Source organism: Prosthecomicrobium sp. N25, from assembly GCF_037203705.1.
Taxonomy (GTDB): Bacteria; Pseudomonadota; Alphaproteobacteria; order Rhizobiales; family Ancalomicrobiaceae; genus Prosthecodimorpha.
On sequence record NZ_JBBCAT010000005.1, the window covers coordinates 226,906 to 284,576 of the forward strand.

Annotated in this window: 42 protein-coding genes and 1 riboswitch (2 of these 43 only partly in view); of the genes, 20 read left to right on the top strand and 22 right to left on the bottom strand. The window is 71.5% G+C overall.

Annotation, left to right across the window (positions count from 1 at the left end; translation table 11 throughout):
* The 3 genes from WBG79_RS25500 to WBG79_RS25510 all read right to left on the bottom strand — a co-directional run.
* A protein-coding gene (locus tag WBG79_RS25500; protein ID WP_337360057.1) for a capsular polysaccharide export protein, LipB/KpsS family crosses the window boundary here: on the bottom strand, positions 1-640 show its 5' end (the start). It extends 1,631 nt beyond the left edge of the window; the window shows 640 of its 2,271 coding nt (coding positions 1-640); the start codon lies at positions 638-640; its stop codon lies off the left edge, out of view.
* A 190-nt stretch (positions 641-830) separates the two neighbouring features.
* On the bottom strand, positions 831-3,011 hold the full coding sequence (gene pbpC, locus WBG79_RS25505) for a penicillin-binding protein 1C (RefSeq protein WP_337360058.1): 2,181 nt from the start codon (positions 3,009-3,011) through the stop codon (positions 831-833).
* Positions 3,012-3,077: 66 nt separating this feature from the next.
* Positions 3,078-8,282 carry an alpha-2-macroglobulin family protein gene (locus WBG79_RS25510; RefSeq protein ID WP_337360059.1) on the bottom strand — a complete coding sequence of 1,735 codons (5,205 nt, stop codon included), beginning with the start codon at positions 8,280-8,282 and terminating at the stop codon, positions 3,078-3,080.
* A 237-nt stretch (positions 8,283-8,519) separates the two neighbouring features.
* Here WBG79_RS25510 and WBG79_RS25515 point away from each other — a divergent pair, with 237 nt between their 5' ends.
* The gene (locus WBG79_RS25515) at positions 8,520-9,938 is read left to right on the top strand and encodes a peptidoglycan-binding protein (protein ID WP_337360060.1); all 1,419 of its coding nucleotides are present in this window, start codon (positions 8,520-8,522) and stop codon (positions 9,936-9,938) included.
* Between the two features lie 166 nt (positions 9,939-10,104).
* Positions 10,105-11,499 carry an MFS transporter gene (locus tag WBG79_RS25520; RefSeq protein WP_337360061.1) on the top strand — a complete coding sequence of 465 codons (1,395 nt, stop codon included), beginning with the start codon at positions 10,105-10,107 and terminating at the stop codon, positions 11,497-11,499.
* A 4-nt stretch (positions 11,500-11,503) separates the two neighbouring features.
* Here the strand turns inward: WBG79_RS25520 and phnN are convergent, their stop codons facing one another.
* The 6 genes from phnN to WBG79_RS25550 all read right to left on the bottom strand — a co-directional run bounded on the left by phnN (position 11,504) and on the right by WBG79_RS25550 (position 18,329).
* On the bottom strand, positions 11,504-12,109 hold the full coding sequence (gene phnN, locus WBG79_RS25525) for a phosphonate metabolism protein/1,5-bisphosphokinase (PRPP-forming) PhnN (protein ID WP_337360062.1): 606 nt from the start codon (positions 12,107-12,109) through the stop codon (positions 11,504-11,506).
* A gap of 82 nt (positions 12,110-12,191) precedes the next feature.
* On the bottom strand, positions 12,192-13,109 hold the full coding sequence (locus WBG79_RS25530; RefSeq protein ID WP_337360063.1) for a DMT family transporter: 918 nt from the start codon (positions 13,107-13,109) through the stop codon (positions 12,192-12,194).
* Between the two features lie 146 nt (positions 13,110-13,255).
* Entirely contained in the window at positions 13,256-13,594 is a 339-nt protein-coding gene (locus tag WBG79_RS25535; protein WP_337360064.1) for a PilZ domain-containing protein, read from the bottom strand.
* 182 nt (positions 13,595-13,776) lie between these two features.
* Entirely contained in the window at positions 13,777-16,074 is a 2,298-nt protein-coding gene (locus WBG79_RS25540; RefSeq protein ID WP_337360108.1) for a xanthine dehydrogenase family protein molybdopterin-binding subunit, read from the bottom strand.
* Between the two features lie 160 nt (positions 16,075-16,234).
* Positions 16,235-17,869, bottom strand: coding sequence for a glucose-6-phosphate isomerase (gene pgi, locus WBG79_RS25545; RefSeq protein ID WP_443147516.1), 1,635 nt, complete (start codon positions 17,867-17,869; stop codon positions 16,235-16,237).
* A gap of 223 nt (positions 17,870-18,092) precedes the next feature.
* Positions 18,093-18,329, bottom strand: coding sequence for an Lrp/AsnC ligand binding domain-containing protein (locus WBG79_RS25550; RefSeq protein ID WP_337360066.1), 237 nt, complete (start codon positions 18,327-18,329; stop codon positions 18,093-18,095).
* Between the two features lie 300 nt (positions 18,330-18,629).
* Positions 18,630-18,739, top strand: a riboswitch (TPP riboswitch).
* Positions 18,740-18,792: 53 nt separating this feature from the next.
* Here WBG79_RS25550 and thiM (WBG79_RS25555) point away from each other — a divergent pair.
* The 7 genes from thiM (WBG79_RS25555) to WBG79_RS25585 all read left to right on the top strand — a co-directional run bounded on the left by thiM (WBG79_RS25555) (position 18,793) and on the right by WBG79_RS25585 (position 25,626).
* Positions 18,793-19,572 carry a hydroxyethylthiazole kinase gene (thiM, locus tag WBG79_RS25555; protein ID WP_337360067.1) on the top strand — a complete coding sequence of 260 codons (780 nt, stop codon included), beginning with the start codon at positions 18,793-18,795 and terminating at the stop codon, positions 19,570-19,572.
* Positions 19,569-20,372 (top strand): hydroxyethylthiazole kinase, encoded by an 804-nt coding sequence (gene thiM / locus WBG79_RS25560; protein ID WP_337360068.1) that lies wholly within the window; start codon positions 19,569-19,571, stop codon positions 20,370-20,372. Before thiM (WBG79_RS25555) ends, thiM (WBG79_RS25560) begins: the two co-directional genes overlap by 4 nt.
* The gene (gene thiE / locus WBG79_RS25565; protein WP_337360069.1) at positions 20,369-21,022 is read left to right on the top strand and encodes a thiamine phosphate synthase; all 654 of its coding nucleotides are present in this window, start codon (positions 20,369-20,371) and stop codon (positions 21,020-21,022) included. Before thiM (WBG79_RS25560) ends, thiE begins: the two co-directional genes overlap by 4 nt.
* Positions 21,019-21,831 carry a bifunctional hydroxymethylpyrimidine kinase/phosphomethylpyrimidine kinase gene (gene thiD / locus WBG79_RS25570; protein ID WP_337360070.1) on the top strand — a complete coding sequence of 271 codons (813 nt, stop codon included), beginning with the start codon at positions 21,019-21,021 and terminating at the stop codon, positions 21,829-21,831. Before thiE ends, thiD begins: the two co-directional genes overlap by 4 nt.
* 1 nt (position 21,832) lies before the next feature.
* Positions 21,833-22,915, top strand: a complete 1,083-nt coding sequence (locus WBG79_RS25575; RefSeq protein WP_337360071.1) for a TRAP transporter substrate-binding protein — start codon at positions 21,833-21,835, stop codon at positions 22,913-22,915.
* 156 nt (positions 22,916-23,071) lie between these two features.
* The gene (locus tag WBG79_RS25580; protein WP_337360072.1) at positions 23,072-24,490 is read left to right on the top strand and encodes a hypothetical protein; all 1,419 of its coding nucleotides are present in this window, start codon (positions 23,072-23,074) and stop codon (positions 24,488-24,490) included.
* Between the two features lie 41 nt (positions 24,491-24,531).
* Positions 24,532-25,626, top strand: a complete 1,095-nt coding sequence (locus tag WBG79_RS25585) for a hypothetical protein (protein WP_337360073.1) — start codon at positions 24,532-24,534, stop codon at positions 25,624-25,626.
* A gap of 24 nt (positions 25,627-25,650) precedes the next feature.
* Here WBG79_RS25585 and WBG79_RS25590 read toward each other — a convergent pair whose 3' ends face one another.
* The gene (locus WBG79_RS25590) at positions 25,651-26,499 is read right to left on the bottom strand and encodes a fumarylacetoacetate hydrolase family protein (protein WP_337360074.1); all 849 of its coding nucleotides are present in this window, start codon (positions 26,497-26,499) and stop codon (positions 25,651-25,653) included.
* A gap of 225 nt (positions 26,500-26,724) precedes the next feature.
* Here WBG79_RS25590 and WBG79_RS25595 point away from each other — a divergent pair, with 225 nt between their 5' ends.
* Positions 26,725-27,708, top strand: a complete 984-nt coding sequence (locus tag WBG79_RS25595; RefSeq protein ID WP_337360075.1) for a threonine ammonia-lyase — start codon at positions 26,725-26,727, stop codon at positions 27,706-27,708.
* Positions 27,709-27,738: 30 nt separating this feature from the next.
* On the opposite strand, the gene WBG79_RS25600 is transcribed toward WBG79_RS25595, so the two are convergent.
* On the bottom strand, positions 27,739-28,914 hold the full coding sequence (locus tag WBG79_RS25600; RefSeq protein ID WP_337360076.1) for a protein phosphatase CheZ: 1,176 nt from the start codon (positions 28,912-28,914) through the stop codon (positions 27,739-27,741).
* 125 nt (positions 28,915-29,039) lie between these two features.
* Between WBG79_RS25600 and WBG79_RS25605 the strand changes: the two genes are divergently transcribed.
* A complete protein-coding gene (locus WBG79_RS25605; protein ID WP_337360077.1) occupies positions 29,040-30,236 on the top strand; it encodes an MFS transporter in 1,197 nt (398 codons plus the stop codon).
* Here the strand turns inward: WBG79_RS25605 and dgcA are convergent.
* From dgcA to WBG79_RS25620, 3 genes are all read right to left on the bottom strand, one after another.
* Positions 30,188-31,180 carry an N-acetyl-D-Glu racemase DgcA gene (gene dgcA / locus WBG79_RS25610; protein WP_337360078.1) on the bottom strand — a complete coding sequence of 331 codons (993 nt, stop codon included), beginning with the start codon at positions 31,178-31,180 and terminating at the stop codon, positions 30,188-30,190. The two genes, WBG79_RS25605 and dgcA, sit on opposite strands and share 49 nt — an antisense overlap.
* Entirely contained in the window at positions 31,177-32,187 is a 1,011-nt protein-coding gene (dgcN, locus tag WBG79_RS25615) for an N-acetyltransferase DgcN (RefSeq protein ID WP_337360079.1), read from the bottom strand. Before dgcN ends, dgcA begins: the two co-directional genes overlap by 4 nt.
* A gap of 142 nt (positions 32,188-32,329) precedes the next feature.
* Positions 32,330-41,038 (bottom strand): hypothetical protein, encoded by an 8,709-nt coding sequence (locus WBG79_RS25620; protein WP_337360080.1) that lies wholly within the window; start codon positions 41,036-41,038, stop codon positions 32,330-32,332.
* A 720-nt stretch (positions 41,039-41,758) separates the two neighbouring features.
* Between WBG79_RS25620 and WBG79_RS25625 the strand changes: the two genes are divergently transcribed.
* Positions 41,759-42,073 (top strand): Hpt domain-containing protein, encoded by a 315-nt coding sequence (locus WBG79_RS25625; protein ID WP_337360081.1) that lies wholly within the window; start codon positions 41,759-41,761, stop codon positions 42,071-42,073.
* A 110-nt stretch (positions 42,074-42,183) separates the two neighbouring features.
* Positions 42,184-42,504: a 2Fe-2S iron-sulfur cluster-binding protein gene (locus tag WBG79_RS25630; RefSeq protein ID WP_337360082.1), complete on the top strand. Its 321-nt coding sequence runs from the start codon at positions 42,184-42,186 to the stop codon at positions 42,502-42,504.
* Between the two features lie 12 nt (positions 42,505-42,516).
* Here WBG79_RS25630 and WBG79_RS25635 read toward each other — a convergent pair whose 3' ends face one another.
* Complete coding sequence (locus WBG79_RS25635; RefSeq protein WP_337360083.1) at positions 42,517-43,389, bottom strand: AraC family transcriptional regulator; 873 nt, start codon at positions 43,387-43,389, stop codon at positions 42,517-42,519.
* Positions 43,390-43,629: 240 nt separating this feature from the next.
* On the opposite strand from WBG79_RS25635, the gene WBG79_RS25640 reads away from it, so the two are divergent.
* Positions 43,630-44,658 carry an NAD(P)/FAD-dependent oxidoreductase gene (locus WBG79_RS25640; RefSeq protein WP_337360084.1) on the top strand — a complete coding sequence of 343 codons (1,029 nt, stop codon included), beginning with the start codon at positions 43,630-43,632 and terminating at the stop codon, positions 44,656-44,658.
* A 131-nt stretch (positions 44,659-44,789) separates the two neighbouring features.
* On the top strand, positions 44,790-45,722 hold the full coding sequence (locus WBG79_RS25645) for a calcium-binding protein (protein ID WP_337360085.1): 933 nt from the start codon (positions 44,790-44,792) through the stop codon (positions 45,720-45,722).
* 98 nt (positions 45,723-45,820) lie between these two features.
* Here WBG79_RS25645 and WBG79_RS25650 read toward each other — a convergent pair whose 3' ends face one another.
* Positions 45,821-47,197, bottom strand: a complete 1,377-nt coding sequence (locus WBG79_RS25650) for a glutamine synthetase family protein (protein WP_337360086.1) — start codon at positions 47,195-47,197, stop codon at positions 45,821-45,823.
* Between the two features lie 134 nt (positions 47,198-47,331).
* Here WBG79_RS25650 and WBG79_RS25655 point away from each other — a divergent pair, with 134 nt between their 5' ends.
* The gene (locus WBG79_RS25655; RefSeq protein WP_337360087.1) at positions 47,332-47,829 is read left to right on the top strand and encodes a hypothetical protein; all 498 of its coding nucleotides are present in this window, start codon (positions 47,332-47,334) and stop codon (positions 47,827-47,829) included.
* A 9-nt stretch (positions 47,830-47,838) separates the two neighbouring features.
* Entirely contained in the window at positions 47,839-49,014 is a 1,176-nt protein-coding gene (locus tag WBG79_RS25660) for a vWA domain-containing protein (protein WP_337360088.1), read from the top strand.
* A 22-nt stretch (positions 49,015-49,036) separates the two neighbouring features.
* Here the strand turns inward: WBG79_RS25660 and WBG79_RS25665 are convergent, their stop codons facing one another.
* The 5 genes from WBG79_RS25665 to WBG79_RS25685 all read right to left on the bottom strand — a co-directional run bounded on the left by WBG79_RS25665 (position 49,037) and on the right by WBG79_RS25685 (position 53,363).
* Entirely contained in the window at positions 49,037-49,462 is a 426-nt protein-coding gene (locus WBG79_RS25665) for a universal stress protein (RefSeq protein ID WP_337360089.1), read from the bottom strand.
* A gap of 65 nt (positions 49,463-49,527) precedes the next feature.
* Complete coding sequence (locus WBG79_RS25670; protein WP_337360090.1) at positions 49,528-50,148, bottom strand: hypothetical protein; 621 nt, start codon at positions 50,146-50,148, stop codon at positions 49,528-49,530.
* Between the two features lie 59 nt (positions 50,149-50,207).
* Positions 50,208-51,254 (bottom strand): YcjF family protein, encoded by a 1,047-nt coding sequence (locus WBG79_RS25675; RefSeq protein ID WP_337360091.1) that lies wholly within the window; start codon positions 51,252-51,254, stop codon positions 50,208-50,210.
* A complete protein-coding gene (locus WBG79_RS25680) occupies positions 51,251-52,747 on the bottom strand; it encodes a YcjX family protein (RefSeq protein ID WP_337360092.1) in 1,497 nt (498 codons plus the stop codon). The genes WBG79_RS25675 and WBG79_RS25680 overlap by 4 nt, the downstream gene beginning before the upstream one ends.
* 67 nt (positions 52,748-52,814) lie before the next feature.
* Positions 52,815-53,363: a SixA phosphatase family protein gene (locus tag WBG79_RS25685; protein ID WP_337360093.1), complete on the bottom strand. Its 549-nt coding sequence runs from the start codon at positions 53,361-53,363 to the stop codon at positions 52,815-52,817.
* A gap of 211 nt (positions 53,364-53,574) precedes the next feature.
* Here WBG79_RS25685 and WBG79_RS25690 point away from each other — a divergent pair, with 211 nt between their 5' ends.
* Positions 53,575-54,012 (top strand): DUF2147 domain-containing protein, encoded by a 438-nt coding sequence (locus WBG79_RS25690; RefSeq protein ID WP_337360094.1) that lies wholly within the window; start codon positions 53,575-53,577, stop codon positions 54,010-54,012.
* Between the two features lie 135 nt (positions 54,013-54,147).
* Here WBG79_RS25690 and WBG79_RS25695 read toward each other — a convergent pair whose 3' ends face one another.
* Positions 54,148-54,993 carry an AAA family ATPase gene (locus WBG79_RS25695; RefSeq protein WP_337360095.1) on the bottom strand — a complete coding sequence of 282 codons (846 nt, stop codon included), beginning with the start codon at positions 54,991-54,993 and terminating at the stop codon, positions 54,148-54,150.
* A 243-nt stretch (positions 54,994-55,236) separates the two neighbouring features.
* Here WBG79_RS25695 and WBG79_RS25700 point away from each other — a divergent pair, with 243 nt between their 5' ends.
* Together WBG79_RS25700 and flgK are read left to right on the top strand one after the other, a co-directional pair.
* The gene (locus WBG79_RS25700; RefSeq protein WP_337360096.1) at positions 55,237-56,592 is read left to right on the top strand and encodes a flagellar hook protein FlgE; all 1,356 of its coding nucleotides are present in this window, start codon (positions 55,237-55,239) and stop codon (positions 56,590-56,592) included.
* 57 nt (positions 56,593-56,649) lie between these two features.
* Positions 56,650-57,671 carry the 5' portion of a flagellar hook-associated protein FlgK gene (gene flgK, locus WBG79_RS25705; RefSeq protein ID WP_337360097.1) on the top strand. It continues 853 nt past the right edge of the window, so only the first 1,022 of its 1,875 coding nucleotides appear in the window; its start codon is at positions 56,650-56,652; its stop codon lies off the right edge, out of view.

The following is a 57,671-nucleotide window of genomic DNA, read 5'->3' on the forward strand; positions in this document are numbered from 1 at the left end:
ACATCGCCGCGAAGCCGACGCGGTCGAGCATCGGCCGGTAGTCGTGGAAGATGTCGAACTTGGGCGAGCCGGTTAGCACGACCCGGTCGGCCGGATAGCCGCGCTCTGTGAAGATGCGCCGCTGCATGCCGCCCCAGACGAGGGCGTAGTCGGTCGCCGGCACGCTCGCCCCGTTGCGGGCGACGTAGTAGCGCTCCTCGTCGATGAAGACCGACTCGTGCGGCACCAGGTAGGTCGGCACGCCGAGGGAGCGGCAGGCGTAGACGAGTTCGCGCATGACCGGGTGCCAGTCGAAGCTGACCACCAGGCCGGCCACCCGGGACGCCAGGGGGGCGAGCTTGCGCATGACCAGGCGGCGCCAGCGGTCCGGGTGCTTCTGCGCGAAGACCAGAACGTCGAGGCGGGCCGTGACGTCGTCCGGGTCGCGCACGATGTCGAGCGGGTGGAAGCGGATGCCGGTCCCGCCGCGCGCTATCTTGGCGACCAGCGCGTCGCCGTGCTCGGGAATCCAGGGCATGTAGAGGAACACGGGATCGCCGCCCGGCTCCGGGCCGGGGCGAAGGCGCGAATCGTACCAGTCCGGCAGAACGTCGTCGGACGGCGTGCGCCGGAAGAAGCGCCTCAGACCATCGAGGAACAAAGGAGGCCGACTCCCGTAATGCCAAGTCGCGGTTGTGGGGTTCGGGCCCGGCGAAGGGCCGGGATGCCGTGACGGGCTGGTTCATTAACATTTCATCGCCACGTCGCTCAACGTCAAACTATGCAGCCGGCGTTGAGGACTCGTTGACCTCAGGGCGGATCCATTGAGCCCCGGCACGTGCTTGCTTCCCTCATTCGAGACGCACCCTGACCGTGGCGGTCGCCCCCTTGGCGTCGATGACGGAGACTTGCGCGAAGCCCGCTCCGTCCGGCTGCCAGAAGGCTGTGCGGCGGGTGTCCGGCGTGCCGACCGGGACGCCGTTGACGAGCCAGACGAGCGGCGGGGCGCCGCCGAGGGCCTTCAGGGCGAGCGGACCCGCGCTCTCGCGGCCGAAGCGCACGAGGCCGAGGTCGATGCGGGCGCCGTCGGGCGGGTAGGAGATCGAGAGCGCGGCCTGGGACGTAGCGGCGACCGTCTTGGGGATGTCCTTGCGGGTGTGGCGGAGCGGCGGCGGCAGGGTCGCGGTGGTGGCGGTCAGGACGTCGCGCGGCGGCGGGATTGCCTCCGGCGGCGTGCCGATGCGCGAGAAGGCGTCGAACAGGATCGGGGCGGCGACCAGCCGGCCGACGAGACCGGAGACGGGCGCGCCGTCCGGGCGGCCGGCCCAGACCGCGACGGTCCAGCGGCGGTCGAAGCCGACCGCCCAGGCGTCGCGGTAGCCGTAGGAGGTGCCGGTCTTGAAGGCCAGCACGCCCGGGCTGGCGTTCATGGGCGGCGGCGTGCCCTTCAGGATGTCGGCGACGTACCAGGCGGAGACCGGATCGACGAAGGCCGTGGCGTCGGCGTGCGGCCGTGCGGCGCCCGCGCGCCAGACGAGCGGCACCGTGTCGCCGCCGCGCGCGAAGGCGCCGTAGAGGCGCGCCAGGTCGACCAGGCGCACGCCGAGGCCGCCGAGCCCGATGGCGAGGCCGGGCGGGGCGTCCTTCGGCATCTCGATGGCCGAGCCCGCGGCCTTGAGGCGAGCCACCAGCCGGGCCGGCCCGACCGCGTCGAGAAGCTCGACGGCCGGGACGTTCAGCGAATTCTGCAGGGCGCGGCGGGCCGTGACGGTGCCGTGGAAGGACTGGTCGAAATTCTCCGGGGCCCAGGCGCCGTAGCGGGCCGGGCGGTCCTCCAGGATCGTCTCGGGATGCGCGATGCCGTTCTCGAAGGCGAGGGCGTAGATAAAGGGCTTCAGGGCGGAGCCGGGGGAGCGGAACGCACGGGCGAGGTCGACGGCCCCGGCGCGCTCGGCGTCGAAGTAGTCGGCCCCGCCGACATGGGCGGCGACCTCGCCGGTGGCGTTGTCGACGACCAGGATCGCCATCGACACCTTGGGCCCGAGCACGCGCAGCCGCGCCTGGGCGAGCGCCTCCAGGCGGCGCTGCAGGCGGCCGTCGAGGGTGGTGCGGTGGATCTTCTCGGACGGCCGCTCGGCGACCAGCTCCTCCGAGAGATGCGGGGCGACGACGGGGAAGGGGAGCCGGCCGGTCGGCACCGGTTCGGCCTTCGCCTCGGCGACCTCGCGGTCGGTCAGAAGGCCCTTGCCGCGGGCGCGGTCGAGGACGCGGTCGCGGGCGCGGCGGGCGAGATCGGGGCGGCGGTCGGGGCGGCGGACCTCGGGGGATTGCGGCAGCGCCACCAGGAGGGCGGCCTCCGCGTGGGTGAGCCGGCGGGGCTCCTTGCCGAAATAGGCGAAGCTCGCGGCGCGGACGCCCTCGATGTTGCCGCCCTGGGGCGCGAGGCGGAGATAGAGGGCGAGGATCTCGTCCTTCGTGAAGCGGTGCTCCAGTTCGAGGGCGCGGGCGACCTGGCGGAGCTTGGCGGCGAGCGTGCGTTCCTCGCGCGGCTCGATCAGGCGGGCGACCTGCATGGTGATGGTCGAGGCGCCCGAGACGACCCGGCGGTGAAGGACCAGCTGGCCGGCCGCCCGCGCCATGGCGCGCAGGTCGACGCCGCCGTGCTCGCGGAAGCGCTCGTCCTCGTAGGCGAAGAGCATGGCGAGGTAGGCGGGGTCGACGTCGGCCGGCTCCAGGGGCAGGCGCCAGCGGCCGTCCTCGGTGGTGAAGGGGCGGAGCAGATTGCCGTCGCGGTCGACCACGATGGTGGAGCGGAGCTCGGCCGGAGCGAGGTCGAGCGGCCCGAGGGAGGCCATGTAGTCGATCGCGCCCCTGGCGAGCCCGGCCGCCAGCGGGATCGCCACGAGGGCGAGGCCGAGCACGGCGGGCAGGAGGCGGCGGAGCGCCGAGGGACGGACGGCGGCGGGCGGGCGATCGGCCCGGCCGACCGGTCCTGGGCGGGTCTCCGCAGCCGGGATCGCGTCGAGGGTCATGGCGGGCGGCTCCTGCCGGGGCCTCCAGGGTCCGGAGCGGTCCGGGCCCGCGGGCCCCGGCCCGGCTCACTTCTTGGGCGTCACCTCCACGGTGCCGAAGGCGGTGCGGCCGAAGCGCTCGGGGCGGTACATGTCCTCGGCGGTCGCCGGGGGATGGATGTAGGTCCCCGGGGCGACGGCGCGGACGATGTAGGCGACGTGGAAGAAGGCCTTCTGGCTGGAGGTGCGGTCGAAGGCGGCGACGAAGCGGTCGTCACGGTACTCGGTGTGAGTCGGTTCGACCGAACCCTCGAGCCAGTCGAAGCCCTCGGTCTCGCTGCCCGCGACGAGCTTCGGGTTGTCGATCTCGAACCCCGCCGGCAGGTTGTCGACGACCAGCAGGTTGGCCTCCTGGGCCTTGTCCTCGGTGATCTTCAGCACGACCACCAGGCGGTCGGTCTGGCGGACCTTCGAGGGATCGACCTTCTCGCCGTCGAGCTTGTGGTAGGTGCGCTCCACCACGTAGCCGTTGGAGGCCGCCGGGTCGGGCACGATCGGGTGGCCCGAGGCGGTGACGATGAGCTGGGCGGGCACGTTGGAGGTGTTGACGACGGTCACCGGGTTCGCCTCAAGGGCGAGGCCCTTGAAGGTGCGGTAGTAGGCGCCGGTCTGGGCGGTGCCGTTGACGGAGAGCGAGAAGCGCTCGGCGTCCTTCAGCATGGCGTGAGCGGCGACCACCATCCAGGCGTTCTCCTGGGTGGAGGTGTAGACGCGCCCCGAGCGGACCTCCTCGACGATCGCGGAGGCGCGCTGGAAGCTCGCCAGGCCGTAGCCGGATTCCGCCATCATGGCGATGACGCCGGCGCCGTCGCGCAGCGTCGAGCCGTAGTCCATCCGGTAGGCCCGTTCGGCGCGGATCTCGGCGAGGCGGTCCATGGCGGACAGGAAGATCGGCTGCGCCCGGCCGCGGTCGCCCAGCATGGCGAGGGCGGCGCCGAGCTGGGCGCGGGCGAGCGGGGTCGTGAACTGCGACAGCTTCTGGTCCGCCATGTAGCGCAGGTCGCCGATCACGGGCCGGCCGTTGCGGGCCAGCACATAGGCCGCGTAGGCGATCTGGGCCGAGGTGGAGCCCGAGGGATCCGGGGCGTTGGCGAGGTAGTTGCGGAGCCGGTCGAGGGCGAGGTCGAAGCCGACCTTCGGAACCTCGAAGCCGCGCTCGCGGGCCCGCGTCAGGAAGTCGGTCACGAAGGCGTCGAGCCAGACGTCGTCGCCGCCGACGGACCAGAGGCCGAAGGAGCCGGTGGAGTCCTGGCGGCTCAGAACCTTGTCGATGGCGTCGCGGATCCGCTTGTCGATGGCCTCGTCGAGGGCGAGGTGCTCCTCGCGGGCGAGGCGGTTGACGTAGAGCAGCGGCATGGCGCGGCTGACGATCTGCTCGGAGCAGCCGTAGGGGTAGCGGTCGAGTTGCTTCAGGAGCGACGGCACGTCGAAGGCGCCGATCGGGGCGACCGTCATCGACACGACGCCGGTGCCGGCGACGAAGTCCGACAGGATGTCGGCGCCGAGCGTGATCGAGCCGTTCTGGGCCAGCGGCCGGACGGTCCGGCGGTAGACGGCGGGGGTCGCGGGCTGAACCTTGAGGACGAGGGATTGAGTGAGATCAAGGCCCTGGCCGGAGAACCTCACGTCGATCACGGCGGTGCCGACGCCCGCAGCCGTGACCGGGATGGTCAGCTCGCCGCGCCCGCCCCTGGCCAGGCGGAGCGTCGAGCGCAGGCTGTCGGCGGGAAGCACGACGGGGCCGTGGATGTCGAGGTCGACGGTGTAGTCGCCCGCCGGGCCCTCGACGTTGTCGACGGCCATGTGGAAGCGCGACCGGTCGCCGAGGGCGAGGAAGCGCGGCAGGGTCGCCTGGACCACGATGGGGTCGCGGACGATCACGTCCTTCTCGGCGTGGCCGACGCGGCCGGCCGACCAGGCGACGGCCATGACGCGGACGGTGCCGTTGAAGGTCGGCAGGTCGAACACGACCGTGGCGGTGCCGTCCGGCGCCACCTTGACGACGCCGGAGTAGCGGGCGAGCGGGGCCTCGCGCGGGGTCGGGGCCTCGTTGTTCGGGCCGGCGTCGCCGCCGGTCCGGATGGTGCCGCGCGTGCCCTGCATGCCGTCGATCAGGTATCCGTAGAGGTCGCGGACCTCGGTGCCGAGCTGGCGCTGGCCGAAGTAGTGCTTCTCAGGGTCGGGGGTCTCGTAGCCGGTCAGGTTGAGGATGCCGACGTCGACGGCGGAGACCACCACGTTGGCGCTCTCGCCGGGCGCCAGCCCGGCGAGGCGGACGGGGATGGTCATGGGTCCGCGCGGACGCATCTGCGCCTCGACGCCGAGGTCGAGCGCGATGCGGCGCTGGGCGGCGTCGACCGAGAACCAGGAGACGCCCAGGGCGCGCCCGGGCATGCGGTGGGCGGCCACGTCGAGCGGCCGGTGCGCGAAGGCGACCACGTAGGCGCCCGCGCCCCATTTCGGGGAGGCCGGGATCGCCACCGTCGTGCCGGCGGGGTCGACGTCGACGACGCGGCTCTCCTCGACGCGGTCGGAGACGACGAGGACCGTCGCCTTACCGGCGAAGCGGGGCGTCAGGCGAACCTTGACGTCCTCGCCCGCCCTGTAGGCGGTCTTGTCCAGGCGGACGTCGAGGACGTCCGGCGTGTCGGCCTTCTCGGCGCCGCCCCAGCCGACCGAGAAGGTCACCGAGGTGCGGGCGCCCGAGGGCTCGCGCAGATCGAGCCGGTAGGTGCCCCAGTCGACCGGGAGGGCGAGCCGGCCGGGGTCGCTCGAGCCGATGTCGAGGCGGCCGTCGAGCAGGCGGGTGGTGGAGGTGATCTTCTCGTAGTCCCACTTGCCTTCCGACCGGTACCACTGGTAGCGGCGGACGACGCGGGAGAGTTCCCAGGCGACGCCCTGGCGGGCGCGGCGCTCGCCGTCGGCGGTCGCGAAGGCGACGTCGAACTCGGCGGTGGAGCCGGCGTTCAGGTCGCCGTCGCCGAAGCGCTTCCTGACCGCGATGACGTTGCCGGTCGGCAGGATCGGCAGCGTGACCGAGCGGGCGACCGCGCGGCCGCCGGTCTCGGAGACGCGGAGCGTGATCTTGGCCTCGACGGGGCGGGAGGTCGTGTATTCGGGGATCGTGACGGAGACGCGGGCGTTGCCCTTCTCGTCGGTCGTCGAGGTCTCCTCGATCTCCTGGTTGATGGCCTCGAAGGTGTCGTCGTCGAGCCCGATGGTCCAGGCCTCGAAGCCGGGCACGGTCGTCTTCGGCGCGATGTCGAGCTTGATCTCGCCCGTGACGTCGAGCTCGGCGCCGGGCGCGCCGTAGAGGAAGCGGGCGTTGACGTCGATCTCGGCGGGGGCACCGGCGCGCAGCCGCTCGGCGGCCGGCTTCAGCGTGACGTCCAGGCGCTCGGGGACGTAGTCCTCCAGGAGGAACGTGACTTCGCCGATGGCGGGCCACTTGGGGTCGGCGAAGGCCTCCACGGTCCAGGTGCCGCGCGGCAGGTCGGTGAGGAGCGGCAGCGACCAGGCGCGGCCGCCGTCGCCCTGGTCCTCGACCACGGCGCGGCGGTACTCGACGCCGTCCGGCCGCTTCGCGACGAGGGTGACGGGCACGCCGCCGGCGGCCTGGCCCTTGGTGTCGCGCAGGAGGGCGGTGACGTAGACGGTCTCGCCGGAGCGATAGACGCCGCGCTCGGTGAACACGAAGGCGTCGAGGCCGGCCGGCGCGGTGCGCCCGGCGACGCCCCGGTCGGTCAGGTCGAAGGCCTGCCCGACGAGGTCGAGGAAGCCGTAGTCGCCCTTGCCGTCGACGGCCACCACGATGCCCGGGGCCATGCCGCCGGTACCGCGGGTGAGGCCGGGGTCGAAGGCGGCCATGCCCTTGGCGTCGGTTTTCAGGGTGGCCAGAATCTCGTTGTTCTTGGCGAGGAGGCGCAGTTCGACGCCGGGCATCGGCTCGGCGGAGGCGAGGGAGCGGACCAGGACCGTGACCCCGTCGCCCGACAGCGCGGTGAGGCCGAGGTCGGAGACGATGAACCACTGGGTGGCGCGGTTCTCGTAGTCGTCGAGGTTGGACCCTTGCGCCTTGGCGGTCAGGATGTAGACGCCGGCCTCCAGCTTGCCGACCGCCTCGAGGACCGGAAACGCGGTGGTGACGTCCTTGTTGAGCTCGGTCTTCACGTCCATCGAGCCAGACCAGACCTTGACGCCCTTCTCGTCGGCGATCTTGCCGGTCTGGTAGGCGTCGAGGTCGGACATGAACTCCTCGCCGCGGACCGTGGGGCCGAGGCTCCGGTCGCCGATGCGGAGGAGCTCCAGGTCGACCGCCTTGGTGTTCACCGTAACGACGGGCAGGCCCTCCTGGCCGGTGCGGGGCAGGACGTAGTTGCGGCCGGTGAAGCGGACCTGCGGGGAGCGGTCCTGCACGTAGGTGTCGTAGTCGACGGGCTTCAGCAGCTCCTCGCCGACCGCGGAGGGCAGGCCGGCACGGATGACGATGCCGTAGCGTTTGCCGTGCTCCAGGCCTTCTACGCAGAGCTGGTAGCCGTCGACGGTGATGCCCGGATTGGGGATGCCGGAGACGGTCACGTAGGGCGACCAGTCGACCTTGCCGCGGGCGAGTTCCTCGGTGAACTGGAAGCAGGCGCGCGGCAGGGCGGCGTTGTTGTCGACCGTCGCCTCGCTGAAGCGGAAGCCGTATTTCTCGCGCAGGTCCGTGTAGCGGGCGCGGATGTCGGCCACCTCGGCGAGCTTCAGGCTCTCCCGGTAGGCGTCGAGCGAGGCGCGCCAGTAGCTGCGGTTGGCCTGCACGAAGCCGAGCGTGGCGAGGGCGGTGGCCTCGTCGGCGCGGCCGGAGGCGCGCTGGTAGGCCATGTAGGCCGCGGCGGCGGCGTCGCTCTTCAGCTGGTAGGCGTCCGAATAGTTCTGCCGGAAGGCGTTGGCGGCGGCGCGGGCGTAACGGTTCCACAGGGTCCAGTCGCGCGGCTCCAGCGAGATCGCCTTGCCCCAGAGGTCGAGTGCCTGGTCCCAGTCGTTGCGGGCCGCGGCCGCGTCGCCGGTGCGCTTCAGCTGGTCGGCGGGGAGCGCGGGACGGGGCAGGGCCTTCAGGCGCCCTTCGAGCCGGACGCCGTCGCTCGCCAGGCTCTCGTCCGCGAAGCTCTTCTGGGGGGTCTGCGCCTGGGCGGGCGGCGTGCCGAAAAGGACGAGGGCGGCAACGGCGGCGGCGCGCAGGAACCGGATCATATGCATCTCCCAGAAAACGGCCCGACAGGATTAGGCTGCGATTGTTTCGCGCCGATTTCGTAGGGCTGACCGATCGGAAGCCGGGACTTCGGCGAGCTTGGGGCAATCGGCGGCGTCGAGACCAATCCGGTTCAGTACGGATGCCGAAAGCGGGGGCTGCCCCGCCCCTGCCGGACTCGACGAACCTGCATCCCTGGTGCAACACTTCCCCCGGGTGCGCCAGGAGTCCTCACGTCCATGTCTCTTCTCCTCCGGGCAGGGGCCACTGCCGCCGTCTTCGCGCTTTGCGCCACCGCAGCCTTCGCCCAGGTGCCCCCGCCGCCGCCGCCCTCGCCAGCTCCGAACCCGCTCATCGCGCCGGCGCAGGTCGCCTGGGACGCGCTGCCGCCGGAAACCCGCAAGGCGATCCAGGACGACCTCGTCTGGACGTCGACCTACCAGGGCACCCTGGACGGGACCTTCGGCAAGGGCACCTTCGACGCGATTCTCGCCTTCGAGCTGAAGGCCCGGCTGAAGCCGGACGGTGTCCTGGAGGAACGGGAGCGGGCCGCACTCGCCCAGGAGGCCGACAAGCTGCGCAAGCTCGTCGGCTGGCAGGTGGTGACGGATGGGCGCACGGGCGTGAAGCTCGGGCTGCCGGTCAAGGCCTTCGACCTGCCGCCGGCCGGGCAGGGGCGCGGCACCGTCTGGGCGCGCAAGGGCGGCGCCTTCACGCTGGCGACCGACCGCATCGCCGAACTCGACCTCAAGACGGTGTTCGACCAGCTCAAGGCCGACCAGCTCGGCCGCAAGGTCACCTATTCGGTGCTGCGCCCGAGCTTCCTGGTGGTCGCCGGCGAGATCGGGGCGGCCAAGAAGTTCTACACCCGCTACGGCCAGGCGGCGTCCGGCCTCGTCGGCTACACCTACACGTACGACAAGACGGTGCCCGACGCCGACCGGATGGCGGTCGCGATCGCCAACAGCTTCGATCCGGGCGCCTCCGCGGCCGCGCCCCAGCCGCCCGTGGCCGGCGGCGGGCCGACAGGGCCGGCAGCCGTGCCGCCCGAGCCCGCCAAGCCGCAGAGCCTGGCGGCGAGCGGCCTCGTGGTCGCGCCGGGGCGGGTGCTGACGGTCGCGCGCGCGGCGGACGGCTGCACGGCCGTGACCGTCAGGGGGCGGCCGGCGCGGGTCGCGCGGATCGACAAGGAGGCCGGGCTGGCGCTCCTGGACGGCGAGGCGCCCTCGGCCGCCGCGGTCCCGTTCCGGGCCTCGGCACCGGGCATCGCCGACATGCTGCTCGTGCTCGCGCAGACCGAACGGGCGAGCGGCGGCGGGCTCGTGGTGGCGCCGGGCGAAGCCGTCCCGGCGCGGGAGGGCGGCCGGGCGGCGTTCCGCGTCATGACGCCGCTGCAGCCCGGCGGGGTCGGGGCCACGGTAGTCGACCGATCCGGGGCGGTGGCGGGCTTCGTCTTCGCCGCCGCGCAGGAGACCCGGCGCGTCGCCGGCATCGTGCCGGAGGCGTCCCACGAGGTGGTCTCGGCCGCCGTCGCGGCGCAGTTCCTGGCCGCGTCGGGCGTGCCGGTTTCGGCCGCGGGCGGTGCGGGCACCAAGACGGCCGGCGAGATCGCGACGGCCCTCAAGGGTGCAGTCGTCCAGGTGGTCTGCAGCCGCTGAGGCGGGGCGGCCTCGTCAATTCGGCGGAGGCAGGGCGCGCTCCGGGAACCGGGCAGCTCCGCGTGCATTCGGGTTGCCAACGGCGCGTCCGCGTCGGACAAATCGGCGGCGGCACGCGCGATCCGCGCGTGGCCGCCGTCCCGACCTCGATCCCCGGCGTCCGTTCATGGCCTTGCCGCGCAGCCGTACCGTCCCGCTAATCATCGCGGCGGCGCTCTTCATGGAGCACCTGGACTCGACCATCATCGCGACGGCGCTGCCGGTGATGGCGCGGGATCTCGGGGTGCCGACGGTGGCGCTCAACCTCGCCATCACGGCCTACCTGATCTCGATGGCGGTCTTCATCCCGGCCTCGGGCTGGGTGGCGGACCGGTTCGGCGCGCGGCGGGTGTTCGTCACGGCGATCGGCGTGTTCGTCTGCGGCTCGGTCTTCTGCGGTCTCGCGCCGTCGATGCCCCTGCTCGTGCTCGGCCGCGCCTTCCAGGGGCTCGGCGGGGCGATGATGATCCCGGTCGGGCGACTGGTCCTGCTCAGGACGGTGCCCAAGGCGGAACTCATCCCGGCGCTCGCCTGGCTGACCGTGCCGGCCCTGATCGGTCCCGTGATCGGGCCGCCGCTCGGCGGGCTGATCGCGACTCACGCGTCCTGGCGCTGGCTGTTCTGGATCAACGTGCCGACCGGGGCGCTCGGCATCGCGCTCGCGCTCGCCTTCCTGCCGCACATCCGGGAGGAGGAGCGGACGCCCTTCGACACGACCGGATTCCTGCTCTCGGCGGTCGGACTGGCGGTCGGGGTCTTCTCCTTCGAGACGCTCGGGCGCGGCGTGATGCCGGTGCCGCTCAGCCTGACGCTGACGGGGATCGGGGCGCTCTTCCTCGCCGCCTACGTGCGCCATGCGCGCAGGGTGGCGCGGCCGCTGATCGACCTCGACCTCCTCCGCATCCCGACCTACCGCGTCGCCATCCTGGGCGGGTCCGTGTTCCGCCTCGGGATCGGCGCCATCCCGTTCCTGCTGCCGCTGCAGCTCCAGGTCGGCTTCGGCCGCTCGGCGCTCGAGTCCGGCCTCACCACCTTCGTGGCGGCCGCCGCCGCCATGCTGATGAAGTTCGGGGCCAAGACGCTGATCGGCCTGATGGGCTTCCGGACGACGCTCGTGCTGACCTCGGCGGTGGCGGGCCTGCTCACCACGTCGGTCGCCCTGGTGGGGCCGGCGACGCCGGTCTGGATCATGATGACGATCCTGTTCGTCGGCGGCTTCTTCCGGTCGCTCAGCTTCACGGCGATCAACGCGGTCGCGTATGCCGACATCGACCGCGAGCGGATGAGCCGCGCGACGTCGATGACCAGCATGGTCCAGCAGGTCTCGCTGTCGGCGGGCGTGGCGATCGCGGCGATGATCCTGCACGTGGTCGCCCCCGACGGCGCGGAGCCCACCAGTGGGCACATCTCGGTGGCGCTCGCCCTGATCGGGCTCGCCTCGGCGACCGCCTGCGTGGTCTTCATGCGGCTCGCGCCCGATGCCGGCGCGGCGATGACGGGGCAGAGCCGGGCGGCGGAGTAGAGGGTCAGGTCCGCTGGGCCGCGAGCTCGCGGACGACCTCGACGAGCCGCTCGGCCGCGATCTCCGGCGGGCCGACGTTCTGGATGACCACCACCGAGGGGGCGGCGGGCAGGGGATCGGCGGCCCGCTGCAGGCGCTCCAGGATCGAGGCCCGGTCCTCGCGCCCGCGCGCAGCGAGCCGGTCGGCGAGCACGTCCACGGGGGCCGTTACCAGCACGACCACGACCCTTGCGTATTTGGCGAGGGCGGCCGGGACGATGCGGCGCGAGACGTTGACGACCACCACCTTGCCGTCTGCCACGGCGTCGTCGGCCGAATCCGGAACCGCATAGCCGAGGCCGTGGGCCTGCCAGTGCAGCGCGGTGCGGCCGAGCCCGACGAGGAGCTCGAAGCGGGCCGGCGAAACGGCGTCGTTCTCCTCCGTCCCGTCGGGTTCGCGGGTGATCAGGCGGCGAGGGAAGACCACGTCCGGATCCCCGGCGAGCCGGTCGCGGGCGAGGCGGATCAACGTATCCTTGCCAGCACCGGAGGGACCGACGACCAGCACGAGCGCGCCGGGGCCGACCTTGACCGGCGCGACGTCGTTGGCGGGCTGGAGCTGCGGGTTCACGGGTGCGATTCCCCCGTCGTCGGTTGGGCTAGACATAGCACTGTCGTGCCGTCGTTCCATGTCGATCGGACGACAGGCCGTCTCACGAGTTGGCCTCGGGGTCGGCCGGCGTGTGCCGCGCGCGCGCGGCGGCGCTGTGCTCGCGCATGACGATCGAGACGCCGGCGCCGATCACCACTGCGGAACCGACGACCACGGTGGCGCCCGGCACCTCGCCGAAGAGCCAGAAGCCGTAGACGACCGCCCAGAGCATGGACGCGTATTCCAGAGGGGCGATCACGGAGGCGTCGGCGAGCCGGTAGGCCTGGGTCATCATGAGCTGGCCGACCCCTCCGAAGAGGCCGGCGGCGACGAGGCAGGCGAAGTCGAAGCCACTGGGGAGGACCCAGCCGAACGGGATCGTGGTGAAGGAGAAGAGGGTGCAGCCGATCGTGAACCAGATCACGATGGCGCCCGTCCGCTCGGTGCGCGTCAGGCGGCGGACCTGGGTCCCGGCGAGGGCGACGAAGATGGTCGAGGCGAGCGCGATCAGGGCGCCCTTGGCGGCCGTGTCCGATCCGAGGCGGCCAAAGCCGCCGAGGTGCGGGGTGAGCATGACGAGGACGCCCGCGAAGCCGAACGCGACGGCGATCCAGCGCTGCAGCGGCACGGTCTCGCCGAGCAGGACGCCGGCCAGCGCCACGGTCAGGAGCGGCGCCGCGTAGGAGATCGCCAGCGCGTCCGCGACGGGCAGGAGCTGCAGCGCCGCGAACCACATGAACATCGAGGTCACGCCGTAGAAGGAGCGCAGCATGTGGGCGAAGGGCCGGCGGGTGGCGAAGCCGTTGGCGAGGCCGTCCTGCCAGCCGACGACCAGAAGCACCGGCAGGGCGAAGAAGGAGCGGAAGAACACCACCTGGCCCGGAGGAACGCGATCCCCGACGACCTTGATTGAGGCGACCATGCCGGCGAAGACCAGCGTGGAGGCGAGTTTCAGGAGAATGCCGCGGATCGGGCTCATGGCGGGTCCGGAGGGGCCGCCCCGGCCTTGAGCGGACAGCAGGGTCCGGCGGGCGACAGGCCCCTGTTTGACCGGAGCCGGGCGGCGCGGCAAGGGCCCTGGCGGCAGGACAGCAATTCGCCGCAGCCGCGGACGGTGGTCGGGGCTCAGTCTAGGATCAGAGCGCCCTGCCGCGGCGCCGTGCCGGGCGCGACGGCGTCCGGGCGGACGTGGGTCAGGTCTTCCAGCAGGACGGGCGCTTCGAGGAACTTGGCGCCGAGGGCATGATGACGCCGCCAGATCGCCCGGCACCGAACCGGCCTGGCGAAGCAGTCCGCCTCGAGCGTGAAGTCCGCCTCGAACCCGTCGACGTGCTCGCCCACGAGTTGCACGCCTCCCTCGCTCAGGTCCTTGACGACGCAGCGGACACGGTGGTGCGGGTGCTCGCTGGTCGCGACGGCGTAGCGAAGCACCTTGCGGCGGTGTTCCTGGCGGCGTTCGGGCATGGCCGGGACGGCTCCTGGTTTCCCGGATCGTGCCGCCCGCCTCTTATCTGTGGGTTAATCCGATCTGTAATTCCATCACAGGTCGAAACGAAGCCCTGACCGTGGCGGTATCACCGGCGACGGGGTCCGGTGCTCGGGAGGCAGGGGTGGAAGGGACCGTTGCGGGCCCCTTCCAAAATCCGTCAGCCGCCGGCGGCCCGGATCGCCTCCCAGACGCGCAGCGGCGTCAGGGGCATGTCCAGGTGGCGGATCTTGTAGGCCCGCCAGAGCGCGTCGTTGACCGCGTTGGCGACCGCCGGGGTCGCCCCGATGGTGCCGGCCTCGCCCGCGCCCTTGATGCCCAGCATGTTGGTGGTCGAGGGGATGTTGCGGGTGTTGAAGGCGATCGACGGCACGTCGTCGGCGCGGGGCATGCCGTAGTCCATGAAGGAGGCGGTCAGGAGCTGGCCGGTGCCGTCGTAGACGGTGTTCTCGGTCAGCGCCTGGCCGAGGCCCTGGGCGACGCCGCCATGGACCTGGCCGGCGAGCAGGATCGGGTTCACGGTGACGCCGAAGTCGTCCATGACGGTGTAGCCGAGCACGTCGACCTTGCCGGTCTCCGGGTCGATCTCGACCTCGCAGACATGCGTGCCGTTCGGATAGGTGCACTCGTCCTGTACGAACTTGCCGTAGCCCTTGCGGGCGTCCTCGTCGGGAGCGGATTGGGCCACCTCGGCGAGGGTGACGGACCGGTCGGTGCCGACCACCCGGACCGCACCGTCGACGAGTTCCAGGTCGCCGGCCGAGGTCTCGAGCTTGTCGGCCGCCAGCGTCTTGATCTTCTCGACCAGCACCTTCGAGGCGATGTCGACGGAGGCGACGCCGAGCGGGATGGAGCGCGAGCCGCCCGTACCGCCGCCGGTGGCCACCTGGTCGGTGTCGCCCTGGACGGTCTTCACCTTGTCGAGCGGGATGCCGAGATAGCCGGCGATGACCTGGCCGTAGGCCGTGGCGTGGCCCTGGCCGTTGGTCTGGGTGCCGATGTAGAGGGTCACGGTGCCGTCCGTGCCGAGGACGACGTTCGCCTCCTCGGAGCCCGGGAACGCGCAGGCCTCGATGTAGCTCGCGAAGCCGATGCCGCGGACCCGGCCCCTGGCCGCGGACTCCGCGGCCCGCTCCTCGAAGGAGCCGAAGCCGGCGGCGGCGAGGCCGTCCTTCATGTGTCCGGGGAAGTCGCCGGTGTCGTAGAAGCGGCCGGTCTGGGTCGTGTAGGGCAGGGCCTTGACGAAGTTGATGCGGCGGAACTCCTCGGGCGAGAGGCCGAGGTCGCGGGCCGCGACGTCCATCAGGCGCTCGATCAGGTAGGCGGCCTCCGGACGGCCGGCGCCGCGGTAGGCGTCGACCGGGACGGTGTTGGTGTAGACGCCGCGGACCGTCACGGCCAGCGCCGGGATGTCGTAGAGGCCGGTCGACATGGTGACGCCGACCCAGGGGATGAAGGGGCCGTACTGGCTGAGATAGGCGCCCATGTTGGCGACGAGGTCGACCCGGTAGCCCAGGATGCGGTTCTGGGCGTCGAGGGCGAGTTCGCCGACCGTGATGTTGTCGCGGCCCTGGGCGTCGGTCAGGAAGTGCTCGCTGCGCTCGCCGACCCACTTCACCGGGCGTCCGAGCAGCTTGGCGGCGTGCAGGACGAGCGGGTATTCGGAGAACACGAAGGTTTTCGGGCCGAAGCCGCCGCCGACGTCGGGGGTGATCACCCGGAGCTGCGAGGGCTTGATCTTGAGGACCTCGCGCAGGATGTCGCGCATGCCGTGGCCGCCCTGGGTGCCGGCGGTCAGGGTGTAGCGGTCGGCGGCCGGGTCGTACTCGCCGATGGCGGCGCGGGTCTCCATGTAGTTGACGACGAGGCGGTTGTTCACGACCTCGAGGGAGACCGTCTTCGCCGCGGACGCGAAGGCGGCGTCGGCCTTGGCCTTGTCGCCCAGGAAATACTCGAAGGCGAGGTTGGTGCCCTTCTCGGGCCAGACTACCGGGGTGTCGGGATCGAGCGCACTGCGGGTCTCGACCGCCACGTCCAGGGGCACGTAGTCGACCTCGATCATCTCGGCGGCGGACTTCGCGTCGTTCAGCGTGTCGGCGACGATGAAGGCGATCGGGTCGCCGACGTGGCGCACCGTGGAGAGGTTCAAGACCGGGCGCGGCGGGATCCACGGCCACTTGCCGTTCACCTCGCGCACGATGCCCTTGCAGGGGATGTCCTCCATGACGTCGGCGATGTCGTCGGCGGTCAGGACGAGGTGCACGCCGGGGGCCGAGCGGGCGTCCTCGACGCCGGAGAGCGTGAAGCGGGCATGCGCCATGGCGGAGCGCAGGACGTAGCCGGTCACGGTCCCGGCGGGCGTGATGTCCGAGGTGTAGCGGCCTTTGCCGGTGATGAGGGTCTGGTCCTCGATTCGCTGGATCGAGGCTCCGAGGCCGAACTTGGCCGGGGCTGTCATCTCGGTCACGGGGGCACTCCTCCAAAGGGGTCTTTTGTCGGAGCAATCTAGCGGGGGCTCGGGGCCGGCGCCAGACGGGGCGGGGACGATCCGGCGCAAAGCTGGGTCGTCGTCCGCGGGGAGGCGCGCGGCCGCCGCCGGCGGGCGGCCGCGACAGGTCCTATCCCCGCAGCGCCCGGAAATGCGCGACCAGGCCGGCGGTGCTGGCGTCGCGGCCGTCGGCGGGCTTCTCGCCCTTGACGACGGGGAGGAGCTCGGTGGCGAGCTGCTTGCCGAGCTCGACGCCCCACTGGTCGAAGGAGTTGACGTCCCAGATCACGCCCTGGACGAAGACCTTGTGCTCGTAGAGGGCGAGCAGGCGGCCGAGAGTCTCCGGGTCGAGGCGGCGGTAGAGGAGGGTGTTGGAGGGGCGGTTGCCCGGAAACACCTTGTGGGGCGCGAGGGCCGCGACGGCGTCGGGGTCGAGGCCGGCGGCGGAGAGCTCGGCGCGCACCTCGTCGGCGGTCTTGCCGCGCATGAGCGCCTCGGACTGGGCGAGGCAGTTGGCGACCAGCTTGGCGTGGTGGTCGGAGAGCTGCTCGTGCGGCTCCGCGGCGAGGAGGAAGTCGACCGGGACCGGGTCGGTGCCCTGGTGGATCAGCTGGAAGAAGGCGTGCTGGCCGTTGGTGCCGGGCTCGCCCCAGACCACCGGGCCGGTCTCGCGGGCGACCATGCGGCCGTCGCGGCGCACGCTCTTGCCGTTCGATTCCATGTCGAGCTGCTGGAGGTGCGCGGGGAAGCGGGCGAGGCGCTGGTCGTAGGGGATGACCGCGTGGGAGGCGAAGCCGAGGACGTTGCGGTACCAGACGCCCAGGAGGCCGAGGATGACCGGCAGGTTTTCGGCCAGGGGTGCGGTGCGGAAGTGCTCGTCCATGGCGTGGCCGCCGGCCAGGAACTGCTCGAAGCGCTCCGATCCGATCGCGATGGCGACCGGCAGGCCGATGGCGGACCAGACGGAGTAGCGCCCTCCGACCCAGTCCCAGAATCCGAAGATGCGGTCCTCCGGGATGCCGAAGGCGCGGCATTTCGGGATCGCGGTCGAGATCGCGGCGAAGTGGGCGGGGATCGCCTCTTCGCCGAGCCGGCCGGCCGCGAAGGCGCGGGCCGTCGCGGCGTTGGTCATGGTCTCGAGCGTCGTGAAGGTCTTCGAGGCGACGATAAAGAGCGTCGTCTCCGGGTCGAGCCCCTTCAGCGTGTCGTGGATGTGGGCGCCGTCGACGTTCGAGACGAAATGGACGCGGGGGCCGTCGTGATAGGGGGCGAGCGCCAGGGTCACCATCGCGGGGCCGAGGTCCGAGCCGCCGATGCCGATGTTGACGACATCCGTGAAGGCCTTGCCGGTCGAGCCGCGGACGGCCCCGGAGCGGACCGCCTCCGCGAAGGCCCCCATGCGGACGAGAACGTCGGTGACGTCCGGCATCACGTCGCGGCCCTCGACCATCACGGCCCGGGCCGAGCGGTTGCGCAGGGCCACGTGCAGGACGGCGCGGCCCTCGGTGAGGTTGATCGGCTCGCCGGCGAACATCCGGTCGCGCCAGTCCTCCAGGTCGGCCGCACGGGCGAGCTCGACGAGGAGTTCCATCGTGGTCGGGGCGATGCGGTTCTTGGAATAGTCGAGGAGCAGGTCGCCCTGCCGGGCGGAGAAGCGGGCGAAGCGCTCGGGATCGGCGGCGAAGAGGTCTCGCATGTGCAGCGGCTCGATCGCGCGCGCATGTTCGACGAGGTCGGCGAAGGCGAGGTCGACGGCTTCGGGCATCTGGAAGATCTCGGGTCCGAGCGTTGCGATCGACAGCATGGGCGACACTCCTCCGGACGGGCAAGGGCGTCGACAGGTTTTTCGGCCGATCGGGGCGAAAGGGCGCCGGCGGGGTGGAAATTCGCGGGCCGGGGGAAGCGGAAACGGCCGGAAGTGCGGCGGGGCGGCCCGGCGCGCGGCGGGGCCGGACCGGGCCGCCGGGACGGGCGGGCGTGTAACGGGCTCAGAACGCCTTGAAGGTGATCAGCGTCTTGGTGTCCTGGATGCCCGGGATATGATGGACCTTCTCGTTGACGAAGCGGCCGATGTCGGTCTCGTCCTCGATGTAGAACTTGGCGATGAGGTCGTGGTCGCCGGCGATCGAGTAGATCTCGGAGGCGATTTCCGCGTCGGCGAGCGCGGTCGCGACCTCGTAGGCACGGCCGAGATTGCATTTGATGAGGACGAAGAAGGGCTTCATGGGCGCCTCGCGCTGTTCTGTCGGGCGCGACGATGCACCAGGGGCGCGGGCCGGGGCAAGGGGCCGCCGTAAAGCCTGCCCTGAAACGAAAACGAGCGGGCTTTGGCCCGCTCGCTCGTCCGAAGGTGCGGACCGGACTGCCGGTACATCCGCGGTCAATCCGTTCGACGCCCTTCTCACGTCTCGGGGGACGTCATCCCCGAGCGCATCGTGATCCTGAAATGGTTACGGAATGATGACTTTCAAGGGCGGGCCGGCATTTTCCGCTTGCCAATCGGAGAGCGCGAACCTAAGTGCACAGCTGTCTCATGGGGGTGCCCGGCGGAAAAAGCCGGGCTGAGAGGCGGACCGCCAACTCCACGAACCTGATCCGGGTCATGCCGGCGGAGGGATTTGAGATGCGGCGCCGTCCAGCCTTGCCCGTCCCGTCCGATGCGCAGCCCGTCCAGCGGGAGGAGCGCGCATGACCTCTTCGGCCCAGGACCACCCCGTCGACGCCGACCGGGTCGCCGCCACGCTGGAGGCCGTGCGCGCGCGCCGGCCGCGCGTGCAGGTGATCACCAATCCGGTTGCCCAGACCTACACGGCCAACATGCTCCTGGCAGTCGGCGCGGCGCCGTCGATGACCTCGGCGCCTGAGGAGATCGCGGCCTTCATCGCCGTCTCGGGAAGCCTCCTCGTCAATCTCGGCATCCTCGACCGCGCCCGGCGGGAGGCGAGCCTCACGGCCGTGGAGGTCGCCCGCGAGATGGGCGTCCCGTGGGTGCTCGACCCCGTCAAGGTCGACATCTCGCCGCCGCGCCTGGCCTTCGCGACCCATCTCCTCGGCATGGAGCCGGACTTCGTGCGGGCGAACCATGCGGAGTTCGTGGGGTTCGGGTCCGACGCGCCGGGCGAGGCGCAGGCCCGCGCCTTCGCGGTCGAACACCTGACGACGCTCGCCCTCTCGGGTCCGGTGGACATCGTGACGGACGGCCGGCGGCTCGCGCGGGTCGGCAACGGGCATCCGATGATGGACCGGGTCACCGCCATGGGCTGCGCGGGCACCGCGGTCGCCGCGGCCTTCCGCGCCGTCGAGCCCGACGCGCTCGTGGCGGCCACGGCCGCGCTGGTCGTCATGGGCATCGCCGGCGAGGTCGCGGCGGAGACGGCGCGCGGCCCGGGCTCCTTCGCAATCGCGATCCTCGACGCCCTCTACGGGCTCGACGCGGACACCATCCGGGAAAGGGCGAGACTGTCATGACGCCGATCGAACGCGCCTGGCTGGACCTGGAGGCGGTGCGCGCACGCCGGCCGCTGGTCCACGCCATCACCAACTACGTGGCGATGACCGTCTCGGCCAACGTGCTCCTGTCGCTCGGCGCCTCGCCGGCGATGGTGCATGCGGGCGAGGAGGTGGAGGAGTTCGCCGGGATCGCGGACAGCCTCGTCGTGAACATCGGCACGCTGTCGACGCCCTGGATCGCCGCCATGAAGGCGGCGGCCGCCACGGCGCGGGCAAGCGGCAAGCCCTGGGTCCTGGACCCGGTCGCGGCCGGCGCGACGCGGCTGCGCACCGAGGCCGCGACGGCGCTCCTGGCGCTGAAGCCGTCCGTCGTGCGCGGAAACGCCGGCGAGATCCTGAGCCTCGCGGGCTCGTCCGGGGCGAGCCGGGGGGTGGATTCGATCGCCGGCTCGGACGCAGCCATCGATGCGGCCCTGGACCTGGCGCGGGCCTCCGGCGCGGTCGTGGCCGTCACGGGCGAGGTCGACTACGTGACGGACGGGGTCCGGGCGGCAGCGATCCGGGGCGGCCACATGCTGATGCCGCTCTCCACGGCGCTCGGCTGCGCGCTCTCCGGGGTGGTGGCCGCCTTCGCGGCGGTGGCGCCCGCCTACGAGGGAACGGTCTCGGCCCTGGCGGTCTACGCGGCGGCGGGCCGGATCGCCGGCGAACGCTGCCGCGGGGCGGGGCACCTGCCGGCGGAGCTCTGCGACGCGCTCCTGGGTCTCGACGCCCGCGACCTCGCCCGCAACGCTTCCATCGAGGAGATCACGACGTGAGACATCTGTTCGACCTCCGCCTCTACCTGGTGACCGATCCGGTGCTGGCCGGGCCGCGCGGCGTGGTCGACACCGTGAAGGCCGCGATCGAGGGCGGGGTCACGATGGTGCAGTTGCGCGACCCGGTGTCTCCGACCCGGGTCCTGGTCGAGCAGGCCCGTTTTCTCAAGCAGATCCTGGCGCCTCGCGGCATCCCGCTCATCCTCAACGACCGGGTGGACGTGGCGCTGGCGGCGGACGCTGACGGGGTGCATGTCGGGCAGAACGACATGGCGCCGGCCGACGTGCGCCGGCTCCTCGGGCCGGACAGGATCGTCGGCCTGTCGGTCGGCTCGCCCGTGGAGTTCGCGGCGTCGGCGGGCAGCCTGGGCTCGGTCGACTATCTCGGCACGGGGCCCGTCCGGTCGACCGCCACGAAGGCGGACGCCGGCGCGGCGATCGGGCCGGAGGGCCTCGCAGCGGTCGTCCGGATGACGGACCTGCCGGTGGTGGCGATCGGGGGCATCGGGCTCGGAGAGGTCGCCGGCGTCTTCGGGGCCGGGGCCAGGGGCATCGCGGTCGTCTCCGCCATCATGGCGGCAACCGATCCCGGGGCGGCGGCGCGGGATCTCCGGATGGAGGTCGAGAAGGGGCGGGGAGGTCAGCCGTGACGGCGATCGCGCTCACCATCGCGGGCTCGGATTCGGGCGGCGGCGCCGGCATCCAGGCCGACCTCAAGACCTTCTCGGCGCTCAGCGTCTACGGGGCGAGCGTCATCACGGCCCTGACCGCGCAGAACACGCTGGGCGTGACCGGCATCCACGACGTGCCGCCGGAGTTCGTGCGCGAGCAGATGGACGCTGTCTTCTCGGACCTCGCCGTCAACGCCGTGAAGATCGGCATGCTGTCGCGCCCGGAGGTGATCCGGGCGGTCGCGGGCGGTCTCGACCGCTGGAAGCCGGCGCGCGTCGTGCTAGACCCGGTGATGGTGGCGGCCAGCGGGGCGAGCCTCCTGGTCCCCGAGGCGGTCGAGACGCTGCGGGCGGTGCTGATCCCGCGCGCGGGGCTGGTGACGCCGAACCTGCCGGAGGCGGGGCGGATCCTCGGCGAGGCCGCGGCGGCCAGCGAGGCGGAGATGCTGGACCAGGCGCGCCGCATCCTGGCCATGGGTCCCGAGGCGGTGCTGCTCAAGGGCGGGCACGGTCAGGGGCCGGAGAGCGCCGACCTGCTCGTCTCCGCCACGGGGCATCGCTGGTACCGCGCGCCGCGGCACCCGACGCGCAACACGCACGGCACCGGCTGCACGCTCTCCTCGGCGATCGCGGCGGGACTGGCGCTCGGCGTGCCGCTGGAGTCGGCGGTCGCCGAGGCGAAGGACTACGTGACCCGCGCCATCCGTGCGGCCGACCGGTTGAAGATCGGGTCGGGGCACGGGCCGCTGCACCATTTCCATGCGCTCTGGAAGGGACCGGAAGCCTGACATGACGGACGCCAAGCTCGCCCGCCGTTCCCTGCTCGGGGCCGCCGGCCTTCTCGCCGCCGCGCCGCTCGCCGCGCCCGCGCTCGCCAAGGGGCTGGCGGAGTGGAAGATGGTCACGTCCTGGCCGAAAAACCTCCCCGGGCCGGGGGTCTCGGCGGAGCGGCTCGCCGCCTCGATCGGCAAGCTCTCGGACGGGCGGCTGACCGTGAAGGTCTATGCGGCCGGGGAACTCGTGCCGGCGCTTGAGGCGTTCGACGCGGTCGCGGGCGGGACAGCCGAGATGGCGCACACGGCGGCGATCTACTGGCAGGGCAAGATGCCGGCGGCGCCCTTCTACACGACCGCGCCCTTCGGGCTGACGCCGCTCGAGCACATGATCTGGGTCGAGCAGGGCGGCGGCCAGGCGCTCTGGGAGAAGCTGTACCGGCCCTTCGGCGTGCAGCCCTACATGGGCGGCAACACCGGCTTCTCGATGGCGGGCTGGTACAGGCGCGAGATCGCGTCGCTCGACGACGTGAAGGGGCTGAAGATCCGCATCGTCGGGCTCGGCGGGGAGGTGTTCCGAAGGCTCGGCGCGACGCCCGTGTCACTGCCGACCGGCGAGGTCCTGCCGGCGCTGCAGGCCGGCGTGGTCGACGCCGCCGAGGTCCTGGCGCCCTGGTCGGACGCGGCCTTCGGCTACCACAAGGTGACCAAGCTCTACTACGGTCCGGGCTTCAACAAGCCGAACGGCACGGGCGAGGCGATCGTCTCGCTGAAGGCGCTCGAGGCGCTGCCCGCCGACCTGCGCGAGATCGTCGCCGCGGCCTGCCGGCTCGAGCACGCCACGGCGCTGACCCTCGCGGAGTGGAACAACGCCCAGAGCCTGGAGGTGCTGAAGGGCACCCACGGCGTCCAGGTCAAGGCCATGCCGGCCGACGTGCTCGCGGCGGCGTCCCGCATCGCCGACGACCTGATGAGCGAGATCGCCGCGAAGGACGCCCTGTCGAAGGAGGTCGTCGACAGCTACCGGGCCGCGCGGGCGCGGACCGGCGGCTGGCTGCGGATCACCCAGGGCGTGTTCCTCGCCGCGCGGGATGGGTAGGTCTGTCGAGCTCGTCCGCACGCCTGCCGTGATGGCGTGCACGTACACGATTAATAGTTGCAATACCGATCTATACAATCTAGGGTCCTCTAAGTCCGTGACGGGTCGCCTGGTCCGAGCGCCGCGACAGGGCCGTTCGCGGGAGGAGGACCCGGCATGGCCGACTTCACGCATGGCACGTTCCAAATCGCGAAGCCGCCGACCCTGTGCAGCAAGGACGTGTCGGCCCCGCCCGTACTCCCCTCCGGCTGGGAGTGCACCGCGCTCCTGCACGCCTACAGTCCGCCGCCCGCGAACGATCCGCGCAACACGCCCTTCTTCCAGATGTGCCTCGCCTTCGTCGGCTATATCGAGGGGCAGGTCCTGTCCGTGCGTGTGGTCGGCCTCGACTACGGCACGTGGTGGTACAAGATCACGCCCTCGGGGACCGTGGTCTCGCTCGATCGCGGGGCGACCTGGACGGCCGTCGACATGGGCTGGACGCTCCCGGGGACGAGTTGGCTCGGGGCGGGCGCTTCGTACTTCCAGACCGGGGCCCTCAACTGGATGGCGGCCCAGGAGGTCGACTGGTGGAAGCAGCCCGTCGCGGGCTCCAACGCGACGACCTGGATCTGGTTCGATTCGACGACCGGGCTGCCGTTCCGGATGATGTTCGGGGCGGCGCCGGCCTCTCCGGTGAAGGGAGACCCCGCCCAACTCGCCTTCTTCCAGAACTTCTCCTTCACGTATTTCCCGACCTTCGCCGGCACCCCGACCCCGAACGTCGACACGTGGGTCGACCCGGCGATTCAGGGGTTCCAGGCCGGCAACCCCGGCGGGCAGAAGCTCGTGGTCTGGAACTCTTGCTTCTTCATGACCACGATCATGACGCCGGTCGATTCCGCCAGCCTGCCGCTGCCGACGGTCGTGCTCTACCAGTGGAAACCGGACGGCTCCTACCGCGAGGCGACCGACCGGGCGCAGGCGACGATCATGTCCTACGAGTACAATCCGGAGGCGGGCATCCAGGATCAGGTGGCGCTCCTCTACGGAGTCGCGCCGGCCGGGACCCAGCCCCCGCCCTATGCCGGATCGGGCTACATCTACAACGAGATCTTCTTCCTGCAGCGGGGCTACCCGGTCCCCGTCGTGCTGTCCTGCAGCAACATCGGCCTCGGCCAGCAACCGCCCGACTGGGCTCGGATTCCCGCGGTGCAGGGGACCATCCACGCGTCGGTGACCGACAATCCGGTGCTCTCGCCGGGGCAGGTGACCAACATCATCTCGGTTCTCTTTCCGCCGACCGCGGAGTATCCGCAGGGCCGGTATCTCTGGACTTGGTACAGCCCGTTTCCGGGCTCGGACGGGTCGCATGCCCGTCCCGTGACGTTCATGGAATCGGCGTCGACCATCGCGGAGGGGGGCACGAGCCTCGCCCTCGCCGACTACTACCTCTACCAGGAGTCTCCGGTCTGGTTTCCTGCCGAATTCTACGCGTTGCCGGCCCTGTGCAAGGTTCCCCCCGAGGCTCGGGCCGCGCCCGCCCGGCGGGTTCCGGGACGGGTCGCCGGGTCGCCGATCGCGAGCACGACGTGAGCGCGAGGAGGATCGGGCGGCATCGGACGGGGAGGCGGATCATGATCGGGGCGGAGCCGGGGCAACCGGCGGCGGGGGGTACACGCAGGGCCTGGAGTGCGGCGGCGGTCGCGGCGGCGCTCCTGGTGGCGGGGGGACCGGCGCGGGCCGGCGGTGAATACGTCCAGGACCGCACGTTTCCGCAGCAGGGGACCTTCGGCTTCCAGAACGTGAGCTGGATGACCCGGCTGCCGGGGACGGACCTCCTGTTCATGGTCCAACGAGGGACTCCTGCGGTGTCGATCTGGGGCCAGGCGGGAAACTTCCTGGCGTCCTGGGCGACCGACCAGCTCGGTGATCCCCATTCGATCCGGTTCCAGACCACGCCGGGCGGCACCACCTTCGCCTGGGTGACCGACATGGCGCCGCCCAACCCGGCCGGCACCGGCTTCGGGCACTGCCTCAAGAGGTTCACCCTGTCGGGCGTCTACCAGGGCAGCGTCGGCCGGTGCGGCCAGACGAGCCAGGGCTCCGGGCTCGATCCGGTCCAGTTCGACAAGGTGACGGACGTCGGATTCGACCGCTCGGGGCTCATGTGGGTGACCGACGGGGACGTCAGCGGGCTCAACAACCGCGTCCTGTCGATCGAGCCGGCGACGGGCGTCGTGCGGAGCGTCTGGTCGGCGCCGGGCAACCAGCCGGGCACGGGCGAGAAGGAGTTCAATCTCCCGCACGCCATCGCGGTGGATTCCTGCGACCGGGTCTATGTCGCCGACGCCCTCAACCACCGCGTCCAGATCATCCGGACCGACGGGACGTTCCTGCAGGAGCTCCAGTGCTTCGGCGACCTGGGCGTCTACGGCATCGCGTTGCGCGGACAGCCGTTGGCGACGTCCTGGCGGCTCTGGGTGTCGGCGAGCACCACCACCTTCACGGGGGTCGGTACGATCTCGGGCTTCGACGTGAGCCCGACCTGTTCGGCGCCGCTGCCGGTCCCGTCCGGATGCCGGCCCGCCGTGCAATGGCCGATGGCGCTGCCGCCGGGCTCGTCCGCCTCCGCCCTGCATGCGATCGACGCCACCGACGATGGCAGCGCGGTGTTCATCGCGCCGCTCGGCGGCAACCTGGCGCCGCAGCGCTGGGACGAGGTGCCCTGACCTCGCCCCCGCGCGGAGGCCGTCTCAAACGGCGGAGGCGACCACCTTCTGCCTCTGCTCGCCGAGCTTCTCGATGCCGAGGTGCATGGTGTCGCCGGCCTTCAGGTAGACCGGCGGCTTCATGCCGAGGCCGACGCCGGGCGGGGTGCCGGTGGTGATGACGTCGCCGGGGTCGAGCTGCATGAACTTCGAGATGTAGGCCACGCAATAGGCGGCGCCGAACACCATGGTGCGGGTCGAGCCCTTCTGGACGCGCCGGCCGTTGAGGTCCAGGAACATGTCGAGAGCCTGGACGTCGCCGACTTCGTCGGGGGTGACCAGCCAGGGGCCGAGCGGGCCGTAGCCGGGGGCGCACTTGCCCTTCATCCACTGGCCGGTGCCCTCGATCTGCCACTCTCGCTCGGACAGGTCGTTGCAGACGCAGAAGCCGGCGATGTGGGCCATGGCGTCCTTCTCGTCGATCCGGTAGGCGGTCCGGCCGATCACGATGGCGAGCTCGACCTCCCAGTCGGACTTCACCGAGCCGGGCGGCAGGACGACGTCGTCGTCGGGGCCGGCGAGGCAGTTCGGCGCCTTGTTGAAGAGCACGGGCTCCTTCGGCACGGGCAGCCCGCTCTCGGCGGCGTGGTCGGCGTAGTTGAGGCCCACGGCGAGGAAGTTGCCGGTGCGGGCCACGCAGGAGCCGATGCGCACGCCGTCCGGCGCCTTCGGCAGGGACATCGGGTCGAGGGCGCGGATGCGCTCGATCGCCTCGATGGTCAGGCCGGCATCGGCGAAGTCGGCCGCCTTCCCGGAGAGGTCGCGGATGGACCCGTCGGCAGCGACGATCCCCGGCTTCTCGGCGCCCTTCGGCCCGAAACGGACGAGCTTCATTCCTGTTCTCCCTTGTCGTTGTCTCCCGGCCCGCCGTCGAAGGGGGCCGGTGGCGGGGGCGGATCATGCGCGAGGGGCGGCGGGGAGGCAATGGTCCGAGGAATCTTTGAGCCTCCGCCGCATGCATGGCCTACCTGCGGAGCCGGAGGTCCGCGCGGGGCTCGGCTTCCTTGCCGCGGGCGGCGGGCCCTGATAACCCGGCAGGTCACAACCGGAGGACCCGCCATGACCGCCGTGCCGACCCTGCCGACCCCCGAGGACGTGCGCGACGCCGCCGAACGCATTCGCGGCGAGGCCGTGCGCACGCCGCTCCTGACGTCGCCGGCCCTCGACCGCCTGACCGGCGGGCGGGTGTTCCTGAAGCCGGAATGCCTGCAGAGGACGGGCTCGTTCAAGTTCCGCGGCGCCTACAACGCGGTCTCGCGCATCCCGGAGGCGGCGCGGGCGGCCGGGGTGGTCGCCTGCTCGTCCGGCAACCACGCGCAGGGCGTCGCGGCCGCGGCCGAACTCCTGGGCCTGCCGGCCACCATCGTGATGCCGTCCGACGCCCCGGCGCTCAAGAAGGAGCGGACCCAGGGCTACGGCGCGACCGTCGTCGAGTACGACCGGGCGACCGAGGACCGGGACGCACTGACCGAAAGGCTCGCGGCCGAGAAGGGGGCGACGCTCGTCCACCCCTTCGAGAATTTCCACGTCATCGCCGGGCAGGGGACGGTCGGGCTCGAGATCGTCGAGGACATGGCGCGACTCGGGCTGAAGCCGGACGTGGTGCTGGTGTGCTGCGGCGGCGGCGGGCTGACGGCCGGCGTCGCGCTCGCCGTCAAGGCGGCCGCCCCGGACGCGCAGATCTACCCGGTCGAGCCGGCCGGCTTCGACGACCAGGCCCGGTCCTTCGCGGCGGGCGAGCGGGTCGGCAACGCCCGGACCTCGGGATCGATCTGCGACGCTCTGCTGACGCCCATGCCGGGGGTGATGTCCTTCGCGATCAACCGGGAGCGGGTGACGCGCGGACTGGTGGTGACCGACGCGGAAGCGCTCCAGGCGGTCGCCTTCGCGGCGCGGGAGCTGAAGCTCGTGGTCGAGCCCGGCGGGGCCGTGGCGCTCGCGGCGGCGCTGACCGGCAAGGTCGACCTGACGGGCAAGACGGTCGCGATCGTGCTGTCGGGCGGCAACATCGACGGCACCACGCTGGCGCGCGCGGTCGGCTGACCGCCGGCCGGCCCCGGAGGCCCGCCGGGTTCAGCCGAAGGTGAGGAGGCGGTCCTCGGCCGAGAGGACCGCGATCGGGTCCTCGTTCGCCACGACGGCGAGCGCCGGTTCCTCGGCGACCGCCGCCACGGCCTCGGCGTCCGGCGCGACCGCGAGGGCGGTGTTGCCGACCGTGGCCGGGCGCGAGCGAGCGGTGCGGCTGCGTTTCGGGGCGAGGGGCGCGGCCGGTGCGAAGACGTCGGCGTCCGCGAAGACGTCGGCGGCCGGCCCGGGTTCCCCGGCGGCGGCGAAAACGTCGGGCGTGTCCTCGACCGGGCGGGCGGCGAAGACATCGGCCGCGGCGGGCGCGAAGACGTCCGCGCGGGCGCCGGCCGGCTCGGTCTCCACCGGCACGACGATCCCGACGTCGTCCTCGATCACGAGACCCGAATAGCCGTCCGCAGCGTCCGGACCGGGCGGGGCGGCCGCAGGCGCGGCGTCCGTGCCTCCGTCCCCCATCAGGTCGTCGACCGCGGACTGGTCGATGCCCTGGCCGACGAGCGCAGGGCCGTTCAGGAGGTGCGCGTCGGGCCGCTGGTCGGCCTGGGCCTGCGCGTCGGGAACGATGTCGATGTCGGTCAGGGCGTCCATGCCCCAGATGCCGATCATCGAGTTGATCCGGCTCTCGACGTAGCGCAGCACCGTGACGACCTTGCGGGTTCGCTGGCCGGTGAGGTCCTGGAAGGAGCAGGCCGTGTAGATGTCGGTCGCGGACTGGTCGAGGCGGTCGCAGAGAGCCCCGTCCACGCCTTCCTCGCGCAAGGTCCATGCGAGTTCCTGCACCTGCTCGGCGTTCAGCAGGATGTCGTTGGTGGCCTGCTCGGTCTGGCTGACGATGGCGTCGAGCTCGTTCGAGGCCATGGCGAAACGGCCGCCCTCGTCGGTCTCGAACTTCATCTGCGCGATCTCCTGCTTGGTGCGGGAGATCGCCTCGGCCATGTCGGCGAGGTCGAGGCGGATGCGGTCGATGTCGGGAACCTGTCGTTCCCGCTTGATCAGCCGCTCGAGACGTTCCAGCGTGGCGGTGATGGCGGCGGTTTCGGCGACTCGGTTCCGGCGGGCGAATTCCGCGAGGAACCAACGACCCCTCGCCGTCTCCATGACGGCATCCTCGATCGCCTGGTAATCCTCGGCGGGGAGGGATGAGGACTCCGCGTCGCTGGCCATGCGGACTGCACCCGTGACGTGAACTGGATTCCCTGCCGTAGCGGCATGGGACCTACGAGGTCCGGACTTGTCTACCGGACGAATCTTTATTCGAAGTTTAAGTGGAGCGGAGACTCCGAGCAATCATGGCCTCTCTGTTTTCCCCGGCGCGGCGGCTCGCGGCGGCCTATGCCGCCACCTTCGTCACGTTCGGTATCCACGGGCCCTTCTTTCCGATTTTTCTCGCCGGGCGCGGGCTGACGGAAGCTGAAATCGCGATCATCCTGGCCGTCCCGATGCTGATGCGCGTCGGAACCGCTCCGTTGCTGGGCTTCATCTCGGATCTGGCGACTGAACGCCGGACTGTGGTGGCCGCCTATGCTTTCGGGGCCGCGATCGCGTTCTCGGCCTTCGGCACCGCGACGACCTTCGCGGCGATGGTCGGCCTCATGATCCTGACGGCCCTGCCTTGGAACGGGGTCACGCCGGGGCTCGACACGATCTCGCTCTCCATGGTCCGGCGCGGCCTGGTCGATTACGGCGCGGTGCGGGTCTGGGGCTCGCTCGGCTACGTGGCCGCCAACGTGGCAGGCGGAATCCTGTTCGCGCGGACCGGGGCGGAGGCCGTCTTCCTGGTGCTGGCCGGGGCCTTCTGGCTGCAGGCGACGATGATCCTGGCGGCGCCGGCGGCCGGGCCGCGGCTGGCCGTGCCGGCGGAGGCCGGCAAGGGACCGTCCGGCTTCGCCGATCTCCTCCGGTCCGGCCCGTTGATGGCGGTGCTGGTCGGGATCGCGCTGGTGCAGTCCTCCCACGCCCTGCAGAACGGCTTCGCCTCGCTCTACTGGCGTTCGATCGGGTTCGGCGAGGCCTTCATCGGCACGCTCTGGGCGCTCGGCGTGTCGCTGGAGGTGTTCCTGTTCTTCCTCGGCACGCGGCTGACGGCGCGGCTCGGGCCGCACGGCCTCCTCATCCTCGGGGGCTGCGGGGCGCTCGCGCGCTGGGCGCTCTACCCGGTCATCGAGGGCCGCTGGGCCTGGGCGGCCGTGCAGGTCCTGCACGCCTTCTCGTTCTCGGCGACCCATCTCGGCACGATGGTCTACATCGCCCGGGCGGCGCCGGACCGGCTGACCGGCAGCGCGCAGGGCATCGCGGTCACGCTCACGGGCCTCGTCATGGCGATCGCCATGCTGTCGTCCGGCCCGCTCTACGGCTGGCTCGGCGTCCAGGGCTTCTGGGTGATGGCCGGCCTGGCGGCGGCGGGGACGGCGATCCTCGTCTGGCAGGCGCTGCGGGCTCAGCCCCAGAGATCGGGCGTCGGGGGCAGGAGCGTCGAGCCCTCGTAGACGAGGCCGGGGTTCCGGTCGCGGGCCAGGAGAAGGGGTCCATCTAGATCGACGAAGTCGGCCCACTGGGCGACGAGGACGGCGGGCGCCATGGCGAGCGAGGTGCCGACCATGCAGCCGAGCATGACCTGGAAGCCGAGCGCGCGCGCACCGGCGGCGATCTCGAGCGCGGTCGTCAGGCCGCCGGCCTTGTCGAGCTTGATGTTGACCGCGTCGTAGCGGTCCCGGAGGCTCGCCAGGTCGGCCGGGCCGTGCAGGCTCTCGTCGGCGCAGATCGGGATCGGACGCGGCATGCCGGCGAGCGCCGCGTCCGCGCCGGCCGGGAGCGGCTGTTCGATCAAGGCCACGCCAGCCTCGACGCAGGCCGCCATGTTGCCGGCGAAGATCTCGGGCGACCAGGCCTCGTTGGCATCGACCACCAGGGTCGACGCGGGCGCGGCGGCGCGCACGGCGCGGATGCGGGCGGCGTCGCCCTCGCCGCCGAGCTTCACCTTGAGGAGCGGCCGGTGCGCGGCGGCGGCGGCGGCCTCGGCCATGGAATCCGGTGTGCCGAGGCTCAGGGTATAGGCGGTGACCAGTGGCTTCAGCGGGGCGACCCCGGCCGTCTCGGCGGCCGGGATGCCGGACGCCTTGGCGCGCCAGTCCCAGAGGGCGCAGTCGAGCGCGTTGCGGGCCGCCCCGGCCGGCATCGCGCCGGCGAGGTTGGCGAGGTCGACCCGGCCCGTGGCGACGTCCGGGGCCATGCGCTCGATCGCCTCGACGACGCCCTCGACGGTCTCGCCGTAGCGGGCGTAGGGCACGCATTCGCCGCGGCCGGCGACGCGGCCGTCGGAGATCGTCACGGTCACGACCACCGCCTCGGTGCGGCTGCCGCGGGAGATCGTGAAGGTGCCGGCGATCGGGAAGCGCTCGACGGCGACGGAGACGTCCAGGGGCGCGGTCATGCGGGCCAGATCCTCGCGATCTCGTCGACGAGCGGGGCGGTGCCGAAGCGGATGGGGTCGGTCGCCGGCAGGCCGTGGGCGGTGGCGATCTCGTCGACGAGGCTGCGCGCCGCCCGGTCGTCGAGGGCCTCGGTGTTGACCGCGAAGCCGACGCAGCGGATCGCCGGGTTGGTCAGGCGACCGCAGGCGACCGTCAGGTCGATCACCTCGCGGATCGAGGGGAGGGGATGGCGGACGCCGCGCATGGCCGTGCGGGTCGGCTCGTGGCAGACCACGAAGGCGTCGGGCTGGGCGCCGTGCAGGAGCCCGAGGGAGACGCCCGCGAAGGAGGGGTGGAAGAGCGAACCCTGGCCCTCGATCAGGTCCCAGTGGTTCGGCGCGGCGTCGGGCGAAAGCCATTCCACCGCGCCGGAGATGAAGTCCGCCACCACGGCGTCGATGGCGACGCCGCGGCCGGAGATGAAGACGCCGGTCTGGCCGGTGGCGCGGAAATCCGCGTCGTAGCCGCGTCCGCGCATCTCCTTCTCGAGGGCGAGGGCGGTGTACTTCTTGCCCACCGAGCAGTCCGTCCCGACGGTGAGCAGGCGCAGGCCGGTGCGCTTCGTGCCCTTGCCCGTGGCGAAGCGCTCCGTCGTGTGGCGCACGTCGAAGAGGCGCCGGCCGTTGCGGTCGGCGGCGGCCTTGATCTCCTCGACGTCGCCGAGCCGCATGTGCAGCCCGCTCGCCACGTCGAGCCCGGCGTCGAGCGCCTCGACGATCGAGCCGACCCAGTGGGCCGGGAGGACGCCGCCGGCATTGACGGCGCCGACCACCATCGTCTTCGCGCCCAGGCGCGCCGCCTCCCGGATGCCGACGTCGGGCAGCTTCGCGTCGGCCCGGCAGCCCGGCAGCCTGTGCTGGCCGATGCACCAGTCGCGCCGCCAGTCGACGATCCCGAGCCCGGTCTTCGCCGCGAGGGCGTCGGGCACGTCGCCGAGGAAGATCAGGTACGGATGGGCGATCTGCATGGGCAGGCTCCGGCAGCACGGTCGGCAGAGGAGTCGTAGGCGGCGGAGGGGCCGGGGGCAAGAGGCGGGGGCGGGCCCGAAACGACGACGGCGCGCCGGTCGGCCGGCGCGCCGTGTCGGACGTTCGAAGCACCGTCGGCCGTCAGTCCAGGCGGCCGGCCGCGTGGGCGAGCATGGTGTAGACCTTGCCCGTGTCGGAGGTCAGGTAGGACTGGGACATGATGTTGTCCCGGTCGGTGCGGGCGATCTCCTGGAGGAGCTGGTCGAAGTCGCGGATGTAGCGGTCGACCGCGGCGCGGAACTCGCCGTCGCGGTGGTACTTGCGGCGGATCTCGTCGAAGGTCTGCTGGCCCTGCAGGGTGTAGAGCCGGCGGGTGAAGACGTTCCGCTCGCCGCGCTTGTAGCGTTCCCACAGGTCGAGGAAGGCCTCGTCGTCGATGGCGCGGGCGATGTCGACCGAGATCGAGTTGAGGCTCTCGACGATGTGGTGCGGGGCGCGCTCGGGTTGCGGGGCGGGGGCCTCGAAGCCCTCGTCCTGCTCCTCCTCCTGGGAGGCCCGGCGCAGGAGGTCCGCCACCCAGCCGCGGGACTGGATGTCCCGGGCACGGGGCTGCTCGGGCTCGGGCGCGCGGCGCGGCTCGGGCAGGGGGGCGGGCTCGAAGCGGGCGGGTTCGGGACGCGCGGGCTCCGGGCGGGCGGCGGGTTCGGGGCGCACCGGCTCGATGCGCTCGGCCACGGCCGGGCGCTCGACGACCGGGACCGGCGGCGGGGGCGGTGGGGCGACGGGCGCGCGTTCCACGGCGACCGCCGCTGCGGCCTGCGATCCGCCGCTCCGGCGGGCGGGCGCCGGCTCCGGGCCGCGCGGGCGGGAGACGTCATAGGCGGCGTTCTGGCGGGAGACGAGGCTCGTCAGCTCGTTCAGGGCCTTGAGCTGCTCGGTCACGACGCGGCGCATGGCGGCGGTCGAGTCCTCCGTCTCCTTGGGCAGTTCCAGGACGCCGCGGCGGAGCTCGTCGCGGGTGCGGTCGAGCTCGGTCTGCATGAGGCGGGCGGCCTCACGCATCTTCTCGGCGGCCTCGCCGAAGCGGGTGGTGGTCTCGCCGACCGTGCGGGTCAGCTCCGCGACCATCGCCTCCTGCAGGGCGCGCAGGGACTGGCCGGCGCGGGTGCCCTCCTGGTCGGCGGTCTCGCGCAGCTGGTCGAGCTGGCCGAGGACCGAGCGGACGGCGCTCTCGGCGCCGATGCTGAGGGAGGTGCCGACCTCGCGGGTCCTGGTTTCGGCGTTGGCGAGATGCTGCTCCAGTTCGCGGGCGAAGCCGCGCACCAGCCCGTCCAGCGTCTGGGTGCGGCCGACCAGGGTCTCGGCCAGGGTCTCGAGCGACTTCTGGCGCTCGTCGATGGTCCGGCCGAGTTCCTCTGAGGCGCCGCCGACGCGCTCGGCCGCGCCCTGCAGGCGCCCCGTGTGCTCGTCGAAGCGGCCGGCGATGCCCGCCACGTCCTTCAGGACGTCGCCCGAGATCTGTTTCAGCGTGCCGACCTCGTCGGAGAGGGTGTCGGCGGCCGCGCGGGTGTCGGCCACGGCCTGCTTGACGATCTCGCGGACGTCGCCGGTCTGGCGCGTCAGGTTCATCTCCAGCTCGCGCAGGTTCTCGCCCGCGCGGGTCATCACGGACTGCAGCACCAGGTTCGACTGGGTCAGGCGCTCCAGGAGCTCGGTCATGTCCTTGCGCATGCGCTCGCCGGTCTCGTCGACGACGGCGACCGCGGCGCGGCTCTTCTCCTCGAGGGCCGTGACGAGCTGGTCCCGGGTCTCCGCGACGCTGCGCGAGGTCTCGATGCCCTGGCGGGCGACGGCCTCGGTGATGTCGCGGCCCTTGCGGTCGAGCGCCTCGATGAGCAGGTCGCGGGCATGGCCGACGCGGCCGGCGAGGTCGTTCGAGCGGCTCTCGAGCGCCTTCACGAGGGCGTCGTGGGCGCCGGCGAGCTTGCCGTAGATCTCGGCGGTGCGGGTGTCGAGCACCTCCGCGATGGCGTCGCGGGCCTGGCTCGTCCGGTTGGCGAGCTCCATCTGGCGGCTGTCGAGGGCCTTGACCAGGCTCTCCTGCGCTTCGCCGATGCCGGCGACCATCTGGCCGGTCTGGGTGGCCAGCGCGCCGGCGATGCCGCGCTGGGCGCTGCCGATGCGGTCAACCGCTTCGCCGACCCGGGTCTCCAGGAGCGCGGCGATGATGTCGCGGGCCTCGGAGAGTTTCTGCGCGGCGGATTCCGTGCGCTGGTCGAGGCTCTCCGAGAGCAGGCGCTCGGCGGCGCCGATCCGCTCCGCCATGGCGACGGTGCGACCCTCCAGGGCGTCGACGAGGCGCTGGCCGCGCTCGCCGAGGAGCGAGGAGATCTCGGCGGTGCGGCGATCGAGGTCGCCGACCACGGCGCCGGCGCGGCGGTCGAGCAGCTCGGCCATCTCGGCGGTGCGGCCGTCGAGCAGGGTCGCGACGGCGGCGGTGCGTTCGTCGAGCAGGCTCGCGGCCGCGTGGGTCCGGCCGTCGATGAGGGCGGCCGCCTCGGCGGATCGCGCCTGGAGGACGGTCGCGGCCTCGGCGGCGCGGCCGTCGATGAGGCTGGCGAGGGAGGCGGTGCGGCCGTCGAAGAGGCCGGTCAGGGCCTCGGTGCGGGCATCGACCAGGCTGGCGAGGCCGGCGGTGCGCTCGTCGAAGGCGGTGACGGCGGTCGCGGTGCGGTCGGCGATGAGGGCGGCCGCGTCGCCGGTGCGGCCTTCGATGAGGCCGGCGAGTTCGGCCGTGCGGCGGTCGAGCTCCTCCACCACGGTCGCCGTGCGCGCCGCCAGCAGGTCGGCGACGTCGCTGGTGCGGCGGTCGAGTTCGGAGACGACCAGGGAGGTGCGGGTCTCCAGCAGGCCGGCCACGTCCGCGGTGCGGCGGTCGAGTTCCTGGACCACGGTCGCGGTGCGGCCGTCGAGCAGGGAGGCCAGGGTCTCGGTGCGGCGGTCGAGCTCGTCGATGACGGCGCTCGTGCGGCCGATGACGTTCTCCTCGATCTGCAGGCCGATCGCCTGGGCGGTGTCGACCAGGGCGCGGCGCGCCTCGTCGCTCTTGCCGACGATCTCGGCGGAGGCCTCCGCCATGGTGCGGACGACGATCTGCCGGGCCTTGTCGGTCTCCTGGCCGAGCGTGCTGCCGATCGCCGACATGCGCTCCTGCAGGAGGCGGTCGAAGAAGGTGGCTCGCTCCTCGACGTTCTGGCCGAACTCCCCGATGCGGTCACCGAGCGAGGCGTTGAAGGCTTCGATGCGGCCGGACAGCATCTCGGAGAAGTCGCGGGCGCGGACCTCCATGGTGGAGGCGAGCTCGCGGGTGCGTCCGTCCAGGCCCTCGGCGATCTCGCCGGTGCGGCCGTCGAGGATGCGGGCGATGTCCGAGAGGCGGCCGTCGAAGAGGGTGGTGGCGTGGGCTTGGCCCTCCGCGAAGGCGCGGGCGATCTCGCGGGTGCGCTCGATCAGGGTCTCGCCGATCTGGCGGGCACGCTGGTCGAGGGCCTCCTCCAGGCGCTCGGTGCGCTGGCGGACCGTCTCCGCGAAGGCGTCGGTGCGCTCCGCGAAGGTGGTGGCGACGGTGTCGACGCGGGCGGCGACGGTCTGCTCGAAGGCGGCGGCGCGGCTCTCCAGGACCTTGCCGACCTCGTCCGCCTTGCTCTCCAGCGCGTTGCCGAAGTGGGCCATCTTGCCGTCGATGGCCGAGGAGAGGCTGACGGTGCGGGCCTCGATGGTCTCGGCCAGTTCGTCGGTGCGGCCCTGGAGGGCGTCGACGAGGGCGACCGTCTTGCGGGTGAGGGTCTCGTCGACCAGGCCGAGGCGGCGGTCGAGGAGGTCGCGGATCTGTTCGGAGCGGGCGCCGAGGGCCTCCACCACCGCGGTGGCGCGGTGGTTGACCAGGTCGTCGATCGAGGTGATCCGGTCGGCGAGGCCGGTGGTCAGCTCGTGGCCGCGGGCCGTCAGGGTCGACAGGAACTCGCCGCCGACGCTCGACATGCGCTGGGTGACGATGTCGCCCTGGGCGGCGACGAGGCGGGCGACCTCGGAGCCGGCCTTGGCGAGGCGTTCGGCCAGTTCCCCGGTGCGGGCGGAGAGCCCGTCCGAGACCTCCCCGAGGCTCGCCTGCAGCGCCTCGCGGAAGTCGCGGGTGCGCGTATCGATGATGCTCTCCAGGCCCTGGCCGGCGCGGACGATGGTGTCCTCGAGCTCGGAGCCGCGCAGCACGACGGCGTCGTGGATGCGGCTGCCGGCGACCTCGAGCCGGTCGGCGAGGGCGGTGCCGTCCTCCCCGAGCGTCTCGGTGATGCGCTCCAGCGAGGCCTCGATGCGGCCGGCGACCTCGCTGCCGCGGGTCGTCAGTGTCTCGATGATGCGGCTGCCGGCGCCGTCCAGCCGGCCGGTGATGTCGCTGCCGGCGGTGCTGAGGTCGACCACGAGGGTTTCGCCGGTCGACTTCAGGGCGGCGTCGACCTCCGAGCCGCGCGCCACGATGGCGTCGACGATGCGGGTGCCGGTCTCGTCGATGGTGCGGGCGATGCCGCTGGTATTCTCGCCGAAAAGCCGGTCGAGCTCGCCGGTGGCGCGGTCCAGCGTGCCGGTGAGTTCGCCGCTGCGCAGGGCGATCACGTCGGCCACCGAACGGCCGGCCTGGCTGATCGTGTCGGCGGCCTCCTGGGAGCGGCCGATGAAGATGTGGGTCAGTTCGGTGGCGCCGCGCGACAGGGCCTCGCGCACCTCGGCGCCGCGGGACTCGATCAGGTCGGCGACGCGGCTGCCGGAGGTCTCGAGCGTTTCGGCGACCTGCCGGGAGCGGCCGTCGAAGAGCTCCTCCAGGCCGAGGGTGGCGCGGACGAGGGTATCGCCAAACTCGGCGCCGCGCTCGGACAGGCGATCGATCAGGTCGCGGCCGGCATGGCCGATCGTGTCGGCGGTCTCGCGGCTGCGCTCGACGAACAGCCGGTTGAGCTGGTCGGCGGCGCGCTCCAGGGCGTCCGTGACTTCGCCGCTGCGGGCGGCCATGACGTCGGCGACCTCGCGGCCGGCGTTGCCGATGGTCCCCGCCGCCTGGCGGGCGCCGTCCGTGAAGAGGCGCTCGATGGTCTCGGTGGCGGTCGTCAGCGTCGTGCCGACCTCGCCGCCGCGGGCCTCGATCATCTCGACGATGGCGCGGCCGGCGGTGCCGATCGTGTCGGCCGTCTCGGCCGAGCGCTCGACGAAGAGGCGGTCGAGGTCGGTCGTGGCGCGGGTCAGCGTCTGTCCCACCTCGCCGCCGCGCGCCTCGATCATCTCGACGATGGCGCGGCCGGCGGTGCCGATGGTGCCGGCGGTCTCGGCGGAGCGCTCGACGAAGAGGCGGTCGAGCTCGGCGGTCGCGCGGTCGAGGGTCTCGCCGACCTCGCCGCTGCGCGCGGCGATCAGGTCGACGATCTCGCGCCCGGCGCTGCCGAGGGTGCCGATGGTCTCGGCGGAGCGTTCGATGAAGAGACGGTCGAGCTCGGCGGTCGCCCGGTCGAGCCGCTCGCCGACCTCGCCGCCGCGGGCAGCGATCAGCTCGACGAGTTCGCGGCCGGCGGTGCCGAGGGTGTCGGCGGTCTCGCGGCTGCGGTCGACGAAGAGGCGATCGAGGTCGCCCGTGGCGCGGGTGAGGCTCTCGCTGACCTCCATGCTGCGCAGGGAGATCATGTCGACGATCTCGCGGCCGGCGGAGTTGATGGCGCCCGTAACCTCCTCGGCGCGGCCGGAGAAGATGCCGTTCAGCTCGCTCGTGGCGCGGTTGAGGCTTTCGCCGACTTCGCGGCCGCGCAGGTCGATCAGGTCGACGAGTTCGCGGCCGGCCGTGCCGATGGTCTCGGCCATCTCGTGCGAGCGGCCGGTGAAGAGGCCGTTCAGCTCGTCGGCGGCGCGGGTCAGCGAGGTGGTCACCTCGGTGCCGCGGGTCGAGATCATCTCGGCGATGGCGCTGCCGGTGCGCGAGAAGGTCTTGTCGATGCTGTCGGCGTGGGCGAGCAGGTCGTTGGAGACCTCGCGGCCGCGATCGAGGATGGTCTCGGCGACCAGGGTTCCGGTGGTCGACAGGGTGTCGGTGAGGGTCGAGCCGGTGTCGGTCAGCAGGCGGATCAGGCTGTCGCCGGTGCGGCTCAGGTTGTCGTTGAGGGCGGTGGACCGGTCGGTCAGCGTGTCGATCAGGGTCTGGCCGGTCGACGCGAAGGTGGTGTTGAGGGTCGTGCCGCGCTCGGTCAGCGTGCCGACGAGGTTCTCGCCGGTGCGCGACAGGGCCTCGGTGACGGATTGCGAGCGGTCGAGCAGATTGGTGATGAGCTGGTCGGCGGTCGAGGACAGGCTGTCGGTGACGAAGCGGCTGCGCTCCGAAAGCGCCTCGACCACGGAGGTGCCGGTGCGGTTCAGGGTCTCGGTGACGGCGGTCGAGCGCTCGGTCAGGCTCTCGATCAGGCTCGCGCCGGTCATGGAGAGGGCCTGGGTGACGCTGTCGCTGCGCTCCGTCAGCGTGTCGATGAGCGTGGCGCCCGTGTAGGACAGGGTCTCGGTCAGCGAGCGGCTGCGGTCGGTCAGCGTGCCGATCAGGGTCTCGCCGGTCTTGCTCAGCGTGTCGTTGAGGCTGGTCGAGCGCTCGGTCAGGGTCTCGATCAGGCTGGTGCCGGTCGTCGACAGGGTCTCGGTGACGGCACGGCTGCGCTCGGTCAGCGTGTCGATCAGGGTGGCGCCGGTGGAGCCGAGGGTGTCGTTCACCAGGGCCGTGCGCTCGGTGATTGTGTCGATGAGGTTGGTGGCGGTCCGGTTGAACGTGTCGCTGATGACGGTCGAACGCTCGGTCAGGCTGTCGATCAGCGTGGTGCCGGTCTGGGTCAGGCTGTCGTTGACGAAGGCGGACCGCTCGGTGAGCGTGTCGACGAGGCTCTGGCCCGTCTGGCCCAGGCGGGCGTCGAGGGCGCTCGAGCGTTCCGTCAGCGTGTCGATCAGGGCGTTGCCGGTGCGCGACAGGGTCTCGGTGACCGACTGGGTGCGCTCGGTCAGGGTGTCGACGAGCACCGTGCCGGTGAGCGTCAGGGTGTCGTTCAGGCTGGTCGAGCGCTCGGTCAGCGTATCGATCAGGGTCGTGCCGGTGGCCTGCAGGCGGTCGGCGAAGACGGTGCCGCGGTCGTTCAGGGTCTCGACCATGGTGCTGCCGGTCTCGGCGAGGCGGTCGATCACGGCGGCGCCGGTGCGCTCCAGCGTGTCGCCGAGGCTCGCCGAGCGCTCGGTCAGCGTGTCGATGAGAGCGCTGCCGGTGGTCGCGAAGCTCTCGGTGACGAAGCTCGTCCGCTCGGTCACGGTCGTGACGAGCTCGGTGGTGGTCCGGTTCAGGGTCTCGGTCAGCTGGTCCGTCCGGCTCGACAGGAGCTGGACGACCTCGCTGCTCATGCGCGAGACCTCCTCGGTGAGCCCGACGCTCTTGTCCGAGAAGGTGTCGATCAGGGTCGTGCCGGTGCGGTTCAGCAGGTCGGCGACCTCGCCGCCCTTGAGGGTCAGGGTCTCGGAGACGATGCGGCCGGCGGTGGCGATGCGATCGGCGACGTCCGCGCCGAGGCCGGCGACCTGGTCGGTGACGTCGCGGGTGGCGACGGAAATCCGGTCGGTGACCTGGGTGCCCTGCTCGGCGAGGCTCGAGATCAGCGTCTCGGTCGACCGCTCGATGCGGGCGGCGAGGTCGGCGCCGCGGTCGTCGAGCGAGCCGGCGAGGCGGGCGGTCGCGGTGTCGACCACCTCGGCGATGCGGTCCCGGGCCTGGCCGAGGTCGCCCGCGAAGGTTTCGTGCGCGCCCGTAATGGCGGTGCGGACGCGCTCGGCATTGTGCGCGATGGCCTCGCGCTGATTGACCAGCTCCTCGATGAGGCTGCGGATCTTCAGCTCGTTCTCGCCATAGGCGCGCTCCAGCGAGGCGACCTCGTTGTGGACCAGGATCTCAAGTTCGCTGGCGCGCGCGACGGCGCGGTCGAGACCGTCGCCGACGGCGGCCATCTCGCGGCGGATCGCCTGGCCGAGCGACACGAGGGCGTCCTTGGCGACGATCTCCGGCTCGGCGAGGCGAAGGGCGACCTCGGTCATCGAGCGCGAGGCAATGCGCAGTTCCTGGGCGCGCCGGATCATCAGGGCGAAGACCCAGAAGGCGACGACCGGCACTACGACGGCGACCAGGGACCACATCATGGCGGTCGGGCCGGTCGCGCCCTCGACACGCATCTGCCAGGCGACGGTGCCGGCAAAGCCGGCCCAGGCCATGGAGGCGATCAGGGCGATCCAGTAGGGGGCGGCGCTCGGCTTCTGGTTGGCCCGCAGCACGAGGGCGGAGACGGTCTGGCGGTCGTCGTTGGCGGGCAGGCGCGGCGAGGGTCGCGGTGCCGGGTCGGGCGCCGGGGCGGCGGGCCCGGCCGACGCCGCGGCCGAGGCCGGGGGCGTCGCCGCCGGCTCGAAGATCAGGGTCGGCTCTTCCGACAGCGAGATGCTGGCCGAGACGGGCGCGGACTGGGGCGTGAAGAGGGCGGGCTCGGGGCCGGTCGCGGCCGCGTTCACCATCTTGGACGAGCGGCCGAACAGGCGCCGGCCGGCGGACGGCTTCTCGGCCTTGGTCTCGGCGGCGGCGGGGGCGGGCGCCGGCGGGGGCGGGGGCGGGACCTCGGGCGCCGCGGCGCTCTCAGGAGCCGCGGTGGGGGTCTCCTCGGGACCGCCGAAATCCAGCTTCAGGGCTTCCTCGACGGCCGAAAGGGCTGCCTCGGCAGGGTCCATCTGCTTGTTCTGATTGGTCGCCATCGTGATCCGTCGCCTCGCGTCCGTACTCTCAACTCACGCATTCCCGCCGTCCGGAAAGATCCGGACAGTCGACGATCTGTCGTTCCCGTCCTGGATCAAGACGAAAACGTAGTCGGACCAGGCTACGGTCGGTCGGGCGAACCCGCCGACCCAGCCTCCTCACAAGTTGCCGCAAGCCCGATGGTAACGGGTCGTTAACGAAGTTGAAACACCGGGGGGGCGGAATCCCCGATCATCGTTAACGCGGCTCGTCCGGGGCGCCTGCTCCCGCCTGCTCCTCCCTCTATCGCTTCAAGGATTACGAAGGAAGAACCAAGAGATCGACGCGGCAGCGCACCTGGGCACGCAACCGGGCACCGAATCGGTCCCCCGAGAGGGGTCCGGGCGGGTGGCGCCCGGCGGTGTTTACCAATGCGGTCACCACGCGCTGCCGCGGGCAGGCTCCCCGGGGCCGCGCACCGCGGGTTTTCCGGACCGGCCGGCGGGGGTGGATCAACGGCTCGTTAACCGCGCCGGGCGCGCAAGGGTTTCTTCACCCTGTTCGCGAATGAGACGGCGCAACCCACGGAACTTTACTCCGGATTGGCGGCGGGCGGGCTTCTCTCAGCGGCACGGACGCGCGGTCCGGTAGCGAACGGGACGGGCAGCATGCCTTCGACGATGCGTGACGTGGATCATGGTCCGGTGCCGGCGGCGCCTTTCCCGGCCCAGGACCGGCCCGTGGATCTCGCCCACCTCGCCCGGCTGACGTTCGGCAGCCGCGACCTCGAGCGCGAGGTGCTCCGGCTCTTCCTCGGGCAGTCGAGGGGACTTCTGGAGCGCATCCGGGCGGCCGAGGCGGCGGACCAGCGGTTCATGGCGGCCCATACGCTGAAGGGCAGCGCCCGCGGCATCGGCGCGGTCCGGGTCGCACGGCTCGCCGAGGCGGCCGAGCGCAAGGACCTGCCCGCCGGCGACGCGGCCCGCATCCTGGCCGAGCTCGCCCGCGCGGTCGAGGAGGCGAACGGCTTCATCCGCGACGTCCTGGAGGACTGACCGCGGCGGGTCGCGGCGCATGGGCGCTTCGCGAGCCGAACCCTTGACGTTCCGGCCCAACCGTTTATCTCGGGCTCTCCACTTCCCCCCCGCCGAGCCCGAGGCTTTCGATGGCCAAGATCACCTACATCACCCATGACGGTCAGGAGCACGTGGTCGAGGCCGAGCAGGGCTCGACCGTCATGGAGAACGCCGTGCGCAACGCGGTGCCGGGCATCGAGGCGGAGTGCGGCGGGGCCTGCGCCTGCGCGACCTGCCACGTCTATGTGGACGAGGCCTGGTACGGGAAGGTCGGCGCTCCGGAACCGATGGAAGAGGACATGCTGGACTTCGCCTACGACGTCCGGCCGACCTCGCGGCTCTCCTGCCAGATCAAGGTGAAGGCCGACCTGGACGGGCTCGTCGTCCGGGTGCCGGAGCGCCAGGCCTGAGGCGGATCCCGCTCAGGCGAGCGGGATGTGGATTGCGGTGAGGAGGTCCTGCGGGGCCGTCCGGCGCGGGTCGTTCAGGTATTCCTCGAAGGGCGGCTCGTCGGCGGCCTGGTGGCCGCTCGACGGCAGCCACTCCCCGTAGAGCCGGCGATAGGCGGTCCCGAGGTCCTCGTAGGGCCCGTGATGGACGTGGACGGCGTGGAGGCCGCCGGCGACCGTCAGGATCTCGACCTCGCCCTCCGGTGCGACACCGGGGCCGACGACCAGGCAGGCGGCCGAGCGCAGATCCTCGGGCGGAACCGAGCCCGGGTCGTCGTAGCCGATGGCGAGGCAGCGCGTTGCGGGGCCGATCAGCCCCCTGGCGCCGGCCCAGGCGAGCAGGCGGTCGAAGGCGCGGCCGATCTCGCCGTAGGGCCCGCGGTGGCGCACGGCGGCGCAGCGAAGCGGCTGATATCGGGCGACTGTCACGTCCAGCATGTCGAGGTCCTCCGAGGCGTTCGGGACGAGGGCACGGGGCGGTTCGGCGACGGAGCCGGCCCGGCGATAGGCGGCCGGGGTGACGCCGAAGCGGGCCCTGAAGGCGCGCGTGAAGGCGGCGGCCGAGCCGAAGCCGGCGCGCCGCGCGACGACCGGGACGGGCAGGGCGCTCTCCCGGAGGTCGGCCGCGGCTCGGGCGAGGCGGAGCCGGGAGACCGTCCCGGCCACGGTCTCCTGCATCATGGCCCGGTAGATCCGGTGGAAGTGCCAGCGGGACAGGCAGGCGATCCCGGCCAGTTCGTCGAGGGTGAGGTCCCCGTCCCGCCGGCCGTCGACATGGGCCGCCACCCGGGCGACCACGCGCTCGATCCGCTCGACATAACTCTTCCGGGTCGCGTCCCTGCGCATCCGTCCGCCTCCGATGCCGGCGACCATAGCGGCTGCGGCTTGATCCGGGTTGCGGACATGATCCGGGCGCGACGGTCCGCGCGCCGCGCCGCCCGGATGCGGCGGAGCCCATCCCGGGGGTACGGGAATCCCCGCTTCGGCATGCCGGGAGTGAAATGTACCTCGCGCGGCCGCGGCGACCCGATTATATGAGCCGATCCTTCCTCCCGCGGCCGCGCCGCCCTTGCCAACGGCAGATCCATGTCCGAACCGATCACCACCGACGTCGTCATCATCGGAGCCGGCCCGGTCGGCATCTTCGCGGTCTTCGAGCTCGGCCTCCTGGACATGAAGTGCCACCTGATCGACATCCTCGACCGGCCGGGCGGGCAGTGCACGGAGCTCTATCCGGAGAAGCCGATCTACGACATCCCCGGCTACCCGATCGTCGGCGCCCAGGAACTCGTCGACAAGCTGATGGAGCAGGCGAAGCCCTTCGGGCCGACCTTCCACTATTCGCAAATGGTGGAGCGACTGGAGAAGCGCGAGGACGGCACCTTCCTGATCGGCACCGACGCCGGCACGCTCTTCCACGCCAAGGTCGTCGTCATCGCGGCGGGCGGCGGTTCGTTCCAGCCGAAGCGGCCGCCGGTGCCGGGCATAGAGGCGTATGAGGGCCATTCGGTCTTCTACGCGGTGCGCAAGATGGAGGCCTTCCGCGACCAGGACATCCTGATCGTCGGCGGCGGCGATTCCGCGCTCGACTGGACGCTCAACCTGCAGCCTATCGCGCGGCGGGTGACGCTCCTGCACCGGCGCGACGAGTTCCGCGCGGCGCCGCATTCGGTCGAGCAGATGCGCAAGCTCGTGTCGGACGGCGCGATGGACCTGCGGCTCGGGCAGGTCACGGGCCTCAAGGGCCAGGGCGGCCAGCTCGAGACGGCGACCGTCAAGCAGAACGACGGCTCGGTGCTCGACGTGCCCTGCACCCGCATGCTGCCCTTCTTCGGGCTCACCATGAAGCTTGGCCCGATCTCCGAGTGGGGGCTCAATCTCCACGAGAACCTGATCCCGGTCGATACCGAGAAGTTCGAGACCTCGGTCAAGGGCATCTTCGCGGTCGGGGACATCAACACCTATCCGGGCAAGCTGAAGCTGATCCTCTCGGGCTTCCACGAGGTGGCCCTGATGGCGCAGGCGGCCAAGCGGATCATCGCGCCCAACCAGCGCATCGTCTTCCAGTACACGACGAGCTCGACCAGCCTGCAGAAGAAGCTCGGCGTCGCCTGACGCCCGGCTGACCGGGATTCGACTCAAAAGCGCATACTTTTCAGCACGTTCGGGAAACCTTAAGCGGTCTCGTGCAGTCTCGGCGACGAGGGCCGGCGGCCCTCGCCTGTTGCGTCTGGATCGGATTGCCCATGTTCGGTGCCCATGACTTCTCGCACGTCCACCGGAACCATTTCGGTCCTGACATGGATCCGTGGCTCTTCGCCGACTTCCTAGACCGGCGCCACGTGGTGCGCGGCACGGCCGGGGCGGACACCCTGACGGGGACGACCGGGGACGACCTGATCCGCGGTCACCACGGCGTCGATTCGATGACCGGCGGCGACGGCAACGACATCTACGTGGTCAACGACAGCGGCGACCAGGTGGTCGAGACGGCGAATCACGGGACCGACACCGAGCTCTCCTTCGTCACGCGGACGCTCGACGCCAACGTGGAGAACCTCGTGCTCTCCGGCTCCGCCGCCATCGACGCAACGGGGAACGCTCTCGACAACATTCTGGTCGGCAACCGGGGCGACAACGTGCTCGACGGGGGCACGGGGGCCGACAAGCTCTGGGGCGGGCGCGGCGACGACACCTACATCGTCAACTCGACCGACGACCGCGTCATGGAGAGCCGGCACAACGGCACGGACCTGGTGAAGGCCTCGGTCGACTTCACGCTCGGCGACGACGTCGAGAACCTGGAGCTGACCGGCACGGCGATCCACGGGACGGGGAACCGGCTCGGAAACGCGCTCCTCGGCAACAGCCGCGACAACGTCCTCGACGGCGGGGCGGGGCGGGACACGCTCGACGGCGGGACCGGCAACGACACCCTGACGGGCGGGCGCGGGGCGGATCTCTTCAAGTGGGGCGCCGGCGACGACCACATCACCGACTTCCACGGCGACGCCGGGGACCGCATCGACATCGACGTGGCGGGGGTCACCTCCTGGGCCGGGCTCCTCAGCCACGCCTCGCAGGTCGGCATGGACGTGGTCATCACCATCGGGACGGCCCACCTGACGCTCGAGGGCTTGCACCTCTCCGATCTCGACGCGAACCAGTTTGTCTTCTGACGGCGTTCCCCCGCGCGGTCCGCCGCCTCCGGCCCGGCCCGGACCGACGGCGCCCGTCGGACGGGCTGGGTGCCGGTCGGACCTTCGTCGGTCCGGCATCAGACGTTCATCAGTAGGTACTCGCGTTCCCAGCTCGAGATCACGCGGTTGTAGAGCCGCCACTCCATCCGCTTCACGTCGATGAAGGCCTGGACGAAGCGGGGGCCGAGCACGGCCTTCAGGGGCTCGCATTCGTCCAGCATGTCGAGGGCCTCCGGCAGGTGGGCGGGGAGTGAGACGCCGAGCGTGTGGGCGTTGACGGTGACGACGGGCTCCGGCTCGCGCGCCTCGTCGAGGCCGACGAGGCCGGCCGCGAGGGTGGCCGCCATGGCCAGGTAGGGGTTGGAATCCGCCCCGATGACCCGGTTCTCCACGCGGCGCGACTCCGGGCCGCTGTCGGGCACGCGCAGGCCGCAGGTGCGGTTGTCCCGGCCCCAGTGGACGTTGATGGGCGCGTCCGACTCCAGGCGGATGCGGCGGTAGGAGTTCACGTTCGGGCAGTAGAGCGACATCGCGGCGGGCACGTAGCGCTGCAGGCCGGCGATGTAGTGGAGGAGGGCGGGGGCGTCGGACCCGTCCGCATGCGCGAAGATGTTGCGGCCGTCGGCGAGGCTGACGATCGACTGGTGGATGTGGGTGGCGGAGCCGGGCTCGCCCATGTGCGGCATGGCCATGAAGGTGGCGACCATGCCGTGCTTCTGGGCCGCCTGGCGGGCCGTGCGCTTGAACAGGAAGGTCTGGTCGGCGAGCTCGATCGGGTCGCCGTGGCGGAAGTTCATCTCGAGCTGGGCGGGGCCGGCCTCGTGGGCCATGGTGGCGATCTCGATGCGGCTCGCCTCGCAGTAGTCGTAGATCAGGTTGACGACGTGGTCGAAGTCGTTGGCGTGCTCGATGCCGTAGGCCTGCCGACCGGACTCGCGCCGCCCGGACAGGCCGATCGGCACGCCGAGCGGCAGATCCGGGTCGTCGTTGCGGGCGACGAGGTAGTATTCGAGCTCCGGGGCGACCACGGGCCGGAGCCCGCGGGCAGCGTAGAGGCCGACCACGCGGCGGAGCACCGAGCGCGGCGCGAAGTCGACGGGCGAGCCGTCGGCGAAGTAGGAATCGCAGATCACCTGGGCGGTCGGCTCGCGGTACCAGGGGACGACCCGGAGGGTGGCGAGGTCGGGGACCACGCGGACGTCGCGGTCGAGCGGGTTGACCACCTCGGACTCGTCGGCGGTGTCGCCGGTGACGCCCTGGAAGAAGATGAATTCCGGCAGGCGGATACCCTGGTCGCCGAGGGCGCGGATGAAGTCCTCGCGCGGCACGATCTTGCCCCGCATGATGCCGTTCATATCGGGAACGAGGCATTCCACTTCGTCGATGGCGTGCTCGCGAAGCCATGCGGTTGTCGTAACGGCATCCGGAGACGGCTTGTTGTCAGTTTCGGGCATGACAGGGTCCGGCAAGGGCGTTAGAAGATCGATCGAGTCCGGGCCGAGCCTAAGCTTCCCGCAGCCGGATGACCATGACCAACCGACGGTCCCGGCCGTCGGATCCGCCCGACGATGTCGCGAGGTGCATCCCTATGAGACTGATTGCGGCCATGGCCTTCGCGGCCGTCGTCGGCCTGTCCGCGCCCGCGGCGGCGCAGGACATCAACGGCTTCTTCGGCCGGCTCGGGGGCGCCTGGTCGGGATCCGGCACGGTCAAGACAGATCCGGCCGCCGCCGCGGGGGCGACCACCTGCCGCCTGTCGGGGACGCCGGCGGGCCAGCAGGTCACCATCACCGGGAGCTGCGACGGCGCCGCCCAGGGCGCGCAGCTGAGCGTGGTGCTCCGCTACAGCGACGCCACGCGGGACTTCGTCGGCACCTTCCAGGGCGGGACGGAGCGGGGCACGGCCTCCTTGTCGGGACGGCTCACCGGCAATACCTTGTCGATGCGCGTGACCTCGGAGTCCGGCGAGACGAGCTTGCTGGCCCTGACCTTCGTCGGGGCCGAGCAGATCGCACTCAAGGTCAGCGGAAAGGACAAGGGCGGCAAGACGGTGGACTACGTCTCGCTCGCCCTGCGCAAGAGCTGACAGGGGCCCATGTTCGTCAGGTTCTTCACCGAGCTCAAGGGGGCGGGCATCCCGGTGTCGCTCCGCGAATACCTCCTGATGATGGAGGGGCTGGAGAAGGACCTGGCGGAGAAGCGGGTCGAAGACTTCTACTACCTCGCGCGCGCGACCCTGGTGAAGGACGAGAAGAACCTGGACAAGTTCGACCGGGTCTTCGGTGCCGTCTTCAAGGGGCTCGACCTGATGGCCGAGACGCTGACCGCCGAGATTCCCGAGTCGTGGCTGCGCAAGCTCGCCGAGAAGACGCTGACCGACGAGGAGAAGGCGCTGATCGAGTCCCTCGGCGGCTGGGACAAGCTGATGGAGACGCTGAAGCAGCGGCTCGAGGAGCAGAAGGGCCGGCACCAGGGCGGCTCGAAATGGATCGGGACCGCCGGAACCTCGCCCTTCGGCGCCTACGGCTACAACCCGGAAGGCATCCGCATCGGGCAGGATCGCAGCCGGAACCGGCGGGCCGTCAAGGTCTGGGACAAGCGCGAGTTCAAGGACCTGGACGACACGCTCGACCTGGGCACCCGCAACATCAAGGTGGCGCTGAAGCGGCTGCGCCGGTTCGCACGGACCGGGGCGGCCGACGAGCTCGACCTCGACGGGACTGTGCGCTCCACCGCGCACCACGGCTATCTGGACATCCAGATGCGCCCGGAGCGCAGAAACGCGATCAAGCTCCTGGTCTTCTTCGACGTGGGCGGGTCGATGGACGACCATGTGCGGGTGTGCGAGGAGCTCTTCTCGGCGGTCCGCTCCGAGTTCAAGACGATGGAGTGGTTCTATTTCCACAACTGCCTTTACGAGACCGTGTGGAAGAACAATCGACGGCGTGCCGCCGAACGGATCCAGACCTTCGACATCCTCCACAAGTACCCGCACGACTACAAGGTCGTGATCGTCGGCGACGCCTCGATGAGCCCCTACGAGATCACCTATCCGGGCGGCTCGGTGGAACACTGGAACGAGGAGGCCGGGTCGGTCTGGCTCGGGCGGGTCACGCAGGTCTACCCCAAGGCGGTCTGGCTGAACCCGGTGCCGGAGAAGCACTGGTCCTACACGCATTCCATCCAGATGATCCGGCAGCTGATGGGCGAGCGGATGTTCCCGCTGACCCTGGAGGGGCTCGACCGGGCGGCGCGCGAACTGGTCCGCTGAGGCGCCGCGCCGGCCGCGGCTCTCACTCGCGCACGACCATGACCGAACAGGGGGCATGCCGGACGATCTTGGCGGCGTTGGAGCCGATCAGGTAGGTCGACATGGACGGGCGGTGGGAGGTGACGACGATCAGGTCGGCGCCCCATTCGGAAGCCTCGTCGACGACCTCGTGGTAGACGCTGCCGGTGCGGATGGACAGTTCGGTGCGGCCGGCGTCGAGGCCGCCCGCCGCCACGGCCTTGCGGATCGCGTCCTCGGCCTGGCGCTCGGCCTGGACGTCGAAGTCGGCCGGCAGGAACTCGGTGACGTAGCCGCCGACGATCGGCATCACGGCGACCACGCGGACGGTGCCCTTCGACTGGGCCGCGAGGCCCGCCGCGGTCTCGAGCGCACGGGCGGCGAAGGCGACCTCGGAGGGGTCGACGGGGACGAGGATCTTGTTGAACATGGCGGGCACCCTTCGTTGTCTCCGGCGACCCTAGGCCGGCCGCCGGCGGCGGGCCTTGAGGGAGGTCAACCGGCAGCGGGTGCGGCGGTCTTTTCCCGGGCCTCGGCCACCGAGGACAGTCCGGCGACGATCATGGTGCTCTGCCAGAGCACGAAGAGGGAGATCCAGAAGCGCGTCTCCTCCTCGAGCCCCACGCCGGTGCCGACCATCACGGAGACGAGGACGCCGAGCGCGAGGCCGGTCGCCCAGCGGGCGCGCGACAGCCGGGCCTCCGTCGCGGTCGCGAAGGCGAACAGTGTGAGTGCGCCGCCGACGAGGCTGCCGATCGATAGCGCGACGGCGAGCGCCAGCCGCGGGCCGGCGTCGCCGGGGCGGGAATCCGGGCCCGCGATGAGCGCCTCCAGGGGGATGCCGGTGATCATCGCCGCATGGAAGCCGAGGCCCCAGCCGAGGACGACGAGGAGGATGGCAAGCGGCAGGCGCCGGACGCTGGCGAGCCCCGAGAAGCGCAGCGCCAGCGCCACCGCGAGGCCGAAGACGACGCCGGGCAGGGCCGAGACGCGCCCCGCGCCCGGTATGAAGGACGAGAAGAAGAGAAGATCGGGCCGGTAGTCCAGGGAGAGCCAGCAGGCGGTGCCGGACAGGAGGCCGAGCAGCATGGGTCCTAGGTGGCGCAGGCGCTGCATGGGGTCTCCGGTCCGGCCCGCCGCCCCCGAATCGGCCGCGGCGCTGTCGCGCCGGCAGTCTAGCGGGTCCCGCCGCCGGGCATGGTGGTGAGTTCGCCGAGCATGTCGCCGAGCTTCGGCTTCGGCAGCCCGATGTGCGGCATCGGTCGCACGAGGTCCAGGGCGGCGAGCCCGATGCGGGCGGTGAGGAGCCCGTTGACGACGCCCTCGCCGAGGCGGGCGGAGAGGCGGGCAGCGAGCCCCTGGCCGACCAGCTGCTGGACCAGCGTGTCGCCGATCGCCATCGATCCCGTCACGCCCAGGTGGGTGATCACGCGCCCGGCGAAGCCGATGAAGCCGAGGGTGCCGGGGCGGCCGCCGTAGAGGTCGGAGAGGCGGCGGATCAGGCGCAGGTTCTCGACGAGGACGTAGAGGATGTCGACGATCGCGCGGGGGCTGATGGCGGTCACCACGGAGACCCGCTTGGCGGAGTCGAGGATCAGCGTCTGGGCGGCCATGTCGAGCGGGGCCAGGATCTCGCGCTCGGCGAGGACGAGCAGGTCGCGCCCCTCCACGATCTCCCTGAGGTGCAGGGCGAGGGCGGCGCGGCCGCGGGCGGTCTCCGGACGGTTCTCGTAGAGGCGAGCCAGCTCGCCGGCGAGGCGGCGGGCGGCCGGCTCGTCGTCGGCGGCCGCCGCGAGGGTCACGTCGGCACGCAGGCGATCGATGCGGGCGAGCCGCAGGGTGCCGGCGACCTCCCGGCCGACGATCGCCAGTACCGCGACGATCGCCGCGCCCAGGAAGGCGATGCCGAGCCAGCCGAGCGCGTCGGCACGGGCGAAGAGGTCGCGCACCAGGCCGTCGACCCAGAGCCCGAAGGCCAGCGCGAGGAGGCCCGAGACGGCGGAGAGCAGCACGCGGCTCCAGCGGAACCCCTCCCGCGGCCCGGCGAGCTCGCGCGCGACCGCGACGGCCGCCTCGGGCTCGACCGGCTCGTCGATCTCCACGCGGGTGCCCGGCTCCACCGCACGCGGGGGCAGGGGGCCGGCCGGGCCGGAGGGGGCCGTGGCGTCCGTCGTCTCGGGGCCGAGGCGGAAGGCGCGGGGCCGGCGCCGCTCGTCGCTCATGTGAGGCGATCTCCGAGGAGGAACTGCAGGACGCGGTCGAGGCGGATGTGGGGGAGGGAGAGGGTCAGGCCCTCGGCGGTGCGCTCGAGCCGGGGCGGGCGGAAGCGGACGAACTCGACGTCCGGCGCCGGCGCGACGGCCGGTTGAGATTTCGATTCAGGTCCCTCGCGCATCGATTCAAGGACCTGGAACAGCGAGTCCGGATCGGACGGCAAGTCGCCGGGGAAGATGGCGATTTCCTCCTTGCCGTCGAAGACTTCCCCGCCGAGGCCCTCGCCCGGCAGGGGCACGCCCAGGATGGCGGGGAGCTTCTCGCCGTCGCGGGTCACGATCGCCTCGCGGGTGGCGCGCACGGCGGCGAGTGCGACAACGTCGACCTCGGCGCCCGCGAAGGCGGCCTTCTCCATGGCGCCTCGGACGAGACGCCCGAGGATCGCCTCGAGGCGGTCGTGGCTCGTGCGGTGAAGGTGGTCGGCCTTGGTGGCGGCGAAGAGGATGCGGTCGACCCGGCGGGTCAGGATGGAGGAGAGCCAGGAGGCGCGGCCGGGGCGGAAGCAGGCGAGGATGTCCGACAGGGCCTGGCCCAGGTCGGCGACCGCGGCGGGGCCGGCATTCAGGGCCTGCAGGGCGTCGACCAGGACGATCTGACGGTCGAGACGGGCGAAATGGTCGCGGAAGAAGGGCCGGACCACCACGTCCTTGTAGGCCTCGTAGCGCCGCTCCATCATGGCGGCGAGGCTGCGGGGCGGGACGGCGACGCCGGCCGGCAGGTCGAGCGGCGAGAAGGTGAGGGCGGGAGAGCCCTCCAGGTCGCCGGGCATCAGGAAGCGCCCGGGCGGCAGGGTCGACAGGGCGTGCTCGTCGGCGCGCGCGGCGCGCAGGTAGTCGGTGAAGAGGGCGGCGAGGCGCCGGGCGGCGGTCTCGTCCTCGGGGCCGAGGGGATCGGTCTCGGCGAGGGCGGCGCGCCAGCGAGCGGCGAGCGCGGCCCGGTACTCCAGGCGGGAGAGGGCGACGGCCTCCGCCGACCACTCCGCGAAGCCCTTGGCGAGGAGCGGCAGATCGAGCAGCCATTCGCCCGGGTAGTCGACGATGTCGAGGTGGAGCCGGCCGCGGCCGAGCGTGCGGGCGAAGTAGCGCGCGGACTCGAACTCGATCGTGACGCGCAGCTCCGAGATGCGGCGGGTCGAATCGGGCCAGAGCCGTTCGGCGACGAGGCGTTCCACATGGGCCTCGTAGTCGAAGCGGGGGACGGCGTCGTCGGGCTGCGGCTCCAGGAAGGATCGCGCCAGGCGGCCGCGCGACACCGGCTCGAACAGGGGGAGGCGGCCGCCCTTGACCAGGTTGTGGACGAGCGCGGTGATGAACACCGTCTTGCCGGCGCGCGACAGGCCCGTGACCCCCAGTCTCAGGGAGGGTGCCACGAAGCCCGCGGCGAAGTCCCCGATGTTGGCGAGCGCGATGCGCGCCTCGTCGGTCAGCGTGGTCAGCCTCATGGCGCGCAGGGTCCCCGGTCGGCCGTCGTCATGTAGGCACGAGGACGCGGGCGTTCAAACGGTCCGCCTACTCGTCCTCCTCCTCGGCGACGCCGTCGACGAGGGCCAGTTCGCGCGGCCGGAAGAAGGCGACGATGCGGCCCGTCCTCGGCTCCACGTCGACCCAGCGCTTTGCGTCGAAGTCGATGACCGCGAGGGCCCCCGTCGGGAACTTCTCGCGGATGTCGTCGACCAGCGACGGGTTGCCGCTGCCGACCAGCATCAGGGCGGCGTCCTGGATGCCGGGGTTGTGGCCGATCATCAGGAGCGTGCGGGCATTGCCGCCCTGGGCGCGCAAGAGGTCCAGGCAGCGGTCCTCGGAGGCCTCGTAGAGGTCCCGGGTCACGCGCAGGTCGAGATCCTGGGCGAGGTAGGGCAGGAGGCCCGCGAGGGTCTCGCGGCTGCGCCTTGCGCTGGAGCAGACCACCTTCTGGGGAACGAGGCCGTGGGCGGCCATGTGCCGGCCCATCAGCGGCGCCGCGCGCCGGCCGCGGCTCGACAGCGGGCGGTCGAAGTCCTCGGCGCCCTCGTCGTCCCAGGACGACTTGGCGTGGCGCAGAAGCAAGAGGCGCGGCATGGGGCGGGGGCTCCTGGACTCGTCGGACCTCGCAGCGGCGCATATCACGGCAGCTCCCCCGCCCGCCACAGCCGCGACGCCGCGGCGGTGCCGGTCGGGCGAGTTATCCCCGGCCGGAAACCATCGGCGCAAGTTCCCGGACCGGCCCCTTCACAAACGCGCGGCCGCAGGTATCGTTCTCGCTGGGGAAACGTCCGGGAGCCGAAGATCCGTGCCGCGCATCCTGTTCGCGCTCGCCCTCGCCGCGTATGCGGGCGAGGCCGTCGCCAGCGACTCCGCGGCCGGGCTCTGGGCCCAGGTCGACGACGCGTCCGGGCGCATCCGGACAGAGGTGCGCATCGTCGAGAGGGACGGCGTCTATTCCGGCCGCATCGTCCGGTTCAATCCGGAGCCCGACGAGCCCCCGAATCCGCTCTGCGAGGCCTGCCCGGGCCACCTGCACAACCGCCCGATCGTCGGGCTTACCTTCCTGCGCGGATTCCGCCGGGCGGGGCCGGTCTATTCCGGGGGCCTGCTGCTCGATCCGGAATCCGGCAGCACCTACCAGGGCACCATGACGCTGTCCGACGACGGCCGTTCGCTGGTCCTGCGCGGCTACGTGGTGTCGCCGCTGTTCGGGCGAAGCCAGGTCTGGCGCCGGCTGGACTGATCGCGGGCGGGTTCCGCCGTCCGCCGAGTCGACCGGCGACGTCCCCTCCTCGAGGACATCGAGGCGCGGGGCAGCGTCCATGGATGACGGACCCCTGTTCGCACCGGCCTGAGGCAAAGCCGGTCCTCGGTCGGATCAACGTCCCTCCCGGCGGGCGATGAAGGCGAGGCGCTCGAAGAGGTGGACGTCCTGCTCGTTCTTGAGAAGGGCGCCGTGGAGGGGCGGGATCAGCTTCTTGGTGTCCCGCTCCTTCAGCGTCGTCTCGTCGATGTCCTCGTTGAGCAGCAGCTTGATCCAGTCGAGAAGCTCCGAGGTCGACGGCTTCTTCTTCAAGCCCGGGACCTCGCGGATCTCGAAGAAGATGCGCAGGGCCTCGTCGAGCAGGCGCTTCTTGAGGCCGGGGAAATGGACGTCGACGATCGCCTGCATGGTGTCGGCGTCGGGGAAGCGGATGTAGTGGAAGAAGCAGCGGCGCAGGAAGGCGTCGGGCAGCTCCTTCTCGTTGTTGGAGGTGATGATCACGACGGGCCGGCGGCGCGCGCGCACGGTCTCGCCGGTCTCGTAGACGTAGAACTCCATGCGGTCGAGTTCCAGGAGAAGATCGTTCGGGAACTCGATGTCGGCCTTGTCGATCTCGTCGATCAGGAGAACCGGCCGGACGTCGGCCTCGAAGGCCTCCCAGAGCTTGCCGCGCCGGATGTAGTTGCGGATGTCGCGGACGCGCTCGTCGCCGAGCTGGCTGTCGCGCAGGCGGGACACGGCGTCGTATTCGTAGAGTCCCTGCTGGGCCTTGGTGGTCGACTTCACGTGCCATTCGATGAGCGGCAGGCCGAGGGCGCGTGCCACCTCGCGGGCCAGCACGGTCTTGCCGGTACCGGGCTCGCCCTTGACCAGGAGCGGTCGCTCCAGCGTGATCGCCGCGTTGACGGCAATCCGCAGGTCCTCGGTCGCCACGTAGTCGGTCGTACCCTCGAAGCGCATCGGATCTCCTTCGTCTCGTCTCGGGGCGACACTAGGGGCGCGGTCGGGGACAGGCAAGAAAGGCCGACCCGGCAATTCCTGCCCGGCGCGGCGGAAACTGCCCGGTCGGGGCATGGTAAACCAATGTAAAATCATTGGAATCGCAGGGAAATCGGCCTTTCGGGCGATGGCACGCCGCGTGCTCTCCTCTGATCCCGACCGGGCGCCGCCCGGACGGACGGGACGTATCGGGAGAGTATCGAGATGGGCATTTTCGGCGCCATGACCACCGCGGTGGCCGGCCTGCAGGCTCAGTCCTTTGCGCTGGAGAACATCTCCGGCAACATCGCGAATTCGCAGACGACCGGCTTCAAGCGCATGGACACGTCCTTCGCGGACATCGTCAACAGCCTGGGCCAGACCGCCGAACGGCAGGGATCGGGCTCCGTCATGGCGCTGTCCCGATCGACCAACATGCTGGCCGGTCCGATCTCCGCCTCCTCGATCGACACCCACATGGCGATCAGCGGCGACGGCTACTTCCAGGTCCAGAGCAAGGTCGGCGAGACCGACGGCGTCTCGCAGTTCTCCGGCGCCAACGTCTACACGCGGCGCGGCGACTTCGTGATGGACCGCGAGGGGTACCTGGTCAACGGCGCCGGCTACTACCTGATGGCGATCCCGGTCGACCCGGGCACGGGCAACCCCCAGGGCGACGTGCCGGAGATCCTGAAGATCTCGACCGGCTTCCTGGAGGCGCGGCAGAGCACGCGGATCACCTACCAGGCGAGCATCCCGTCGAACCCGCGGGTGCCCATGGTCAACACGGCCGACTACGGCGTGGGCGGCAATCCGCTGACGACGGGCGCCGGCGGCGACGGCGTCGTTCTGGCGAACGACTTCGAGGACTTCCGCGGCCAGTCGCTGGAGGGAGGCTCGACCACCCTCTACGACGCGCTCGGCGCGAAGCTCGACGTGCAGTTCCGGTGGGCGCAGACCGCGACCTCGCCGGAGACCTGGAACCTCTTCTACCAGTCCGACCCGTCGGCGACCGGCACCCAGCCCATGTGGACGAATGTCGGGACCGACTTCGTCTTCGACAACACCGGCAAGATGACGTCGCCGACCTCGGCCTCCATCTCCATCCCGAGCCTGAGCGTGTCCGGCCACAGCCTGGGCAACATCACGCTCGACTACGACACCGACGGCATCCGGCAGAACGCCACCTCGCAAGGCGACGTGATCGTCAACGTGATCGACCAGGACGGCTACACGGCGGGCTCGCTGGTGTCGGTGGCGGCCGGCGACAACGGCCGGATCACGGCGACCTACACGAACGGCCAGCAGGTCGACATCGCCGAGGTGCCGCTCTTCCAGTTCAACGGCGACAGCTCGCTGAAGCGGCTCGACGGTGGCGCCTTCTCGGTGACGCGCGAATCCGGGCCCGCGATGAAGATGAACGAGACCTCGATCACCGGCCAGGCGCTCGAGGGCTCGAACACCGACATCGCCGAGGAGTTCTCGCGCATGATCATCACCCAGCAGGCCTATTCGGCCAACAGCCGCATCATCTCGACCGCCAACGACATGATGCAGGATGTCCTCAACATCATCCGGTAACGCGTCCGCCGGCCGCCCGCCCGCCGGGCCGGCCGGCCCTTTCCCCAGGGTGCCGTCATGGCCATCAGTACCGCCATCTCCATCGCGGTCGCCGGACTCGGGCTCACGCAGCGCGAGACGGACGTCGTCGCGCAGAACATCGCGCGCGCCGACCAGCCGGGCTACACCCGCAAGGAACTGACGATCGCCGACTATGTCGGCCAGAGCGGCACCATCGGCCTGCGCGGGACCGTGCAGCGCCACATGGACTACGAGCTGCAGCGGCAGGTCATCCAGGCGACGCCGACCACCGCCTTCGCGGAGACCCAGAACCGCTACGCGACGCGGCTCGACCAGCTGATGGGCATCCCTGGCACGGCGAACTCGGTGGCCTCGGATTTCAGCCGCTTCGCGGAGGCCCTGCAGGCCCTGGCGACCACACCCGACAGCGTGCCGACCCGGGCGGGGGCCCTGAACGCGGCGCAGTCGCTGGCGACGCGGCTGAACCAGCTTTCGGCGGACGTGCAGGCGATGCGCACGGAAGCCGAGAGCGCCATCGCGGACGCGGTGACGCGGGTCAACGAGCTCACGGAGAACATCGCCAGGCTCAACGAGAAGCTCGTCTCCCAGAAGGCCGCCGGGCAGGACATCACGACGGTGGCCGACGCGCGCGACCTGTGCGTCAAGGAACTCGCCACCCTCGTCGACGTGCAGACGCTGGAGGCCGGCAACGGCCAGATGACCGTCTTCACCATGTCGGGCGCGACGCTGGTCGGGGCCGAGGCGACGGAGCTCCGGTTCGACAAGCAGGGCATGCTGACGCCGACCAAGCTCTGGGACCGCGATCCCGCGGTGCGCGGGGTTGGCACGATCACGCTGGGCAACAACCCGGCCACGGCCGTCGACGTGATCGACTCCAAGCTCTTCCGCTCGGGCAAGATCGCCGCGCTGGTGGACGCGCGCGACAGCATGCTGGTCAAGGCGCAGAACCAGCTCGACGCCATGGCGGCCGCGCTCGCGGACGCCATGTCGGGCGATACCGTGCAGGGGACCGCCGTCACGTCGGGCGCGCAGGCGGGCTTCGACATCGACCTGTCGGG

Bases quoted from the DNA above. Each gene is read 5' to 3' on its own strand.
- pbpC (WP_337360058.1), bottom strand. From the start codon at position 3,011: ATGACCCTCGACGCGATCCCGGCTGCGGAGACCCGCCCAGGACCGGTC.
- WBG79_RS25510 (WP_337360059.1), bottom strand. From the start codon at position 8,282: ATGATCCGGTTCCTGCGCGCCGCCGCCGTTGCCGCCCTCGTCCTTTTC.
- WBG79_RS25515 (WP_337360060.1), top strand. From the start codon at position 8,520: ATGTCTCTTCTCCTCCGGGCAGGGGCCACTGCCGCCGTCTTCGCGCTT.
- WBG79_RS25520 (WP_337360061.1), top strand. From the start codon at position 10,105: ATGGCCTTGCCGCGCAGCCGTACCGTCCCGCTAATCATCGCGGCGGCG.
- WBG79_RS25530 (WP_337360063.1), bottom strand. From the start codon at position 13,109: ATGAGCCCGATCCGCGGCATTCTCCTGAAACTCGCCTCCACGCTGGTC.
- WBG79_RS25535 (WP_337360064.1), bottom strand. From the start codon at position 13,594: ATGCCCGAACGCCGCCAGGAACACCGCCGCAAGGTGCTTCGCTACGCC.
- WBG79_RS25540 (WP_337360108.1), bottom strand. From the start codon at position 16,074: ATGACAGCCCCGGCCAAGTTCGGCCTCGGAGCCTCGATCCAGCGAATC.
- pgi (WP_443147516.1), bottom strand. From the start codon at position 17,869: ATGCCCGAAGCCGTCGACCTCGCCTTCGCCGACCTCGTCGAACATGCG.
- WBG79_RS25550 (WP_337360066.1), bottom strand. From the start codon at position 18,329: ATGAAGCCCTTCTTCGTCCTCATCAAATGCAATCTCGGCCGTGCCTAC.
- thiM (WP_337360067.1), top strand. From the start codon at position 18,793: ATGACCTCTTCGGCCCAGGACCACCCCGTCGACGCCGACCGGGTCGCC.
- thiM (WP_337360068.1), top strand. From the start codon at position 19,569: ATGACGCCGATCGAACGCGCCTGGCTGGACCTGGAGGCGGTGCGCGCA.
- WBG79_RS25575 (WP_337360071.1), top strand. From the start codon at position 21,833: ATGACGGACGCCAAGCTCGCCCGCCGTTCCCTGCTCGGGGCCGCCGGC.
- WBG79_RS25580 (WP_337360072.1), top strand. From the start codon at position 23,072: ATGGCCGACTTCACGCATGGCACGTTCCAAATCGCGAAGCCGCCGACC.
- WBG79_RS25585 (WP_337360073.1), top strand. From the start codon at position 24,532: ATGATCGGGGCGGAGCCGGGGCAACCGGCGGCGGGGGGTACACGCAGG.
- WBG79_RS25590 (WP_337360074.1), bottom strand. From the start codon at position 26,499: ATGAAGCTCGTCCGTTTCGGGCCGAAGGGCGCCGAGAAGCCGGGGATC.
- WBG79_RS25595 (WP_337360075.1), top strand. From the start codon at position 26,725: ATGACCGCCGTGCCGACCCTGCCGACCCCCGAGGACGTGCGCGACGCC.
- WBG79_RS25600 (WP_337360076.1), bottom strand. From the start codon at position 28,914: ATGGCCAGCGACGCGGAGTCCTCATCCCTCCCCGCCGAGGATTACCAG.
- WBG79_RS25605 (WP_337360077.1), top strand. From the start codon at position 29,040: ATGGCCTCTCTGTTTTCCCCGGCGCGGCGGCTCGCGGCGGCCTATGCC.
- dgcA (WP_337360078.1), bottom strand. From the start codon at position 31,180: ATGACCGCGCCCCTGGACGTCTCCGTCGCCGTCGAGCGCTTCCCGATC.
- dgcN (WP_337360079.1), bottom strand. From the start codon at position 32,187: ATGCAGATCGCCCATCCGTACCTGATCTTCCTCGGCGACGTGCCCGAC.
- WBG79_RS25620 (WP_337360080.1), bottom strand. From the start codon at position 41,038: ATGGCGACCAATCAGAACAAGCAGATGGACCCTGCCGAGGCAGCCCTT.
- WBG79_RS25630 (WP_337360082.1), top strand. From the start codon at position 42,184: ATGGCCAAGATCACCTACATCACCCATGACGGTCAGGAGCACGTGGTC.
- WBG79_RS25635 (WP_337360083.1), bottom strand. From the start codon at position 43,389: ATGCGCAGGGACGCGACCCGGAAGAGTTATGTCGAGCGGATCGAGCGC.
- WBG79_RS25640 (WP_337360084.1), top strand. From the start codon at position 43,630: ATGTCCGAACCGATCACCACCGACGTCGTCATCATCGGAGCCGGCCCG.
- WBG79_RS25645 (WP_337360085.1), top strand. From the start codon at position 44,790: ATGTTCGGTGCCCATGACTTCTCGCACGTCCACCGGAACCATTTCGGT.
- WBG79_RS25650 (WP_337360086.1), bottom strand. From the start codon at position 47,197: ATGCCCGAAACTGACAACAAGCCGTCTCCGGATGCCGTTACGACAACC.
- WBG79_RS25655 (WP_337360087.1), top strand. From the start codon at position 47,332: ATGAGACTGATTGCGGCCATGGCCTTCGCGGCCGTCGTCGGCCTGTCC.
- WBG79_RS25660 (WP_337360088.1), top strand. From the start codon at position 47,839: ATGTTCGTCAGGTTCTTCACCGAGCTCAAGGGGGCGGGCATCCCGGTG.
- WBG79_RS25665 (WP_337360089.1), bottom strand. From the start codon at position 49,462: ATGTTCAACAAGATCCTCGTCCCCGTCGACCCCTCCGAGGTCGCCTTC.
- WBG79_RS25670 (WP_337360090.1), bottom strand. From the start codon at position 50,148: ATGCAGCGCCTGCGCCACCTAGGACCCATGCTGCTCGGCCTCCTGTCC.
- WBG79_RS25675 (WP_337360091.1), bottom strand. From the start codon at position 51,254: ATGAGCGACGAGCGGCGCCGGCCCCGCGCCTTCCGCCTCGGCCCCGAG.
- WBG79_RS25680 (WP_337360092.1), bottom strand. From the start codon at position 52,747: ATGAGGCTGACCACGCTGACCGACGAGGCGCGCATCGCGCTCGCCAAC.
- WBG79_RS25685 (WP_337360093.1), bottom strand. From the start codon at position 53,363: ATGCCGCGCCTCTTGCTTCTGCGCCACGCCAAGTCGTCCTGGGACGAC.
- WBG79_RS25695 (WP_337360095.1), bottom strand. From the start codon at position 54,993: ATGCGCTTCGAGGGTACGACCGACTACGTGGCGACCGAGGACCTGCGG.
- WBG79_RS25700 (WP_337360096.1), top strand. From the start codon at position 55,237: ATGGGCATTTTCGGCGCCATGACCACCGCGGTGGCCGGCCTGCAGGCT.